At 62.8% G+C, this 55,761-nt stretch carries 54 protein-coding genes, 1 tRNA gene and 1 pseudogene (2 of these 56 only partly in view); 16 read left to right on the top strand and 40 right to left on the bottom strand.

Annotation, left to right across the window (positions count from 1 at the left end; all coding sequences use genetic code 11):
• The 9 genes and pseudogenes from cydC to ABN482_RS16455 form a co-directional block, all read right to left on the bottom strand.
• Positions 1-193, bottom strand: the 5' end (the start) of a protein-coding gene (gene cydC / locus ABN482_RS04305) for a thiol reductant ABC exporter subunit CydC (RefSeq protein ID WP_349502821.1). 1,499 nt of this gene lie to the left of the window's left edge; the window shows 193 of its 1,692 coding nt (coding positions 1-193); its start codon is at positions 191-193; its stop codon lies beyond the left edge, outside the window.
• On the bottom strand, positions 177-1,979 hold the full coding sequence (gene cydD, locus ABN482_RS04300; RefSeq protein ID WP_349502820.1) for a thiol reductant ABC exporter subunit CydD: 1,803 nt from the start codon (positions 1,977-1,979) through the stop codon (positions 177-179). Before cydD ends, cydC begins: the two co-directional genes overlap by 17 nt.
• Positions 1,976-2,575: a Crp/Fnr family transcriptional regulator gene (locus ABN482_RS04295; protein ID WP_349502819.1), complete on the bottom strand. Its 600-nt coding sequence runs from the start codon at positions 2,573-2,575 to the stop codon at positions 1,976-1,978. Before ABN482_RS04295 ends, cydD begins: the two co-directional genes overlap by 4 nt.
• On the bottom strand, positions 2,565-2,669 hold the full coding sequence (gene cydX / locus ABN482_RS04290; protein ID WP_109062448.1) for a cytochrome bd-I oxidase subunit CydX: 105 nt from the start codon (positions 2,667-2,669) through the stop codon (positions 2,565-2,567). Before cydX ends, ABN482_RS04295 begins: the two co-directional genes overlap by 11 nt.
• 18 nt (positions 2,670-2,687) lie before the next feature.
• Positions 2,688-3,824 (bottom strand): cytochrome d ubiquinol oxidase subunit II, encoded by a 1,137-nt coding sequence (cydB, locus tag ABN482_RS04285; RefSeq protein ID WP_349502818.1) that lies wholly within the window; start codon positions 3,822-3,824, stop codon positions 2,688-2,690.
• 1 nt (position 3,825) lies between these two features.
• Positions 3,826-5,415, bottom strand: a complete 1,590-nt coding sequence (locus tag ABN482_RS04280) for a cytochrome ubiquinol oxidase subunit I (protein ID WP_349502817.1) — start codon at positions 5,413-5,415, stop codon at positions 3,826-3,828.
• Between the two features lie 78 nt (positions 5,416-5,493).
• Positions 5,494-5,877, bottom strand: a complete 384-nt coding sequence (locus tag ABN482_RS04275) for a DUF2946 domain-containing protein (RefSeq protein ID WP_349502816.1) — start codon at positions 5,875-5,877, stop codon at positions 5,494-5,496.
• 136 nt (positions 5,878-6,013) lie between these two features.
• Positions 6,014-6,385 carry a CZB domain-containing protein gene (locus tag ABN482_RS16460; RefSeq protein ID WP_502877233.1) on the bottom strand — a complete coding sequence of 124 codons (372 nt, stop codon included), beginning with the start codon at positions 6,383-6,385 and terminating at the stop codon, positions 6,014-6,016.
• A gap of 45 nt (positions 6,386-6,430) precedes the next feature.
• Positions 6,431-6,679, bottom strand: a pseudogene (locus ABN482_RS16455) (methyl-accepting chemotaxis protein); the annotation flags it as partial.
• Between the two features lie 627 nt (positions 6,680-7,306).
• Between ABN482_RS16455 and ehuB the strand changes: the two are divergent.
• The 4 genes from ehuB to ehuA are packed head-to-tail and all read left to right on the top strand — an operon-like array spanning position 7,307 to position 10,377.
• Positions 7,307-8,164 carry an ectoine/hydroxyectoine ABC transporter substrate-binding protein EhuB gene (gene ehuB / locus ABN482_RS04265; protein WP_349502814.1) on the top strand — a complete coding sequence of 286 codons (858 nt, stop codon included), beginning with the start codon at positions 7,307-7,309 and terminating at the stop codon, positions 8,162-8,164.
• A complete protein-coding gene (gene ehuC / locus ABN482_RS04260) occupies positions 8,164-8,835 on the top strand; it encodes an ectoine/hydroxyectoine ABC transporter permease subunit EhuC (protein ID WP_349502829.1) in 672 nt (223 codons plus the stop codon). The genes ehuB and ehuC overlap by 1 nt, the downstream gene beginning before the upstream one ends.
• A 1-nt stretch (position 8,836) precedes the next feature.
• Positions 8,837-9,529, top strand: a complete 693-nt coding sequence (gene ehuD / locus ABN482_RS04255) for an ectoine/hydroxyectoine ABC transporter permease subunit EhuD (protein WP_349502813.1) — start codon at positions 8,837-8,839, stop codon at positions 9,527-9,529.
• Complete coding sequence (gene ehuA, locus ABN482_RS04250; protein ID WP_349502812.1) at positions 9,526-10,377, top strand: ectoine/hydroxyectoine ABC transporter ATP-binding protein EhuA; 852 nt, start codon at positions 9,526-9,528, stop codon at positions 10,375-10,377. Before ehuD ends, ehuA begins: the two co-directional genes overlap by 4 nt.
• Before the next feature lie 35 nt (positions 10,378-10,412).
• On the opposite strand, the gene ABN482_RS04245 is transcribed toward ehuA, so the two are convergent.
• A complete protein-coding gene (locus ABN482_RS04245) occupies positions 10,413-11,612 on the bottom strand; it encodes a ParB/Srx family N-terminal domain-containing protein (protein WP_349502811.1) in 1,200 nt (399 codons plus the stop codon).
• Between the two features lie 245 nt (positions 11,613-11,857).
• Here ABN482_RS04245 and ABN482_RS04240 point away from each other — a divergent pair, with 245 nt between their 5' ends.
• The 4 genes from ABN482_RS04240 to mqo all read left to right on the top strand — a co-directional run bounded on the left by ABN482_RS04240 (position 11,858) and on the right by mqo (position 16,670).
• Positions 11,858-12,817, top strand: coding sequence for a Bug family tripartite tricarboxylate transporter substrate binding protein (locus ABN482_RS04240; RefSeq protein WP_349502810.1), 960 nt, complete (start codon positions 11,858-11,860; stop codon positions 12,815-12,817).
• A complete protein-coding gene (locus ABN482_RS04235; protein WP_349502809.1) occupies positions 12,818-13,327 on the top strand; it encodes a tripartite tricarboxylate transporter TctB family protein in 510 nt (169 codons plus the stop codon).
• Complete coding sequence (locus tag ABN482_RS04230) at positions 13,327-14,814, top strand: tripartite tricarboxylate transporter permease (protein ID WP_349502808.1); 1,488 nt, start codon at positions 13,327-13,329, stop codon at positions 14,812-14,814. Before ABN482_RS04235 ends, ABN482_RS04230 begins: the two co-directional genes overlap by 1 nt.
• Before the next feature lie 140 nt (positions 14,815-14,954).
• On the top strand, positions 14,955-16,670 hold the full coding sequence (gene mqo, locus ABN482_RS04225) for a malate dehydrogenase (quinone) (RefSeq protein ID WP_349502807.1): 1,716 nt from the start codon (positions 14,955-14,957) through the stop codon (positions 16,668-16,670).
• Between the two features lie 61 nt (positions 16,671-16,731).
• Here the strand turns inward: mqo and ABN482_RS04220 are convergent.
• Positions 16,732-16,807: transfer RNA gene (locus ABN482_RS04220), tRNA-Phe, on the bottom strand.
• 294 nt (positions 16,808-17,101) lie between these two features.
• On the opposite strand from ABN482_RS04220, the gene hemA reads away from it, so the two are divergent.
• The 5 genes from hemA to ABN482_RS04195 all read left to right on the top strand — a co-directional run bounded on the left by hemA (position 17,102) and on the right by ABN482_RS04195 (position 21,528).
• Positions 17,102-18,376 (top strand): glutamyl-tRNA reductase, encoded by a 1,275-nt coding sequence (hemA, locus tag ABN482_RS04215; RefSeq protein ID WP_349502806.1) that lies wholly within the window; start codon positions 17,102-17,104, stop codon positions 18,374-18,376.
• A gap of 150 nt (positions 18,377-18,526) precedes the next feature.
• On the top strand, positions 18,527-19,606 hold the full coding sequence (gene prfA, locus ABN482_RS04210) for a peptide chain release factor 1 (RefSeq protein WP_349502805.1): 1,080 nt from the start codon (positions 18,527-18,529) through the stop codon (positions 19,604-19,606).
• A gap of 50 nt (positions 19,607-19,656) precedes the next feature.
• Complete coding sequence (gene prmC, locus ABN482_RS04205) at positions 19,657-20,508, top strand: peptide chain release factor N(5)-glutamine methyltransferase (RefSeq protein WP_502877232.1); 852 nt, start codon at positions 19,657-19,659, stop codon at positions 20,506-20,508.
• Between the two features lie 124 nt (positions 20,509-20,632).
• The gene (gene grxD, locus ABN482_RS04200; protein WP_349502804.1) at positions 20,633-20,959 is read left to right on the top strand and encodes a Grx4 family monothiol glutaredoxin; all 327 of its coding nucleotides are present in this window, start codon (positions 20,633-20,635) and stop codon (positions 20,957-20,959) included.
• Positions 20,959-21,528: a UbiX family flavin prenyltransferase gene (locus tag ABN482_RS04195; RefSeq protein ID WP_349502803.1), complete on the top strand. Its 570-nt coding sequence runs from the start codon at positions 20,959-20,961 to the stop codon at positions 21,526-21,528. The genes grxD and ABN482_RS04195 overlap by 1 nt, the downstream gene beginning before the upstream one ends.
• Positions 21,529-21,546: 18 nt before the next feature.
• Here ABN482_RS04195 and ABN482_RS04190 read toward each other — a convergent pair whose 3' ends face one another.
• The 3 genes from ABN482_RS04190 to ABN482_RS04180 all read right to left on the bottom strand — a co-directional run bounded on the left by ABN482_RS04190 (position 21,547) and on the right by ABN482_RS04180 (position 25,954).
• Positions 21,547-22,767 carry a class I SAM-dependent methyltransferase gene (locus ABN482_RS04190; protein WP_349502802.1) on the bottom strand — a complete coding sequence of 407 codons (1,221 nt, stop codon included), beginning with the start codon at positions 22,765-22,767 and terminating at the stop codon, positions 21,547-21,549.
• A 170-nt stretch (positions 22,768-22,937) separates the two neighbouring features.
• A complete protein-coding gene (locus ABN482_RS04185; RefSeq protein WP_349502801.1) occupies positions 22,938-24,467 on the bottom strand; it encodes a DEAD/DEAH box helicase in 1,530 nt (509 codons plus the stop codon).
• A gap of 359 nt (positions 24,468-24,826) precedes the next feature.
• The gene (locus ABN482_RS04180) at positions 24,827-25,954 is read right to left on the bottom strand and encodes a 5-methyltetrahydropteroyltriglutamate--homocysteine S-methyltransferase (RefSeq protein WP_349502800.1); all 1,128 of its coding nucleotides are present in this window, start codon (positions 25,952-25,954) and stop codon (positions 24,827-24,829) included.
• 318 nt (positions 25,955-26,272) lie between these two features.
• Here ABN482_RS04180 and ABN482_RS04175 point away from each other — a divergent pair, with 318 nt between their 5' ends.
• On the top strand, positions 26,273-27,529 hold the full coding sequence (locus ABN482_RS04175; RefSeq protein WP_349502799.1) for an MFS transporter: 1,257 nt from the start codon (positions 26,273-26,275) through the stop codon (positions 27,527-27,529).
• Here ABN482_RS04175 and ABN482_RS04170 read toward each other — a convergent pair whose 3' ends face one another.
• The 20 genes from ABN482_RS04170 to rpoN all read right to left on the bottom strand — a co-directional run bounded on the left by ABN482_RS04170 (position 27,530) and on the right by rpoN (position 49,617).
• On the bottom strand, positions 27,530-27,805 hold the full coding sequence (locus ABN482_RS04170; protein ID WP_349502798.1) for a YkgJ family cysteine cluster protein: 276 nt from the start codon (positions 27,803-27,805) through the stop codon (positions 27,530-27,532).
• A gap of 101 nt (positions 27,806-27,906) precedes the next feature.
• Positions 27,907-29,622, bottom strand: a complete 1,716-nt coding sequence (gene leuA, locus ABN482_RS04165; protein WP_349502797.1) for a 2-isopropylmalate synthase — start codon at positions 29,620-29,622, stop codon at positions 27,907-27,909.
• 474 nt (positions 29,623-30,096) lie between these two features.
• The gene (locus tag ABN482_RS04160) at positions 30,097-30,852 is read right to left on the bottom strand and encodes a DUF2968 domain-containing protein (protein WP_349502796.1); all 756 of its coding nucleotides are present in this window, start codon (positions 30,850-30,852) and stop codon (positions 30,097-30,099) included.
• A 57-nt stretch (positions 30,853-30,909) separates the two neighbouring features.
• Entirely contained in the window at positions 30,910-32,328 is a 1,419-nt protein-coding gene (locus ABN482_RS04155) for a sigma 54-interacting transcriptional regulator (RefSeq protein WP_349502795.1), read from the bottom strand.
• A 21-nt stretch (positions 32,329-32,349) separates the two neighbouring features.
• On the bottom strand, positions 32,350-34,581 hold the full coding sequence (locus ABN482_RS04150) for a pilus assembly protein TadG-related protein (RefSeq protein ID WP_349502794.1): 2,232 nt from the start codon (positions 34,579-34,581) through the stop codon (positions 32,350-32,352).
• Positions 34,559-34,981, bottom strand: a complete 423-nt coding sequence (locus ABN482_RS04145; protein WP_349502793.1) for a DUF3613 domain-containing protein — start codon at positions 34,979-34,981, stop codon at positions 34,559-34,561. The genes ABN482_RS04150 and ABN482_RS04145 overlap by 23 nt, the downstream gene beginning before the upstream one ends.
• Positions 34,982-35,005: 24 nt before the next feature.
• A complete protein-coding gene (locus ABN482_RS04140) occupies positions 35,006-35,902 on the bottom strand; it encodes a tetratricopeptide repeat protein (RefSeq protein ID WP_349502792.1) in 897 nt (298 codons plus the stop codon).
• Positions 35,903-36,895 (bottom strand): type II secretion system F family protein, encoded by a 993-nt coding sequence (locus ABN482_RS04135; RefSeq protein WP_349502791.1) that lies wholly within the window; start codon positions 36,893-36,895, stop codon positions 35,903-35,905.
• A gap of 2 nt (positions 36,896-36,897) precedes the next feature.
• Positions 36,898-37,839, bottom strand: a complete 942-nt coding sequence (locus tag ABN482_RS04130) for a type II secretion system F family protein (protein ID WP_349502790.1) — start codon at positions 37,837-37,839, stop codon at positions 36,898-36,900.
• Positions 37,839-39,194 (bottom strand): TadA family conjugal transfer-associated ATPase, encoded by a 1,356-nt coding sequence (locus ABN482_RS04125; RefSeq protein WP_349502789.1) that lies wholly within the window; start codon positions 39,192-39,194, stop codon positions 37,839-37,841. The genes ABN482_RS04130 and ABN482_RS04125 overlap by 1 nt, the downstream gene beginning before the upstream one ends.
• Before the next feature lie 22 nt (positions 39,195-39,216).
• A complete protein-coding gene (locus ABN482_RS04120; protein ID WP_349502788.1) occupies positions 39,217-40,491 on the bottom strand; it encodes a CpaE/TadZ family protein in 1,275 nt (424 codons plus the stop codon).
• 31 nt (positions 40,492-40,522) lie between these two features.
• Entirely contained in the window at positions 40,523-41,869 is a 1,347-nt protein-coding gene (locus tag ABN482_RS04115) for a type II and III secretion system protein family protein (protein WP_349502787.1), read from the bottom strand.
• A gap of 15 nt (positions 41,870-41,884) precedes the next feature.
• A complete protein-coding gene (gene cpaB, locus ABN482_RS04110; protein ID WP_349502786.1) occupies positions 41,885-42,844 on the bottom strand; it encodes a Flp pilus assembly protein CpaB in 960 nt (319 codons plus the stop codon).
• Positions 42,841-43,368, bottom strand: a complete 528-nt coding sequence (locus ABN482_RS04105) for a TadE/TadG family type IV pilus assembly protein (protein ID WP_349502785.1) — start codon at positions 43,366-43,368, stop codon at positions 42,841-42,843. Before ABN482_RS04105 ends, cpaB begins: the two co-directional genes overlap by 4 nt.
• Entirely contained in the window at positions 43,365-43,937 is a 573-nt protein-coding gene (locus ABN482_RS04100) for a TadE family protein (RefSeq protein ID WP_349502784.1), read from the bottom strand. Before ABN482_RS04100 ends, ABN482_RS04105 begins: the two co-directional genes overlap by 4 nt.
• Positions 43,934-44,434 carry a prepilin peptidase gene (locus tag ABN482_RS04095; RefSeq protein WP_349502783.1) on the bottom strand — a complete coding sequence of 167 codons (501 nt, stop codon included), beginning with the start codon at positions 44,432-44,434 and terminating at the stop codon, positions 43,934-43,936. Before ABN482_RS04095 ends, ABN482_RS04100 begins: the two co-directional genes overlap by 4 nt.
• 83 nt (positions 44,435-44,517) lie before the next feature.
• Positions 44,518-44,700, bottom strand: a complete 183-nt coding sequence (locus ABN482_RS04090) for a Flp family type IVb pilin (RefSeq protein ID WP_420810465.1) — start codon at positions 44,698-44,700, stop codon at positions 44,518-44,520.
• A gap of 216 nt (positions 44,701-44,916) precedes the next feature.
• Positions 44,917-46,218 (bottom strand): collagen-like triple helix repeat-containing protein, encoded by a 1,302-nt coding sequence (locus ABN482_RS04085; protein WP_349502782.1) that lies wholly within the window; start codon positions 46,216-46,218, stop codon positions 44,917-44,919.
• 325 nt (positions 46,219-46,543) lie between these two features.
• Entirely contained in the window at positions 46,544-48,277 is a 1,734-nt protein-coding gene (locus tag ABN482_RS04080) for a ShlB/FhaC/HecB family hemolysin secretion/activation protein (protein ID WP_349502781.1), read from the bottom strand.
• Positions 48,278-48,288: 11 nt separating this feature from the next.
• Positions 48,289-49,617, bottom strand: a complete 1,329-nt coding sequence (gene rpoN, locus ABN482_RS04075; protein WP_349502780.1) for an RNA polymerase factor sigma-54 — start codon at positions 49,615-49,617, stop codon at positions 48,289-48,291.
• A gap of 135 nt (positions 49,618-49,752) precedes the next feature.
• On the opposite strand from rpoN, the gene ABN482_RS04070 reads away from it, so the two are divergent.
• Both ABN482_RS04070 and bfr read left to right on the top strand, forming a co-directional pair.
• Positions 49,753-50,055: a (2Fe-2S)-binding protein gene (locus ABN482_RS04070; protein WP_349502779.1), complete on the top strand. Its 303-nt coding sequence runs from the start codon at positions 49,753-49,755 to the stop codon at positions 50,053-50,055.
• Positions 50,056-50,271: 216 nt separating this feature from the next.
• Positions 50,272-50,745, top strand: a complete 474-nt coding sequence (gene bfr, locus ABN482_RS04065) for a bacterioferritin (protein WP_143857327.1) — start codon at positions 50,272-50,274, stop codon at positions 50,743-50,745.
• 115 nt (positions 50,746-50,860) lie between these two features.
• On the opposite strand, the gene ABN482_RS04060 is transcribed toward bfr, so the two are convergent.
• The 6 genes in view from ABN482_RS04060 to ABN482_RS04035 are tightly spaced (at most 41 nt apart) and all read right to left on the bottom strand, a layout consistent with a single transcriptional unit that may run on beyond the window.
• Positions 50,861-51,988, bottom strand: a complete 1,128-nt coding sequence (locus tag ABN482_RS04060) for an ABC transporter substrate-binding protein (protein ID WP_349502778.1) — start codon at positions 51,986-51,988, stop codon at positions 50,861-50,863.
• A gap of 41 nt (positions 51,989-52,029) precedes the next feature.
• The gene (locus ABN482_RS04055; RefSeq protein ID WP_349502777.1) at positions 52,030-52,758 is read right to left on the bottom strand and encodes an ABC transporter ATP-binding protein; all 729 of its coding nucleotides are present in this window, start codon (positions 52,756-52,758) and stop codon (positions 52,030-52,032) included.
• A 2-nt stretch (positions 52,759-52,760) separates the two neighbouring features.
• A complete protein-coding gene (locus tag ABN482_RS04050; RefSeq protein ID WP_349502776.1) occupies positions 52,761-53,516 on the bottom strand; it encodes an ABC transporter ATP-binding protein in 756 nt (251 codons plus the stop codon).
• Positions 53,513-54,382: a branched-chain amino acid ABC transporter permease gene (locus tag ABN482_RS04045; protein WP_349502775.1), complete on the bottom strand. Its 870-nt coding sequence runs from the start codon at positions 54,380-54,382 to the stop codon at positions 53,513-53,515. The genes ABN482_RS04050 and ABN482_RS04045 overlap by 4 nt, the downstream gene beginning before the upstream one ends.
• On the bottom strand, positions 54,379-55,272 hold the full coding sequence (locus tag ABN482_RS04040) for a branched-chain amino acid ABC transporter permease (RefSeq protein WP_349502774.1): 894 nt from the start codon (positions 55,270-55,272) through the stop codon (positions 54,379-54,381). Before ABN482_RS04040 ends, ABN482_RS04045 begins: the two co-directional genes overlap by 4 nt.
• Positions 55,273-55,311: 39 nt before the next feature.
• On the bottom strand, positions 55,312-55,761 hold the end of the coding sequence (locus ABN482_RS04035) for an NAD(P)/FAD-dependent oxidoreductase (RefSeq protein WP_349502773.1). The gene runs 870 nt beyond the window's last position; 450 of the gene's 1,320 nt are visible here — the last part of the coding sequence; the start codon falls outside the window, past its right edge — the gene reads right to left on this strand; the stop codon is at positions 55,312-55,314.

Raw genomic sequence — 55,761 nt, 5'->3', positions numbered from 1 at the left:
ACGCCATGGCCGTGACCGGTGAGAGGCCGGCAATGGCCGTTGCCGTCAGGAAGCCGCCGGACAGGCTGAGCAGCCCCATGCTGCCGGCCAGCGTCGCCAGCATCAGGATCAGTGAACCCAGCAGCCAGAACAGCCGGCCGGACATTCGGCGGATATAGGGCAGAAGGATGGCGGCATCAGAGCGCTGGCGCATGCGTTTCCTCCTTGATCAGCCGATGCTGGTTGAGTCGGTACACGCTATCGACGCAGGCCAGCGGGGCTCGGCGATGCGTCAGCAGCACCAGGGTGCGGCCCTGGCGCAACAGCTGCAGCCGCTCGACAATCAGTTGCTCGGTATCTTCGTCCAGACTGGCAGTCGGTTCGTCCAGCAGCAGCAGCTCAGCCGGGCGCAGTGCCAGGCGGGCCAGTGCCAGGCGGCGGACCTGCCCTCCCGACAGTCGGCGTCCGCCCTCTCCCAGTTGCGTGTCCAGTCCGGCAGGAAGGGAGGCATGCCAGTCGGCCAGACCTGCAAAGGCCAGTGCTTCGGTCAGTGCGCTCTCTGAGGCATCGTGCCGGGCGACGCGCAGGTTCTCGGCCAGGGACGTAGCCAGTACGGCGGGGTGCTGCCCCATCCAGCCGATACGCTCACGCCAGGCCGGCAAGTCGATGGCCGACAATGCCACGCCATTGATCTCGATCCTGCCGGCGTCGGGTGCCAGTTGCCCGGACAGCAGGCGCAACAGGGTGCTCTTGCCGCCGCCGGAGGGGCCGACGATGGCAATCGCTGCACCCGGCTCGACTTGCAGATCCAGGTGTGCGAGCACAGGCTCGCCAGGCCGATAGGCAAAGCTCAGGTTGTCGAGTTGCAGGCTGGGCGCACCGGATGGCGGCACCATGCCTCCAACTTGCCGGGCTGGACGTGTTGCATGGGGCGCAGCAAGATCCGCCGGCGCGGTGAGGGAAGTGTTTCCTGCCTCAGGGACGGTCGGTTCGCCGGGCAATACCTCCTGCAGCGCCTCGGCGGCAGCCAGTGCCTCGGCGCGGGCATGGTAGTGCGTGCCGAGGTCGCGCAGTGGCTGATAGTATTCGGGGGCCAGCAGCAGGATGAAAAATGCCAGTTGCAGGTCGGGGGCATGGCCGTAGTAACCGAAGTCCAGATGCCCCAGCAGGCTGAAGCCCAGATAGACGGCCGTCAGCGCAATGGCGACGGACGAGAAGAATTCGAGCACAGTGCCGGACAGGAAAGCCAGTCGCAGCACGCTCATGGTGCGGATGCGGAAGTCTTCGGCCGTGCGGGCGATGCGTTCGGCCTGGCGGCCATGCGCGTCGAGCAAACGGAGTGTCGGCAGGCCGCGCAGAACGTCCAGAAAATAGCCGCTCATGCGCTTGAGCGCCATGAATTGCCGGGTCTGGCGTGCCTGGGCACCCCAGCCCACGAGAATCATGAAGACCGGGATCAGCGGTGCCGTCAGCAGCAGGATGGCGGCGGCTGCCCAACTGCGCGGCAGCACCGCCAGCAGGATCAGGACCGGTGCGACGACAGCCAGCCACTGTTGTGGCCGGTAGCGCGCAAAGTAGCCATCGAGGGCATCGGTCTGCTCGAGCAGCAGGTTGCTCAGGGCACCACTTTGTTGCTGTTCGCGCCAGGCAGGACCCAGCTGGTGCAGGCGGGCCAGCAGTTGCGTACGGACATGCTGGCGTATCCGGGCCGAGACGCGCTGGCCGGCATATTCGCGAACGACACCGGCCAATGCCCGCACGGCAATGCTGGCAGGCCATGCATACCAGGCGGCTGCCAATTCTGCCCAGGGCAGACGCAGGATGATCAGGCCATGCAGCAGCCAGGCCAGTATGCCGGCCTGGGCAATGGCAGCCAGGGTCTGGATGGCCCCGGCCAGGATGGCAATCCCATTCCAGGCACCGGCATTGCCGGCCTGGACACAGCTACGCAACCAGCGTTGCGCCTGTTTGGTGCGGTCTCTGGCCGGGCCGCCGCTCATGCGTACATGATGGCGTCGTGGCTGCTGCAACGTCGCACGCGGGTCTGCCTGGGGCGGACATCCTGCCGGAGCAGGCCCTGTGCGTGCAGCTCGGTCATGGTGCGTGAAACCGTTTCCTTCACCAGACCGGTGATTTCGGCGATATCGCGCAGTCGGGGCAGTTCCACGGGCATGTGACCCAGCATGGCGAACAGGCGGCATATCCGCTCATGGGCCCGTCCGATCCGCAATGCCAGCATGTCGACGGTGCGAGCCTGGCTGGCAATCAGCCATTGCAGCGAGGCCTGCGCCGGTTCTTCGACCGTATCCGGATACCATGGCTCCAATTGGCAGGATACCAGTGCCGACGCCTGGTAGCGGTAGCGATTGTCGAGCAGTGTTTCCAGTCCGATGATGTCGCCGGCCACGGCCAGTCCAGCCAGGGCGTGCTCATCGTCGACGACATGGTCGAGTCGGATGCTGCCCTGCAGGACCCGCCATGGGCGGCCTGCCGCACCAGGGCGGCAGATTTCGCCGCCGCGCCGGACATAGCGCGTGGCGGATACCGGGTGTGTGATCTGTCCCGGACGTGTGATGCGATGCGGTTTAGTTGCCACGGCGTTTTTCCTCCTGCGCCTCCAGCCACATAGCGTTGACGACCGCGAACAGGATGGCGGCGGCAGTGCCCAGAATCCAGGTAAAGTACCACATGATGCACGCTCCTTTCGATCAATAAACGCTGTGTTCGTTGGCACGGATGTGCTCAACGGTGACTTTGCCACGCATGACACGATACGCCCAGCTTGTGTAGCTGATAATGATCGGCGTCATGATTATGGCCACCCAGAACATAATGTTGAGGGTGCGGTGGCTCGAGACGCCATCCCACAGGGTCAGACTGCTGGCAAGATGGCTGCTCGAGGGCAGGACGAACGGGAACAGGGCCACGCCGGCCGTGAAGATGATCCCCAGCTCGGCCACGCCGGTGGCGATGAAGGCGCAGACATTGCGGCGCAGGCTGGCGAACAGCAGGCTGGCCAGCCCGCCGAGAAAGCCCAGGGCCGGGATCAGCCACAGAACGGGATGCGCCCGGAAGTTGTTGAGCAGCGCGCCGGTCTGCAGGGCGACTTCCTTGTCAAGCGGGCTCAGCAGCGCTGCCGGGTCAAGTGACGAGGTAATCACGTAGCCGGGCAGCGAGCCGACCCACAGGCCGCCCACTGCGAATCCTGCCAGCATGACGATGACGGCGATCTGTGACGCGCGACGAGCCCGCGCCTGGATGACGCCTTCGGTACGCATCAGCAGGTAGTTGGCTCCGTGGGCGATGATCATGCTCAGGCTGACGACCCCGGCCAGCAGGGCGAACGGATTGAGCAGTGCCCAGAAGCTGCCGGTATAGCGCATCATCATTGTGTCGTCATAGGAAAAAGGCACACCCTGCAGCACATTGCCCAGCGCGACGCCGAACAGCAGCGACGGGATGGCGCTGCCGGCGAAGATGCCCCAGTCCCAGGTCGCACGCCAGCGCGGGTCCTCGATCTTGCTGCGGTAGTCGAAACCGACCGGCCGGAAGAACATGGCCCAGAGCACGGCCATCATGGCGAAGTAAAAGCCCGAGAAGGCCGTGGCGTAGACCAGCGGCCAGGCAGCGAACAGCGCGCCGCCCGCCGTGATGAACCAGACCTGGTTGCCATCCCAGTGGGGGCCGACGCTGTTGAGCAGCACCCGGCGCTCTTCGTCCTTGCGGGCCACGAAGGGCAGCAGTGTGCCGACGCCCATGTCGTGGCCGTCCATGAAGGCGAAGCCCAGCATCAGGATGCCGACCAGCAGCCACCAGATAATCTTGAGGATCTCGTAGTCAATCATGTCAAACCTCCTGTGCCGCAGGGCGGGTCAGTTGGGGGGCCGGTTCCGGACGTTCGCCGTGGTACTTGCCGGTGCCCAGGCTGGAAGGCCCGAGGCGCGCAAACTTGAACATCAGGTACAACTCGACGATCAGCAGGATGGTGTAGAACAGCACGAAGCCTGAAATCGAGAGAATGAGTTCGGTGGCAGTCCGGTCGGATGCCGACAGGAAGGTGGGCAATACGCCTTCGATCGACCAGGGCTGGCGGCCATATTCGGCCAGGAACCAGCCCATTTCACACGCCAGGAAGGGCAGGGGGATGCTGTAGAGCAGCGTCTTGAGCAGGCGTGGCTGCTGTTCGAACGTGCCGCGCGCTGCATGCCAGAACGACAGGCCTATCAGCAGCAGGAAGAAAAAGCCCAGCCCCACCATAATGCGAAAGCTCCAGAAGAGCGGGGCGACGCGGGGGACAGCATCCTTGACGGCTGCCTGCATCATCTTGGGCGTAGCCTGGCTGACATCGTTGGTATAGCGCTTGAGCAACAGGCCATAGCCCAGGTCGTCGCGGAACAGTTCGAAGCGCTTGAGCAGTTCCGGATTCTCACGGTCGGCACGCAGGGCTTCCAGTGTGGATACGGCCATTGCGCCGCGGGCGATGCGGGCAGCGATGCGTTGCTCGAGCTGATCCAGGCCGGGAATCTCGGTGTCGAGGCTGCGCGTGCCGATCAGGCCCAAGACCCAGGGGATATGGATGGCGGCCCGCGTGGTCTGGTTTTCCTGGTCGGGGATACCGAACAGAGTCAGGCCGGCCGGTGCCGGCTCGGTCTTCCACATGCCCTCCATTGCGGCCATCTTGACCTGTTGCGTTTCGGCAGCGGTATAGCCGGACTCGTCACCCAGCACAATCACGGACAGGGTGGCCGCCAGGCCGAACGAGGCGGCGATGCGGAAGGAGCGGCGTGCAAAGTCGAGATCGCGCCCCTTGAGGATGTACCAGGCGCTGATGCCCAGCACGAATATCGAGGCGGTGACATAGCCGGCACTGACGGTGTGCACGAATTTCACCTGTGCCACCGGATTGAACAGGATGTCCCAGAAACTGGTCATTTCCATGCGCATCGTGAACGGATTGAACTCTGCACCCACCGGGTTCTGCATCCAGCCGTTGGCAATCAGGATGAACAGCGCGGACAGGTTGGAGCCAATGGCGACCAGGTAGGTGACGGTCAGGTGGCCAACCTTGGACAGGCGATCCCAGCCGAAGAAAAACAGGCCGACGAACGTCGATTCAAGAAAGAAGGCCACCAGTGCCTCGATGGCCAGCGGTGCACCGAAGATGTCGCCGACGTAGTGGGAGTAGTAGGACCAGTTGGTGCCGAACTGGAATTCCATGGTCAGTCCGGTGGTGACCCCCAGGGCGAAGTTGATGCCGAAAAGCTTGCCCCAGAATTTGGTCATGTCGCGGTAGATTTCCTTGCCGGTCATGACATAGGTGGTTTCCATGATCGCCAGCAGGAATGACAGGCCCAGCGTCAGGGGAACAAACAGGAAGTGGTAGAGCGCCACGGTCGCGAATTGCAGCCGTGACAGGTCAACAATGGTTTCACTCATTGCGAATCCTTGATAGGGATGGCGGGCGGCCATGCCCGGCCGCTCGGGGCGGGGCATGCCTTGTTGCGAAAGGCTGGATCAGGCCTGTGCAGGGGGGCCGCGCGGCGCGAACGTGGTGTGGATGAAGCGTGGCCGCAGCGGCCGTTCGGCCTGCGGCAGAGGCAGTTGCAGGCTGGGCAGGACGGCCGGCAGGGCGGCCACGACATACGCCGGCAGAACGGCGATATCGGCATGTAGCGAACACCAGACACAGGTACCGTGTTGCTGGATGATCGATTGGGGCTGGTCGGCGCTATCGACGCGGATCAGCTTGTTGCCGCTGTTGGTACAGATTTCCACCCACTCGGCATCAGGTGCCACGACCGACAGGACCTGCATGGCTGCCGGGGCAAAGGCACCCAGCATGAGTGCGATGCAGACAAACCAGGCGGTCAGGCGGCGAGAGGCGTGGAACGCGCGCATGAGAATAGGAGCAACCTGTCGGAGCGGTGAAGGGTTCTATCTATATATTAGGATAATAGCATTTAATCGTCTGAAATCTGCTTTCAAGTTTGTGATGGCGCAATGTGCGACCTACTTTGGGGCTTGACGTCTGTGGCTAAAGTACTTCCTGTTGGAGTCGATCAATAGCCTGTGCGACACGATCGCTGGCCCGTTCCATGGCGACCAGATGAGACAGCATGCCTTCGCCGTCACCCTGGCCTGCGGCTTCAAGGGCTGCCCGGCCATGCTGGTGGACCTCGGCGTGTGGCTTCTCGATGGCCACGAAACCGGCCCGCCGGCTGTAGTGCTGGGCACCATAGCCTTCGTAGTACCACTTGCCGAGACGGCAGGCCGTGTGCGTGCTGAGCGCGGCATTGAAATCGCCATCGACAATGTGCTGGTAGACGCGGTTCTTCCAGATGGCGTGGTCAAGCTTGACCGAGCTCAGGAACGAGACGGTCGTCGTATGGTGGATGACCTGCTGCATCCGCTCGGAGCGGTGGATTACCGCACCGACCTCGCTGTCGATCTGTTGCGATGATGCCGCGATATCGTGTGCGCAGCGGGTGGTGGCCTCGACGACGTTGCGAATGGCTGCTGTTTCGGTACTGACTTTCGAGACCAGAGCCTGGATGCCCGAGCTGGCTTGTGCCACCTTGCCGGCTAGGTGACGCACTTCTCCGGCTACCACCGCAAAACCCCGACCGGCTGGACCGGCGCGTGCGGCCTCGATGGCGGCATTAAGCGCCAGCAGGTTGGTCTGGTCGGCGATTTCCTGGATGTTCGACACCAGCTTCTGGATGTCCTGGGCAGTGCTGTCCAGCGTCATGGCAGTCTGGGTGCTGGTGGTCGTGTGTTCCATGACCAGGGCCGAGCGCCGGTTCAGGCGCTGGATGGCCTCCTTGGCCTGGTCGAAAATCTCGGTCAGATTGGCCAGCTTCTGCCGCTCTGCCAGCAGCATGTCGGCGCTCGATACCATGCCTGCGCCGATGCTCTGCAGCATGCTGCTGCCCATGAGCTGGCTGCGGCAGAGCCCAGCCACGCCCACCGCACTGCTGCCATGGTCATGACCGGACTGGGCGATCGGCAGCGTGGGTAGCTCGGCCTTGAGTGCCGCCAGTTCGGTCCTGAGTTCCAGGCATTCCTTTTTCCATTTGGCGCTGACCCACATGTTGGCTGCTCTCCGTTCTGTCTTTGTACGCAAGGGGCTAAATTGAAATCATCCTATTTTTTCAATTTAGTAACATTATTTCATCATTTTAAACATAAAGCCCTGAGCAGGGATGCTGACAGGGATTGCAGCAGATTCAGCCCAATTTCTTCAGGCATTTAATTTGAGTTGAAATGATTTGTCTGTGTATTATTTGTTCAGAAATTCATTGTGATGAACAAATAGGAGGGCCTCGACATGAACTCAGCAAAAATCAAACGTATCCTGGGAAGCCTGGCCGTGGGTGCCACTCTGGTCGCAGGCACAGCGCATGCGGCTGACCTGGACCAGATCCGTGAGCGCGGCGTTATCCGCATCGCTGTCGCCAACGAAATTCCCTACGGCTACATTGACCTCGATGGTACGGCCAAGGGGGCTGGCCCCGATGTCGCGGCGCAACTCGCTGAACGCCTCGGCATTGGCCGGATTGAATGGGTGGCGACCGGCTTCAGTTCGCTGATCCCGGGCCTGCAGGCGGATCGTTTCGACATGGTGGCAGCGGAAATGGCGATCCTGCCGCCGCGCTGCCGCCAGGTGCTGTTCTCCGAGCCCAACAGTTCCTACGGCGAAGGCCTGCTGGTGGCAGCCGGCAATCCCGACGATATCCATGCCTACGAGGATTTCGCAAAAAACGGCAAGAAGGTGGCTATCATGGCCGGTGCCGACCAGCTTGAAATGCTGCAGGCACTGGGCGTGCCCGAAGCCAGCATGGTGACGATCGCCAACAATGCCGATGCCATTTCCACGGTATCGACCGGGCGTGCCAGCGCCTATGCGGCCACCAGCCTGACCGTGAGCGGCCTGGCCGACAAGAGCGACCGGGTCGAGGGGGCTGGCAGCTTCCGTGATCCAGTGGTCGATGGCCAACCGGTGCGCAGTTGGGGCGGGTTTACCTTTGCACAACGTTCCGAAAAGCTGCGCGATGCGGTCAATACCGAGCTGCAGGCATTCAAGCAAACACCCGAGTGGCGTGCCATCCTGACCGAGTATGGTTTCAGCGAGGCAGATGCTGAAGGCTCGCTCCAGCGCACGACGGCCGAGTTGTGCGCTGAGTGATGGACTGGCTGAACTATCTCGATCCGCTGCTGCAGGGAGCCTGGGTCACGGTACAGCTGACACTGTATTCGACCCTCCTGGGTGGGGTGCTGTCGTTCCTGCTGGGCGTGGGCCGGCTGGCTACCCATCCCGGGTTGCGGTGGCTGTCGATCTGCGTGATCGAGGTATTTCGCGGGACGTCGCTGCTGGTGCAACTGTTCTGGCTGTATTTTGCCCTGCCATTGGCGGGACAGGCCCTGGGCCTGGACTGGCGACTGCCGCCTGTCGTGGTGGGGGTGCTGGCGCTCAGCCTGAACATCGGAGCCTATGGCGCGGAAGTGGTGCGGGGAGCGTTGCAGGCGGTGCCGCCGGCTCAGCTCGAAGCGGCCAAGGCGCTTGATTTCACGCCGCGCCAGACGCTGTGGCGCATCAGCCTGCCGCAGGCGATCCCCGAGATGATGCCAAGCTTCGGCAACCTGGCCGTGCAGAATCTCAAGGATACGGCGCTGGTATCGCTGATCAGCCTGGGTGATCTGGCGTTCCGGGCGGAGCAGATCCGCAATTTCACGCAGGACAGTACGACCGTGTATACCCTGCTGCTGCTCATGTATTTCGGCATGGCGCTGGTGCTGACCGGGCTGATGCGCCTGCTCGAGCACTCGGTGGGGCGCTGGCGCGCCACGGGAGGCTGACATGCTGTTTGGAATCGAATGGGACACCAGTAGCGCATGGGCCTTTGCCTGGTCCATCCTGCCCATCCTGCTGCGCGGCATGGTCGTGACCTTGCAGGCGACGGTGGTCGGCTTTGTGCTGGCGGCCATTCTGGGATTGCTGCTGGCCATGCTCAAGGCCTCGCGCTGCCGCGCCATTGCCTGGCCGGCCCGTGCCATCACTGAGTTCCTGCGCGATACGCCGTTGCTGGCGCAGCTGTTTTTTCTGTATTACGTCCTGCCCGAGTACGGCATCGTGCTGCCGGCGTTTCTGACCGGGGCGCTGGCGCTGGGACTGCAGTACAGCGCCTATACGTCCGAGGTGTACCGGGCCGGCATCGAGTCCGTGTCGCGCGGCCAGTATGAGGCTGCCCGCGCCCTGGACCTGTCGGCTGGCCGGATTTTCTCGGCCATCGTGCTGCCCCAGGCCATTCCGCGCATTATTCCGGCCCTGGGCAATTACCTGGTGTCGATCATGAAGGATGTGCCGGTGTTGTCGGTCGTGTCCGTGCTGGAGATGCTCAACGTGGCGCGCATCATCGGTGACCGGACCTTTGATTACCTGATTCCGCTGTCCATGGTGGGCGGCCTCTATCTCATCATGACGCTGGTGGCGTCTGCGGGCGTGCGCTGGCTCGATGCGCGCCTGCCCAAGCAGGGGGTGCCTCTGAAATGACCGATATTTCCACAATCAATGACCGGGTTGCCGCCGGGGGGCAGTCGTCACTTGCCGAGGGGGATACCACTGGGCGTGAGCCAGTGATCCGTTTCGATGCCGTCACCAAGAAATTCGGTGATGTGACGGTGCTTGATGCGCTCGATTTCGAGGTGCGCAAGGGCGAGAAGGTCACCATCATCGGCCCGTCCGGCTCAGGCAAGTCCACGGTGCTGCGTATCCTGATGACACTGGAGCAGATTGATGCCGGTGTGATCCATGTGGCCGGCAAGCCGCTCTGGCACGAGGAGCGCCATGGCGCGCTGGTGCCGGCCGGCGAGGAACACCTGCGCATGATGCGCAAGGAAATGGGCATGGTGTTCCAGCAGTTCAACCTGTTTCCCCACATGACCGTACGGCGCAACATTACCGAGGCACCCATGCATGTGCTGGGACTGTCGCGCGCCGAGGCCGTGGCGCGTGCGGATGAATATCTGGAACTGGTCGGGCTGTCCGACCAGGCTGACAAGTTTCCGAGTCAGTTGTCGGGCGGACAGCAGCAGCGCGTGGCAATTGCCCGGGCGCTGGCGATGCGGCCGGGCATCATGCTGTTCGACGAGCCGACTTCGGCGCTCGATCCCGAACTGGTGGGCGAGGTGCTGAACGTCATCCAGCGACTGGCAGGAGAACATGACCTGACCATGTTGCTGGTTACGCACGAAATGGCGTTTGCCCGGCAGATTTCCGACCGGGTCTGCTTTTTCGACAAGGGACGTATCGTCGAGCAGGGACCACCTGAACAGATCATGAGCGCACCCAGCGAGGCCCGTACGCAGGCATTTCTCAGCGGGTGCCTGCAGCCGGGCTGAGGCCAGGCCTGCTGATCGAACCAGCCCGATACATACTAAGGTTTTTGCGGTGCCGGCTGACTGGCAGGCTGGTACATGACGGCGTACCACAGCCGTCCTGCTGTGCGAGGCGTATCGTCCAGGCGCGTGTTGTTGCGGGTCAGTTCGATCAGGTTGCGGCGTGCCCGGCTGGTGGGTGAATCAGTTGGCGCATCCGGTTGCAGATGGATGCGGCCCAGTTCGGTGGCTGTATAACCTGCCGCCACAGGGGCATCGTCGGGTTGTGCACTCATCAGCAGTGCGGCATCGCGTACGGCTGCGGCATAGCTGTCGTGGCTGCCCTCGGGGGCCAGGTGCCGCCTGCCAAGTCCTGCCGGTGCCAGTATGGTGTCGGGTGCGGCTGGTGGCGAGGTTCGGTAGCGGCTGAGATCCAGGCGGGGGCGCAGCCAGTCGGCCCACATGAATTCTGCAAATTCCGGCAAGTCCTGGTTGTCGTAGCCGATGCGACGTGCAAAATAGACCAGCGAGCGGTATGGATCATCCTGCAGGCCATCGGGCTGCTCGGGGGTAGCCAGCCCAAGGCGGGTCGGCAACCGGTTTGGCGCAATCGGGACATTGTGTCCGTCGCGCAGCCAGGCTTTGCGCTCCGCGATCATCCGGGACCAGAAGGTGGCGTGGTCGAGATGGCTGTAGTCTGCATCAACCCTGACATGCACGGCTACGTCCGGCCCGCCATCGCTGGTTTCATAGAACGAAGTGAATGTGTGATGCCCATCGGTCAGGTAGAGGACATTGCCTGGCCCGATGATGACGGTCTTGAGTGCGTCGGCATGGGTGCCGGGCGCGTCGGTGCAGGCAAAGCTGGCCGGTGTGTCGATGCGGGCGGCGTACAGCGTGTCGAGATCCTCCAGTGCGCCTGTCGCCAGGCCGCCCTGGCCATTGGTGGCGCAGTAATCGTCGAACTTTTTGCGCAGCGTCTGTCGCAGGTAGCGCATGAGTTGCTTCGACTCGTGCTGCCAGGCCGCCGGCATGGGACCGCCCTGCCAGCGTCCGAGGAGGGCATGAATCTGGTCGTGGCCCACTGCACCCTGCGTCGGCCGCAGTGCGGACAGACTGACCTGCTGGATGTTGCCGGCGAGCCGGGATGACGCGGCGTTACGTGCCTGCTGCGCCGGCTCCGTGCTGCCGGTGCCTGGTAAAGCCAGTACGAGTAAAGCGGCCAGAGAAGAGGCAAGCATGCGTAGGGGAGCAGTCATAGAGCGGGTTCCATGAGCCAAGGTGCGGACGACCGTGCAGGTGATTGTACGTGTGTGCCGCAGCAGGTGTGGGCGCATATCCATGGTGGCACGGCCTGTTGAGCAGAAGGCAGGGATCGGCCCGATTGACACTGTTCAGGGCCGCGCATAATCTGGGTGGCATGTTCTGCGGAACATTCAACAATATATAAAAACATGCTGGCCGACGGCCTGACCTGTTGGCCTTGAGTGAGGAGACACAAGCGATGCGGATCAGCCATATTCTCAAGGTGCTGGCGGCCACGGCCGTGCTGTGCGTCGGTACGGCCCAGGCGCAGGTCAGCGTCATGCTGCCGGCCAATCCTGGCGGGGGCTGGGATGCCACCGGACGGCAGGCGTTTCAGGCCATGAACCAGGCCGGCATCTATACTGGTACGGTCAATTTCTCCAATCGTGGCGGGGCCGGCGGCACCATCGGGCTGGCAGAGTTCCAGCGCGTACAGAAGGGCAAGGCAGATGCCCTGGCCGTGTTCGGCGCGATCACGGTGGGTGCGATCACGCTCAATCATTCTCCTGTCGAATTGGACAAGTTTGCACCGATTGCGCGGTTGACTGCCGAGTATCTGGTGCTGGCTGTCAAGGCCGACTCTCCGTATGGCACCCTGGCCGATTTTGCGGAGGCACTCAAGCGCGATCCGGGCGGGACGCCCGTGGGCGGTGGTTCGGCTGGCGGAGTGGATCACATTGCGCTGGCGCTGCTGGCGCAGAGCGCCGGAGCGTCGGTGCCGGCGCTGAATTACATTCCGCAGGCCGGCGGTGCAGATACCGTGACGGGTATTGTCAACGGCACCCTGAAGGCCGGTATTTCGGGGATTTCGGAGTTCCGGCAGTTTGCCGACAGCGGACGTATCCGGATTCTTGGCATTACCACGGCCGAACGCATGAAGGGCCTGGAGGATGTGCCGACCTTCAGGGAGGCCGGTTACGACGTCGAGATTGCAAACTGGCGCGGCATTCTCGGTGCCGTCGATATGCCAGAGGCCAACCGCCAGGAGTGGATCGAGCGATTCACTCGCCTCAACGGCAGCGAGGCATGGCGCGCAGTGTTGGCCCGGCAGGGATGGGATGACTATTTCCTGGCCGGTGATGCGTTCGGTGCCTTTATCCAGGCCGAGAGCGAGCGGATCAACCAGGTCCTCAAGGACGCCGGCCTGGCGGAGCAATAGGTGCCGGCGGCAGAGCGCGGTGGCGGCACGCCCGTATTGCGCAGGCGGCCCTGGTGGCTGGGGCTGGCCGTGATCCTGATGGGCGGCATCTGCGCCTATGCTGCGTCGGACTTGCCGCTGACGGCTCGCTACGCAGGCATAGGGCCGGGCATGTTCGGCGTGGTGATCGGCCTGGGGCTGATGGCGCTGGGGATCATGCTGCTGGTGCAGATTGCGCAGGGTGAGGTGTTCGAACCCCAGGATGCCGAAAATGCCGAAGCCGGTCGCCCCATGGACTGGCGTGCCTTCTGCACGGCCTTGCTGGCAGCGGTGCTGCCGGCGCTGACCATGGAGCCATTTGGGTTGCCGGTGACGGCGATGCTGTCGTTCATGCTGGTGGCGCGTGCCTTCGGTTCGAGGCATGTCTTGCTTGACCTGGCAACTGGCTTTGGCCTGGGGACGATCAGCTGGTTTCTGTTCGGCTGGCTGGGCTTGCAACTGGGCGGCTTCCTGCCGCTGGCGGGGCTGTGATGGATACGCTGGGCTTGTTGCTGCAGGGTTTCGAGGTGGCGCTGACACCGGCCAACCTGATGTGGGCATTCCTGGGATCGGTACTGGGCACGGCGATCGGGATACTGCCGGGCATCGGCCCGGCGCTGACCATTGCGTTGCTGTTGCCGGTCACCATCTCGGTGGGCCCGGTCTCGGCGTTCATCATGTTTGCCGGGGTGCTCTACGGGGCCATGTATGGCGGTTCGACCACTTCGATCCTGATCAATACGCCGGGCGAGGCCGGTTCGATGATGACCGCGCTGGAAGGCAACAAGATGGCGCGTGCCGGTCGAGGCGCGGCCGCACTGGCGACGGCTGCCATCGGTTCCTTTGTGGCGGGTACGATTGCGACCCTGTTGTTGACGTTCGCCGCTCCCGTAGTGGCAGAACTGGCATTCGTGCTCAAGCCTGCCGATTATTTTGCCCTGACGGTGCTGGCGTTCACTTCGGTGGCCGTCGTGATGGGCGCTTCGCGTGTACGTGGCTTCGTTTCCCTGTTCATCGGCCTGGCGCTGGGGGTGATCGGCATCGACGCCATGACGGGGCAGCCGCGCATGACGTTCGGTATGGCCGACTTGCTTGATGGCGTGGAACTGACGGTGGTGCTGGTATCGGTCTTTGCCGTGGGCGAAATCCTGTACGTGGCCAGCCGCTATTCGCACGGGCAGGAGAAAATCATCCCGATCAAGGGCAAGGCCTGGATGACACGGGAAGAATGGCGTCGATCCTGGAAGCCCTGGTTGCGTGGCACGGCGATTGGCTTTCCCATGGGAGCCATCCCGGGCAGCGGTTCGGAAATACCGACCATGTTGTCCTATTCCCTGGAAAAGAAGCTGTCGCGTCACAAGGACGAGTTCGGCAAAGGGGCCATCGAAGGCGTAGCGGGACCCGAGGCGGCCAACAATGCCGCCGCCGCCGGCATCCTGGTGCCGTTGCTGACGCTGGGATTGCCGACCTCGGCGACGGCCGCCATTCTGCTGGCAGCATTCCAGAACTACGGCCTGCAGCCAGGCCCGTTCCTGTTTACCGGCAACCCTGAATTGGTATGGGGGCTGATTGCATCCCTTTACATCGGCAACTTCATGCTGCTGGTGTTGAACCTGCCGCTGGTCGGCCTGTGGGTGCGGCTGTTGTATATCCCCAAGCCGCAACTGTATGCCGGTATCCTGGTATTTGCGATGATGGGTATCTGGGGTGTTTCCGGGTCGGTATTCGACCTGGGTCTGATGGCGGTGCTGGGCTTGCTCAGCTATGCGATGCGGGTCTATGGTTTTCCGATCCCGCCGCTGCTGATTGGACTGATCCTGGTGCCGCTGGCCGAGAACCAGCTTCGCACGGCCCTGGCTGCCGGGCAGGGACGGCTCTCCGTGCTGGTCGAGACGCCTGTCTCGATGATCTTCCTGTCGCTGGCGTTGCTGTCCCTCTTCGTGCCCATTATTTTGCGCCGCCTGCGAACATCAGCCTGATTTCTGCCGTCTTGTGCGCGGGGGTGTTTGGCGGGCCGTAACCTTGCTTGCCCAGTGGGTATGCGGGCAAGATGCATCTGTCAAAGATACTATCGTGGCTATATGTTGGATTGAAAAATCTTATCCTTGGCGAGGTGCATATGCGCAGAAAACTGATCAAATATCTGGCAGGTACCGTTTCCGTGGCTGTGCTGGCTTTCGGCCTGTTTCTCTACTGGCCGCTTTACGAACGGTCTGTGCCGCCGGCCAGCAACGAGGAGCCTGTCGATGCCGTGCTGATTGGTGGTGGCATCATGAGCGTGACGCTGGCAACCTATCTCCAGGAGTTGGAACCGGACTGGCAGGTATACATGTTCGAGCGGCTCGATGAGGTTGCACTCGAGAGTTCCAATGGCTGGAACAATGCCGGTACGGGGCATTCCGGATTTGCCGAACTGAACTACACACCCGAGGCTCCGGATGGTTCCATCGAAACCGGTCGGGCCGTCGACATTGCCGAGCAATTCGAGGTGTCGCGACAGTTCTGGGCGCATCAGGCCGAGCAGGGACGCTTGCCGTCGCCACCCGATTTCATCAACCCGACGCCGCACATGAGCTTCGTCTGGGGTGACGAGAACATCGCGTACCTGCGCAAGCGTCACACGGCGCTGGTGCGTCATCCGCTGTTCTATGGCATGCAGTACTCCGAGGATCCCGAGCAGATTCGCCAATGGGCACCCCTGCTGATCGAGGGGCGCGACCCGGCGCAGAAAGTGGCCGCGACTTATATGCCGCTGGGCACGGACGTGAACTTCGGGGTGATCGCTACGCAATTGACCCAGGCACTGCAACGCAACCCGAACTTTCACCTGGGCCTTGCACACGAAGTGACGGCCCTGCGCCAGAACGACGACAAGACCTGGAACGTGACCGTGCGGGATCTGGAAACGGGGCAGGAGAGTACGATCAAGTCGCGCTTCGTATTCATTGGTGCGGGTGGTGCTTCACTGAAGCTGCTGCAGATGTCGGGCATCCCCGAGGCACGCAATTACGCCGGCTTTCCTGTGGGCGGGCAGTTCCTGGCATTCGATGCGCCGGATATCGCCGGACGCCACGATGTGAAAGCCTACGGTCGCGCCGAAACGGGCTCGCCGCCGATGTCGGTACCACATCTCGATGCCCGCAAGCTCGATGGCAAGCCCGTGGTTCTGTTCGGACCATTCGCGCTGTACAGCACCAAGTTCCTCAAGGAAGGGTCATGGTTTGATCTGTTTTCGTCGGTCAATCACGATAACCTGGGTGGCATGTTGCGCGTGGGTCTCGATAACCTGGATCTGGTCAGTTACCTGATGGGGCAGGCCATGCTGTCGGACACCGATCGACAGGCCGAGTTGCTCAAGTATTATCCTCAGGCGCGTCCCGAAGACTGGCGATTGGTGACGGCAGGCCAGCGGGTACAGGTGATCAAGCGGGATCCGGAGCAGGGAACCGTGTTGCAGTTCGGCACCGAGGTCGTGGCCGATCGCGACCATACCATCGCTGCGCTGCTGGGCGCATCCCCTGGTGCCTCGACCTCGCCACCCATCATGCTGAGGGTGTTGTCCCAGGCATTCCCGGAGCAGTTCGAGGCGCGCTGGAAAACACGCCTGACCGAGATCATTCCCTCCTACGGGCGCAAGATCAACGACAGTGCTGCCTTGACCAACGAAATCCGCAGGGCAACGAGCCAGGCACTGCAGTTGCCGTATCTTGACGTGCCAACAGGAGGAGCAAGCGATGGCACCGCTGCCGGCCCGGATAGCAGTACGGCTGGAGATGCGTCGTCAGCGGCTGGCGGGCGTCCCGGTCATCAGGCAACCGAGCTGCAGGCCTTGTAGGCATGACAGGATGGGGCGGAAATGAAAACGCCCAGCTGGCAGCAGCTGGGCGTTTAATCTGTGGTGGCCTTGGGCGGAATCGAACCACCGACACAAGGATTTTCAATCCTCTGCTCTACCGACTGAGCTACAAGGCCACGCGAAGAAGCGGAATAATAAACTGCATTCTTCGATTCTGTCAAATGGATTTTGAAGAAAAGCCGGATCCGATGTCGCAAGGTAGTGTGGGCAGGGATTCGGAATGCACTGCCAAGACGCCAAGGGTTGTGACAGATCAACAGATAAAGCACGCGAGGCACGTATCATCACGGTGACGGTGGATGCGTGCATTTGAGAACGGTTTTCCTTCAAATGCATGAATTTCCATAAACTGTCAAGCGGTCTATAATCTATAGAAAATATTGCTTTCAAACTCGCAATCGCTGCAAGCTATGTCCGTCCAGGTTCTCAGTCTTGGTCTCAACCATGTATCGGCACCCGTCTCGGTGCGCGAGAAGGTGTCCGTGCCCCTTGATGTCATCAAGCCGGCATTGGCAGGCCTGCGTGCGGCCTTTGGCGGTGCAGTGCGCGAGGCAGCCATCCTGTCGACCTGCAACCGCACCGAGATCTACTGTGCGGCCGAGTCCCATGCCGTAGAAAAAGTGCCGCTCTGGCTGGCCGAGTTCAACAGTCTCGATGCCGGCAGCCTGCAGCCTCACCTGTACCGCCACAGCGGCGACGAAACCGTGCGCCATGCTTTTCGCGTCGCCAGCGGGCTGGACTCGATGGTGCTGGGCGAGCCGCAGATTCTGGGACAGATGAAAGATGCCGTGCGTGTCGCAGGCGAGGCTGGCACGTTGGGTACGCTGCTGCATCAGTTGTTCCAGCGTACGTTTTCCGTTGCCAAGGAAGTCCGCTCACAGACCGCCATTGGTGCGCATTCGGTATCCATGGCTGCGGCTGCCGTGCGGCTGGCCGAGCGTGTGTTCGGCGACCTGAGCGAAACACGCACCCTGTTCATCGGTGCGGGCGAGATGATCGAACTCTGTGCCACGCACTTCGCGGCCCAGCGCCCGCAGGCCATGATGGTGGCCAACCGCACGCTTGAGCGTGCCGAGCAACTGGCCAACCGGTTCAATGCCGATACCATGCGTCTGTCGGATCTGCCCGAGCGGCTGGCCGAGTACGACGTGGTGGTGTCCTGTACGGCCAGTTCGCTGCCCATCCTGGGGCTGGGCATGGTCGAGCGCGCCACCAGCATGCGGCGGCGCAAGCCGATTGTCATGGTCGATCTGGCCGTGCCGCGGGATATCGAGCCCGAAGTGGCGCGGCTCGACGATGTTTACCTCTATTCGGTCGATGATCTGGGCCGCCTGGTCCAGAGTGGTGCCGATGCCCGCAAGGCGGCCGTGGTGCAGGCCGAAGCCATTATCGAGACGCGGGTGCTCAACTTCATGCACTGGCTGCAGGCCCGTGCTGCTGTGCCAGCGATTGTGGATCTGCATCGCTCTGTCGACGATCTGCGCCAGTTCGAACTGGATCGTGCCCGCCGCGCCTTGGCGCGTGGCGACGATGCAGAGGCTGTGCTGGAGCAACTGGCCTATGGCCTGACCCAGAAATACATGCACGGCCCGCTGGCTGCGCTGCATCACGGCAGCGATACCGAGCGCCAGCAACTGCTGGCCATGCTGCCGCGCCTGTTTCCCCCGCTCGACCAACGCCGTTAGCGCCGCTGTCCGACCCGCAGTACAGTATGCGCTGCGCGCATGACTGTGCGCCGGCCGTGGACGGGACGCGACGGCGCTTGCACAGTTCTCCGCCTTTACCATTTTGCCTGGTCGCCGGCTCCCGTCGCCGCCGCGACGGAGACCCGAAACATGAAAGCATCCATGCGCAACCGGCTGGAGCAACTGTCGAACCGCCTGCTGGAAATCGATGTGTTGCTGGCCGAGCCTGATGCGGCCGACGATATGAACCGCTTTCGCAAGATATCGCGCGAACGGGCCGAACTGGAGCCGGTGGTGATGGGCTACCAGGCATTCACTTGCGCCGAGGCGGATATCGTGGCTGCCCAGGAGATGCTGGAAGATCCTGAATTGAAGGACATGGCGCAGGAAGAGCTGCTGGCTGGACGCGAACGTCTGGAGCAGCTCGACAGTGAGCTGCAGATCCTGTTGCTGCCGCGCGATCCTGATGATGGACGCGGCGTGTTCCTGGAAATCCGGGCCGGCACGGGCGGCGATGAGAGTGCCCTGTTCTCTGGTGACCTGCTGCGCATGTACACACGCTACGCAGAGCAGCAGGGCTGGCGTGTCGAACTGATGTCGGAAAGTCCTTCCGAGCTGGGTGGCTATCGGGAAGTGATCGTGCGCCTCGATGGCGAGGGCGTCTATGGTCAGCTCAAGTTCGAGTCGGGCGCGCACCGGGTGCAGCGCGTGCCGGCGACCGAGTCGCAGGGGCGTATCCATACTTCGGCCTGCACGGTGGCCGTGATGCCCGAGGCCGATGAGGCCAGCGACATCGTGATCAATACCAATGACCTGCGGATCGATACCTTCCGGGCCAGCGGCGCGGGAGGGCAGCACGTCAACAAGACGGATTCGGCCGTGCGCATCACCCACTTGCCGACGGGGCTGGTGGTGGAATGCCAGGATGATCGCTCGCAGCATCGCAACCGCGACAAGGCCATGCAGGTGCTGGCTGCGCGGCTCAAGGACAAGGAGCAGCGCGAACGCCAGAGCAAGGAGGCCGCGCAGCGCAAGAGTCTGGTGGGGTCGGGGGATCGCTCCGAGCGCATCCGGACCTACAATTTTCCGCAGGGGCGACTGACCGATCATCGGATCAACCTGACGCTCTACAAATTGCAGCAGATCATGGATGGCGACATGAGTGAGCTGATCCGCACCCTGATCGCCGAGCACCAGGCCGAGCAATTGGCTGCGTTGAGTCTGGAGTGAGTGAAATGGTTGCCGATACGCCTCGGGGTGGGGATGCCGGTGCGGCAGCCATGTCGGGCCGTGGTGCCGCGGATGACGAGGTGGCGATGTCGACCGTGCGATCGCTGACCGCATCCTGTCGCCTGCCTCGTCTGGAAACGCGCATGCTGCTGGAGCAGGCTTTGCGCCGGCCGCGCGCCTGGCTGCTGGCTCATGATGACGAGCCTTTGCCCGAGGCTGCCGTGCAACTGTTCCTGGGTTGGGTGCGGCGACGCGAGGCGGGTGAACCCATGGCCTACCTGCTGGGCGAGCGTGAATTCATGGGATGGGTGTTCGAGGTTACCCCGGATGTGCTGATTCCTCGTCCTGATACCGAGACGCTGGTAGAAACGGCGCTGGACATCATCCGCGATCGCTCCGGCGTCCGGGTGCTTGATATGGGAACGGGCAGTGGCGCGATTGCCATATCGTTGGCGCTGGCGTGCCCGGGGGCGGTCGTCCATGCCAGCGATGCCAGCAATGCTGCATTGGCGGTGGCCCGACGCAATGGCGAACGGCTGGGTGCAGCGGTGCAGTGGCGACAGGGTGACTGGTATGCGGCGCTGGCCGATGTGGAGCCGGGCTTCGATCTGATCGTCTCCAATCCGCCGTATATTGCTTGCGAAGATCCGCATCTGGTGCTGGGCGATCTGCGTTTCGAGCCTGCCACGGCGCTGACGGATGGTGCCGATGGCCTGCGGGACTTGTGTGCAATTGTGCAGGGGGCAGGCGCATGGCTCAGGCCGGGCGGCTGGCTTTGGCTCGAACATGGCTGGGACCAGGCACCGGCGGTCAGGGCATTGCTGCAGGCGCATGGATTTGCCGAGGTGAGTAGCCGGTGCGACCTGGCCGGCACAGAACGGATTTCAGGCGGACGTTTGTGATGCCGTATCGTGACTGCCGGAGCAATACGCAGGCGGCGTAGGGGATTGCCGCCACAGCGGTTCAGACGGGTTTACACTAATCCGTTGGTTTTTCAACAGACATTGGATACATGAGGTACAAGCAATGAGCGAAATTCAGGATTTCATCCGCAAGACCGTGACCGACCACCCTGTCGTGCTGTTCATGAAGGGGACGGCGCAGTTTCCCCAGTGTGGCTTTTCTGGCCGGGCCATTCAGATTCTCAAGTCCTGTGGCGTCAAGCAGCTGATTACGGTCAATGTGCTCGAGGATGAAGAAGTCCGCAACGGCATCAAGACGTTCTCGAACTGGCCCACGATTCCGCAGCTCTACGTCAAGGGCGAGTTCATTGGCGGTGCCGATATCATGGGCGAAATGAGCGAAAACGGCGAGCTCAAGACCTTGCTCGACGAGGCCGGAGCCACGGCCTGATGTCTGCGCGCAGGCTGGTCGTCGGGATCAGCGGTGCCACGGGTGCGATCCATGCCGTGCGCATGCTGCAAGTGTTGCGCGCCCAGACCGATGTCGAAACCCATCTGGTGGTGTCGGCATCGGGCGTGCTCAATATCCGGCATGAGCTGGACATGTCGCGCCAGGAGATTCATGCGCTGGCCGATCATGTCTATAGCGTGCGCGACGTGGGGGCTGCGCTGGCCAGCGGAGGATTTCATACCGATGGCATGATTGTGGTGCCGTGCTCGATGCGAACCCTGGCAGCCATTGCCCATGGCCTGTCCGACAACCTGTTGACGCGGGCGGCCGATGTCACGCTCAAGGAGCGGCGCCGGTTGGTGCTGATGGTGCGCGAGACGCCGTTCAACCTGGCACATCTGCGCAACATGACCGCAGTCACGGAAATGGGGGGTATTGTGTTCCCACCCTTGCCGGCTTTCTATTACCGGCCTTCTTCCATTGAGGAGATGGTGGATCATACCGTCGCCAAGGCATTGGACCTCGTGGGTATCAAGGTGGCTGGCCCGGAGTGGACCGGCACCATTTGAAGACGTGCGCCCGCGTGGTCAGAGCGTGTGGCGCCGGTCACCTCGCATGAAGCCCTGCAGCGGCGCAGGCAATCCCCGGCTCAGTGCCAGCACCTTGAACAACTCCCCCATCTCGGCCTCGCCCAGCAGCTTCTGCACCGGGCCGATGGCTTGTGCATAGAGCGCAGTTTCGCGAGGATTGAGTTCGGACAGCAGTTCGGGCAGACCCGCATTCATCAGGAAACGTCCCTGCGAGGTATAGCCGGACACATCCAGTCCGGCATGGAGGGCGGCATCGGCCATGGCGGTGAAATCCACATGCGCCGTGATGTCCTGCAACCCTGGCAGCGGCAATGGATCGGGATGGGCGTGATGCCGATAATGGCACATGAGGGTGCCACTGGCGCGCTGTGGATGATAATACTCGTGCTGAGGGAAGCCGTAGTCGATCAATAGCGCTGCGCCACGCTGCAGCCAGCGTCCCATCTGGCCGATCCAGGCTTCGGCCTGCAGGTTGATCTCGGTGCGGTAGCCGGGATAGGGCAGCAGCCGTTGTTCGATGATTGCTGCCAGCGTTGCCTGCGCCGGTCTGGCTTGCCAGATGAAGGCTTCTGCTTCGTCAAGAGCAATCCCGTATTCGACGGGTTGTACCGGTGTGGACAGATCTTCGCCGTCGGCGGCCCAGCCGACGATCTTGACCGGCATGGCATCCAGGACTTCATTGGCCAGCACGCAGCCGTTGAAGGCGTCGGGCAGTGCGTCCAGCCATTGCACCTGATCCTGCCAGGGGGCCAGCCGTGCCTGTTGGCGCTGGCGCAGGTCGGCCGAGATTTCCAGTATCGAATAGCGTACCGACATGCCCAGGTGATGCAGTTCGGTCAGGACGTCTTCGGCCAGCCGGCCTGTGCCAGCACCGAACTCGAGTATATGCAGACTGTCGCAAGCTGCCAGGATGCGGGCGGCTTCGCGTGCCAGCGTCCGGCCAAAGAACGGGCTCAACTCAGGGGCGGTGATGAAGTCACCTGCCGTAATCTGCGGGCTGGAAGATCCCGGCGAAAGCTTGGCGCTGCCAGCTGCGTAGTAGCCCAGTCCGGGCGCATACAGAGCCTGTTCCATCCATTGATCAAAGGGTAGCCAGCCATCGTTGTGCCGAATCTGCGCGCGCAGGTGGGCAGACAGGCGTTCGCTGTGAGCCAGCGCATCGGGATCGGCAGCGGGCAGGGATGGATGTGGAGCGGAGTGCGGCGAAGAACGGTGCATGAAGTGCCTGGCGGTTGTCTGGCCGGGCGCCGTTGCGCCCCTGGATGTCGGGTGTCATTGTAGACCGAGACAAAAAAATGCCGGCCCCTGGTGTGGGACCGGCATGGTGTCAGGCGATGGCTGCATTGCCACCCGAAAGGGGGTGTTGCCCCCTGTTGCGGGCTGGATGCTTAGTGTGCCGGACGCGGGCTGCGGCTGCCTTCGCGGCGCACTGCCGGCTTGCTTGCGCGACGATCCGGTGCCTGGCCATCGGCGCGGCGGGGAGCACCGGGCTTGCCTGGACGTGAAAACCCACCGGGACGATCTCCCTGGCGAGCGGCAGGCTTGTCGCCGTAGCGATTGTCACGGTCATGGCCGGGCTTGCTGTGTCGGGGTGCGCTGTCGCCCAGTTCTGCTGCATCAGGAAGGCGCGGACCGCCGCGGGGGGAGTCGCCGAAAGGCCGGCTCGACGGCGCGCGGTCACTGAAGCTGCGCTCGCCATAGGGCTTGCCGGGGCGACCCTGGCCAGGACGGCCGCCGGGGCGCGGCTTGCCGCTGCGCGGGCCGGATGGGCGTGCGGCTGCACGCGGCTCCAGGCCTTCAATGGTCTGCGGAGGAATCGGCCGGCCGATGTACTGTTCGATGCGGCGTACCTTGTGACGCTCTGCATGAATGGCCAGCGTGAAGGCCAGGCCATCACGACCGGCCCGGCCGGTACGGCCGATGCGGTGTACGTAGTCCTCGGCCTGCATGGGCAGGTCATAGTTGATGGCGTGGCTGATGCCTTGCACGTCGATGCCGCGGGCCGCCACATCGGTGGCGACCAGGATACGGAGCTGGCCACGTTGCAACTGGGTCAGCGTGCGGGTGCGCTGGCGCTGGTTCATGTCGCCGTGCAGGGCTGCTGCTGCAAAGCCCTGTTCGGCCAGCTTGTCGGCCAGATCGTCGGCACCGCGCTTGGTGGCGGTAAAGACAATGGCCTGGCTCATGTCGACGTCGCGCAGCAGGTGATCCAGCAGGCGCATCTTGTGGCTGTGGTCATCGGCGAACAGCACGCTCTGGGTGATGTTGGTGTGTTGCTGGCGCTGGTTGGAGATATCGATGCGTTGCGGATCGCGCATCATCTTCTGGGCCAGGCGCGCCACGGTGCCGTCCAGCGTGGCCGAGAACAGCAGTGTCTGGCGTGCGGCGGGCGTACGCTCGACGATGCTTTCGATGTCTTCGATGAAGCCCATGTCGAGCATGCGGTCGGCTTCGTCCAGCACCAGGGTGTGTACCGACGACAGGTCGACGCGGCGCGATTGCAGGTGGTCGATCAGGCGGCCGGGCGTGGCAACCAGCACGTCCACGCGCTTGGACAGGGCACGCAGTTGCGCGCCATAGGGCATGCCGCCGACGGCGGTCGTGCAGCGCAGGCCGGGCAGATTCTTGCCGTAGTTCTGGGTAGCAGCGTGAACCTGCAGTGCCAGTTCGCGGGTGGGGGTCAGCACCAGCACTTGCACGCCCTTGCCGCCATTGGCGGGCTTCTGGGAGATGCGCTGCAGTGCGGGCAGCATGAAGGCGGCGGTCTTGCCGCTGCCGGTTTGGGACGAGACCATCAGGTCATGACCTTCGAGCGCGGGCGGAATCGATGCCTGCTGCACGGAGGTAGGGGTAGTGAAACCAGCTTCACGCAATGCGGAAAGCAATACAGGGGCCAGCCCCAGGTCTTCAAAAGACATGGTGTTCCTTTTATCACACGGGTTATCGATCATCGTGCCGACCGGATCAACCGTGTGCGCCCGCACAGTGCAGCAGGCGTCAGGAAAAAGGTCAGGGAGCGATGGGGGCAGCAGGGTGCTGCGCATTTACCGAAAGAGTGATGCTGCGAATTTGCCGGCTTGGCAACCAGTGCAGTATCTTGCTCTATCCTGTTGAACAATGTGATGTTTGTTCAGGCAATCCGGGATTCTACCATGTCGCTATCAAAATTGTCGATTCATGGTGGTTTTCTACTGATGCGGCCCTGATTGTCGTGTCCACGCATCACTGCCCTTCCTTGCTGGGGGCAGTGATGCGGGATATTTGGCTGGCCGAGTGGTCAGGCGTCGCCCCAGACCTCGCGGGCCACCTTGACGACCAGTTCGAGCTTCCTGCGCTGGTCTGCGACGGCGATATCGTTGCCGTGCACGGTGCTGCTGAAGCCGCATTGCGGCGACAGGGCCAGTTGCTCCAGCGGTGCATATTGCGCCGCTTCGTCGATGCGGCGCTTGATGGCGTCGGCCGATTCCAGTGTGCCGAATTTGGATGTGATCAGGCCCAGGACCGCGACCTTGCCCTTGGGCAGGAAACGCAGCGGACGGAAATCACCCGAGCGGTCATCGTCGTATTCGAGGAAATAGGCATCCAGGTCCATTTCGGCCAGCAGGGCTTCGGCAACGGGCTCGTAGTTGCCGGACGCTGCGTGCGTGCTGCGGAAGTTGCCGCGGCACAGATGCATGCCCAGGGTCATGCCGGCCGGCTTGAGTGCCACGACCTTGTTGATAAAGTGGGCGTAGCGGTGTGGCAGCTCATTGGGATCGTCGCCGCGCTGGCGGGCCGCCTCGCGCATTTTTTCGTCGCACAGGTAGGCCAGGTTGGTGTCGTCGAGCTGCACGTAGGTGCAACCGGCAGCCGCCAGGCTGGCCAGTTCTGCTGCATAGGCCTGGGCGACGTCGTCGTAGAAGGCCGGATCGAGTTCGGGATAGTGCGTGGCACTGATGCCGGCGCGTCCGCCTCGGAAATGCAGCATGGTGGGCGACGGGATGGTGACCTTGGCGACGCTGCCCTGGCCGGGCTTGATGACACTCTGCAGGAAATCGAAGTCGGCGCGCTGGATGTCGCGCACATGGCGCACCTTGTCGACCACGCGCATCACCGGCGGAGCCAGTTCCTGGCTACCATCGGGACGGATGATGGTGACAGGCTCGGCGCTCTCGACACCACCCAGCTGGCGCAGGAAATCGACGTGGAAGTAGGTGCGGCGGAATTCTCCGTCGGTGATGCTCTTGAGCCCCAGGTCTTCCTGGAAGGCGACGATTTCGGCGATGGCCCGGTCTTCGACACTGCGCAGCGCGGCGGCATCGATCTCATGGCGTGCAAAGCGCTCGCGGGCTTCGAGCAGGTAGGCAGGACGCAGGAAACTGCCGACATGTTCGGCGCGGAAGGGGGGATTGTGTGGGGTGGTCAAGCGGGACTCCGGGTGCTGCCGAGGTCTATTCCGGACGGAAAAGACGGGCTGGCAGAAAAGTTGCGAACGGCTCATTATAATGCCGCCTCAATCAGCATGAATATAGGCAGTTTTGACGTATGTCTATGATTGAAAATGATATTTCATTGAGTTTATTTCATATTAAATATGAATTTTCCTCATGGTTAATGAGTTTTTCTTCGCTTCACCCCTCCAGGGTGTTCTTTTTTGATTGGTCGGCGCGGCTTCTTGTTCAGCGTCGTACATGGCAGATCTTTCCGGGTTATGGATATCAGACAGACAGTGCAGCAAGGTGCCATGAGCCCGTTCCAGATCATGGCGGTCTCGATTTGCGTCATGATCAGCATGATCGATGGTTTCGACGTGCTGTCGGTCGCCTTTGTCGGCCCGACGATTTCGCATGAGTGGGGGCTGGCACCGGCCCAGTTGGGTGTGCTTTTCAGTTCCGGCCTGGCCGGGATGGTGGTTGGCTCCCTGGTTATTTCACCGCTTGCCGATGTGTTCGGACGGCGCGTCATCATTCTGGTGTGTCTGGCGATCCTGGCCAGCGGCATGCTGGCCTCGGCCTGGGCACGCGGGCTGGAGGAACTGGCCTGGCTGCGGGTCTACACCGGGCTGGGCATGGGCGGCGTCCTGGCGGCGATCAATACGGTGGTGGCCGAGTTCTCGTCGCTGCGGCGGCGCAGCCTGGCGATCAGTTGCATGGCAGTCGGCTATCCGATCGGTGCGGTCCTGGGCGGGCTGATGTCGGTCTATCTGATCGAGCATATCGGCTGGCGCAGCGTGTTCGTGTCAGGGGGGGCGGCATCGTTGCTGATGCTGCCGCTGGTCTGGCGTTACATGCCGGAGTCGCTGGATTTCCTGCTGACCCGCCGGCCGCGCAATGCGCTGGTGCGGCTCAATGACGTGCTGGGACGGATGGGTCTGCCGGCGCAGGATGTGCTGCCGCCCGCGCCTGCGCGACAACGCCCTGCACGGCTGTGGGATGTGTTCGGCCCGAGCCTGTGGCGTCCGACATTGCTGATCTGTGGCAGCTATTTTGCCCTGATGGTGTCGTTCTATTTTCTGCTCAACTGGACGCCCAAGATCCTGGTCAGCCTGGGGCTGCCGGTGGGCGCAGGCATCTCGGGTGCCGTCATCATGAATCTGGGTGGGGTGGCGGGTGGCCTGTGGCTGGGCTGGCAGGCCAATCGGCGGGGGCTGGGCAGGCTGACGGCCGTCAGCCTGTTGGCGGGCTTTGTCTGCGTGGCAGGATTCGGCTGGATTGCCGGACCGCTGCCGCTCTTGCTGGCGCTGGCCGCCCTGATCGGTTTCTTTACCAATGGCAGCATTGTCGGCCTGTATGCGCTGGCTCCAGCCGTGTTTCCGCCCGAAGTGCGCACGACGGGCACCGGGCTGGCGCTGGGGATCGGCCGCCTGGGGGCCACGGCCGGGCCGTATCTGGCCGGCCTGATGATTGCCGCCGAGTGGACTCGGCCGGCTTACTATATGGCGCTGGGCGCGCCGCTGCTGCTGGCTGCGGCAGGGGCGTGGATGCTGCGCGGGCAGCGCTGATCAGGCTGGCGCGGTGGCCCGCTCCAGATCACCGAGCCATCGGATGGCGTATTCGCGATGCGGCCCACACATGTCGGTCGCAGGCTGGAGGCCGCCACAGAAGGCGGGCCGTTCTGGCTGACCGAAGATCAGGCAGCGATGGCTGGCGTCGAGCTGGATGCAGCGCACGCCAGCGGGCTTGCCGTCAGGCATGCCGGGGATCGGGCTGGTAATCGACGGGGCGATGCAGCACGCGCCGCAGTCATCGCGGCAGGACAGGGGCGCGGTCGCGTTCATGGGCTGACGGCCCGATGCGCTTTGCGCTTGTGGCGCAAGGCATCGGCGGGTGTCGGGGCGCGGGTTGCGCCAGGAACACCGGGAACAGTCATCTGGGGCGCTCAGGCCGCCGAGGCATCTGCCGTGGCGGCGATGTCTGCGTCGGTGGTTTCCTGGCCCAGGTGGCGGTTGACGGCGCTCAGTACGGCGTGGAACGATGCCGTCACGATATCGCGGTTCACGCCCACGCCGAAGCCGGTGGCCGATTCGCCCAGGCGCAGCTCGACATAGCTGGCGGCGCGTGTGTCGGCACCGGTGCCGATGGCATGTTCATGGTAGTCCATGATGCGGATGGGCAGGTTCAGGGCTGCGACGAAGGCCGAGATGGCACCGTCGCCTTCGCCGGTGACGGTGACCGGCTGGCCGTCGTGCTCGAGATCGACTTCAATGCGGAACTGGCGGCCTTCGCCCGCTTCCGGCGTGCCGGCGATGCGGTGGCGGATCAGCTTCCAGGGGGCATGCTGGCCCAGGTATTCGCTCTGGAATACATCGTAGACATTCTCGGCCGTGACTTCGCGGCCGGTTTCGTCGGACACCTTCTGGATGGCGCGGCTGAATTCGATCTGCAGGCGACGCGGCAGGACCAGGCCGTGCTCCTGTTCGAGCAGGTAGGACACGCCGCCCTTGCCCGACTGGCTGTTGACGCGGATCACGGCATCGTAGCTGCGGCCCAGGTCGGCAGGATCGATGGGCAGGTAGGGAACTTCCCAGACGCCGTCGGGATCCTGTTTGGCAAAGCCTTTCTTGATGGCGTCCTGGTGCGAACCGGAGAACGCGGTGAAGACCAGATCACCGGCATAGGGATGGCGCGGGTGTACCGGCAACTGGTTGCAGTACTCGGCGCAGCGGCGGACTTCGTCGATGTCGGAGAAGTCGAGGCCGGGATGGATGCCCTGGGTGTACAGGTTGAGCGCCAGTGTGACGAGGTCGACGTTGCCGGTGCGTTCACCGCTGCCGAACAGGCAGCCCTCGACACGGTCGGCTCCGGCCATCATGGCGAACTCGGCGGCTGCCACGGCGGTGCCCCGGTCGTTGTGGGGATGCACGCTGAGGATGACGCTGTCGCGGTTGTCGAGGTTGCGGTGCATCCACTCGATCTGGTCCGCATAGAGATTGGGCGTCGTGGCCTCGATGGTGGCCGGCAGGTTGTAGACAATCTTGTTGTCGGGCGTGGCTCCCCAGGTCTTGCCGACGGCGTTGCAGACCTCGAGTGCGAACTCGGGCTCGGCGGTGCTGAAGACTTCGGGCGAGTACTCATAGCGCCATTGGGTTTCGGGGTGGCGGCTGGTGTACTGCTTGACCCACTGCGTGCCCTGGACAGCAATCTGCCTGACTTCGTCCTTGCTCATGTTGAAGACGATGCGGCGGAAGGCGGGGGCCACGGCGTTGTACATGTGAACCATGGCCTGCCGGGCACCGGCGACGGACTCGACAGTGCGGGCGATCAGGTCTTCGCGGGCCTGGGTCAGGACAATGATGGTGACATCGTCGGGAATGCGCTTTTCATCGACCAGCCGACGCACGAAATCGAAGTCGGTCTGCGAGGCGGAGGGAAAGCCGACCTCGATTTCCTTGAAGCCGATCCGGATCAACTGGTCGAAGAAGCGCAGCTTGCGCTCGACGCTCATCGGTTCGATCAGCGCCTGGTTACCGTCGCGCAGGTCGGTGCTCATCCAGATGGGCGGATGGCTGATGCGGCGGCTGGGCCAGGTGCGTTCGGCGTAGTCCTGTGCGAACGGCTGGAAGGGGATGTACTTTTTCTCCGGATGGGCGAGCATGGGAACCTCAGTCAGATGGTAAGACCGGCAATGGCAGGGCGCGCATCACGTCTGGATGGGACGGCGCACGACCACCATGGCGGAGCCTGTGTGTGCAGGCGATAAAACGAAATCGGGGAATGAAAAGACGCGTGGCAAGACGGGGTGGCCGGACTGCCACAGGGCACTAGGCCCGGCCCCCGATCGCTAGGGATAGGGATAGCAGTTGTGCGGCGGTGGCACGCAAGCCAGCCCGTGCGGCTGCATGCGCACGGGTGTCGATGGAGAGGATCGCTGGCTTGTTCATAAGGCGATAGTCAACCACAAAGCAGGCTGTCAGGCAAGTTTTTTGTTGCCGGGTCGCCCCCCGGACAAAAAGCACCCCTTGGGGGCAGCGCCGGAGCGTAGCGACAAGCGTGGGGTATTTTTTGTCGTCGGTTGCCCCACTGCTTCCTGGGCGGCAAGTGTGGGGCTGTGCTGCTGTGGCTGGCTACATCATTTCCGGTTCGCGCGGTTGCCGCTGGCCGCGGTATCGGCATTCTGCTGGGCTTCCAGCGCTTCGATCTGGCGTTGCAGTGCCCGCAGTTGCTGGCGGGCTTCCTGTTGCTGGCTATTCAGACGATCTGCCTCCTGGCGAGCCTGGGCCTGCTGGGCGGCGATGCTGCGCTCCTGCAGGCGCTGCGTGGCCAGGTCATTCTGCAGATTGCTGAGTTCGGTGCTGCTGGCTGCCAGTTGCCGCTCGGTGTGGGCGTATTCGGCCTCGAAGCGGATGCGCTCGATGTCGGGCTGGGCCAGTTCGACGGTTTGCCGGCTGAAATTGCGGTAGGTGTTTTCGGCCTGTGCAAAATCATCGGTGCGGATCACGCGCCAGAAATTCTTCTGTTGGAACAGCGCAACGTAATAGCGCAGGTCGGCGGGCTGGAACAGCAGGCTGGCACCGAATTGGCCGTTGTAGGCCGTGCGCAATTCGTGCACCTGGCCGGCCTGGATGAGGCGTTGCAGTTCGTTGGCCAGGGTATGCTCGGCGGCCGGGGTGCGGATCTCAGGCTGGGCGAGGACCGGTGCTGCCGTATCCTGCTGCGCAACGACTTCGGTCGTGCTGCCGCCGGTATCAGGCGTAGCCGCGCTGTCGACCTGGCGTACTACAGGCGCATCAGCCGGGCGGCTGTCCTGTGCCTGGGCGCAGCCGCCCAGGGGAATGCTGATGATGGCCAGGGCGAGCAGCGCCGGGCGGATGCCGTGGTTTTTCATGCCGGAAATCCCGAGATATCGTGGTTGGAAACACCTGAAAGCAAGATGATACATAAATCACTCTGATTCAGCAGGGCTATCGACAGTCTCCCTGTCTTCGGTCTCTTTGTCTTCGATCATGAGCCGGCGCATTCTTTCCCACAGTGATTTGCGGCTGATGCCCAGTGTGTCGGCCGTGGCCTGGCGTCGCCAGCCGTGCTGCACCAGGGCTTGCAGGATGCGTTCACGTTCGATGACATCGGCTTCGCTCAGACCGGGCATGCTGGTCGAGGCAATCTGCGACAGGCGCAACGGCGTACGCGATGGCGCGGTTGCCTGCATGGCCTGTCGCAGTGCACGCTCCAGCCTGTCATCATCCCAGAGGCCGCACAGGCGACGCACCAGGGAAATGCGCTCGGCCAGATTGGCGAGTTGGCGCACGTTGCCAGGGAATGCCATGTTGGCGATACGCTCGGTCAGCCAGGCAGGCGGTTCGTCGGCGTTCTCCAGGATGTGGCGCACGAGGGTACGGAACAACAGTACCTTCTCGGCCGGCCCACGGGCATCAAGATCGGGGATGTCCAGTTCGATGACGGCCAGCCGGTAGTACAGGTCTTCCCGGAAGCGTCCGGTGGCGACCTGTGCAGGCAGGTCTACGTGGGTGGCCGATACCAGCCGGAAATCGACGATGATTTCCTGCGTGGCCCCCAGCCGCGTGACGGTATTCTGTTCCAGTACCCGCAACAGCTTGACCTGCTGGTGCAGGGGCAGGTCGCCGATCTCGTCGAGAAACAGGGTGCCGCCATGCGCCTGCTCGAAGTAGCCCTTGTGCGAGCCGGCTGCGCCGGTGAAGGCTCCCTTGGCATGACCGAAGAAATGGGCTTCGAAAAGCCCATCGGGGATGGCTCCGCAGTTGACGGCGATGAACGGCCCTGCTGCGCGATGCGAGGCGTCGTGCAGCAGCCGGGCGATGCGTTCCTTGCCGACGCCGGTGGCTCCGTGTACCAGCACGTTGTTGTCGCAGGCAGCGTACATCCTGGCTTCGTCGATCACGGATTGCATGATCGGAGAGCCGGTGACCAGTGGCAAGGGCCGTGCAGGTGCCGGCCGCAGGGTGGCCTGTGCGATACCGGCCAGACGAAACAGCAGGGCGCGCAGGTCTGTTGCATTGAACTGCAGGGGCAGTGTGTTGGAATAGGCCGGCGGAAAAAAACGGGGGTCCTGCGCCCGGTCGTGGGCCGCGACCCAGATCACGGGAATGGCCTGGGCGCGCAGCCAGTCCTGCCCCCGGAAACGGGGGTCTGTCATGACGGATGCAGAGACAATCGCGATGGCGGTGCGCCCGGTATCACGCGCAGGCAGCAGCTCGGGTTCGGCATCGGCGCGGATGAGGTTGATGTCGAAATCAGCCAGGCAGCGCATGACTCGGGCTGCCAGGTCGGAGCTTCCCTCCCATATGTAGAGATCGAAGTCCTGGTTGAGTGGCGTATCGTTCATGCCGGGCTTGTCCATTTTTTGTCAGTGCACGAGTTGCGCGCGCGGGCGACCGCATTCGAGCGAGATCAGTTCTGTCCGGACCTGACCGAGGTTGATGCCGAGGGTGTTCAGCAGGTTGGCCAGGGTCTGCCCCAGGGCATCCAGGGGCGCGCGCAGGATGTCGAGCACGATCTGCAGCAACAAGGGCACGCCGGTCTGGTTGTTTGTTTTCTGCAGTACGCTGTTGAGCTTGTCGACACAGCCGGATGCCGTGCCGGAATAAATCGGAAGGATGCCGCTGAGCGTGGTGCCAGCACATTTGTCTGTTGGAAGAAGGGCTCCTAGCAGGTCCCCCAACAGGTCGCCGACGAGGTTCAGTAGATCAAGCCTGAGCAGGTTATCGACGATATTGCCGATCAGCCCGTTCAGGCCGGTTTCGATCTTTTCCAGCGCCTTGGTTTCGACGATTTTCCGGCATTCGTATTCCTGGCGATTAAATGGGCGCGTAACTTTGTCATCGCCTGGGTTGCAGCCTTCTTCGGCCAAGGTTTCGTTCCATATCTGCTGTGCTCCAGGCCGGGTGCCGGAACCATTGGCCGGGGTTTTTCCTGCCAGGCTGGCCAGCAGTTCGTCCGTCAGGTTGGCCAGGGTCGTGCCGATGGCCAGTGCATTGCCGTTTGTCGGCACATCGGCGGTCTCGCCTGCTGCCAGGGTGACGGTCGAGACATCTTCCAGCGCGATGCCCGATATGGATGTGTTGAGTGACAGCAGGTTGTGGCCCAGCAGGCGCAGGCGCAGCAACTCCTTGCTATCCAGCGGAGTGCGACAACTGAAGCTGGTCGAGAAAACGTCGCTGGCGCTGATGTTGCCGATGCAGGCATTGGCCAGGCTGGCCTGGACGGTGATCCGGGCGAGCGCCTGGCCTTGCTCATCGTATTCTTCGCACAGGCTGTCGAGCGTACCGTGACCGGTGACGAGTTCCAGTCCGATCGGGATGTGTACGCCCAGGTCGAGCAGTCCTGCCGGGACCATGCCGCCGCCGGTTGTCGAGCAATTGCCGAGGCTGGCGCAGAGTTCGACGAAGGCGCGGATCTGGGCTCCATAGGCCGTCGTACCGGCTCCGCCTATACCGATGGAGGGAGGCTCGATGATACCGATCTTGACGGAACCACGCAGTACGCCCAGCAGGTTGAGTTCGGCAGGCACATCGATCGCCCTTTCTCGTGTCGCAAAGGCCAGCACGCTGTCGACGATGCTGCCCAGCGATATCCTGGTATTCAGGGCGGCATTCGGATCGTCTGCGTTGATGTGGGCGAACAGGCCGCGCGGGCCATTGGCGAGGCTGCCAAGCTGAATGACGGGGTCGGCGACGACCAGCGCATCGATCAGGTTTTCCAGCAGGGAGAGCTGGACTGTTGTCAGCTCGCTGCCGGGAGCTGGGTTCGAGCCTCCGTTGCGGGCGAGTTCCAGTGCGGCGCGCAGCAGTTCGGCACCGCCGACCCGCGCCACACTATCGAGTGCCAGCAGTTCGTTCAGGCTGGCGACGGTCAGGTCTGCGGGCAGGGCTATGCCCAGAGCCTGAAGCAGGCCTGCCGGTGTCAGCATGACGTTGGCCAGGCCGTTGCGATCGGCGACAGTGGTGCCTCGCAGGTCTGCGCCGATACTGGCCAGCAGGTTGGTGAGCAGGCCGTCGTCCAGGGCCAGCAACTGCGGGCTGACACTGAAGGCCGCCAGCGGTTCGCCAGGTTCGAGGCGGGCGATGGCTTTTGCCTGGAGGGCAGCAGTCTGCATCAGCGGTACGAAAGCAGGTATGTTGCTGCGCAGCGATACATAGACGGCCTGACCGGGGGCGTTGTCCGCCGGGCTGAAGTGCAGCGCTTGCTGGGCCGGTTCAACGGCCGTGCTGGGCGTGGTCGGATCCCATACGCCGCAGGCAATATCGGTTTCGACGTCACCGGCGTTCTGCAGGGCCGGTTGTGCCGCCAGGGTTGCCTGGGCGGTTTCGATCGCGGCAGCGCAATTGCCAGGCTGGGCCGGACGCAACATTTGTACGCCGCTCAGTGCGGCCATATCGGCTGCGTTCTGGAGTTCCCGCTTCATGTAGAACAGGTAGGCAAGGTGTGCCGTGCCGAGCAGGACCAGGCCCACCAGGATCGAGGCTGCAGCCGGCAGCAGGACTGAGCCGCGCTGGTATCCATGGTGTGCATTGCCCGTGCGGGCAGGCCGTGGCGAGATCCTCATGGCGCAGGGCTCAGTCTTTTTCGAGCCGCTCATCGAACCATTCCGGCAGTGGCTGGCGGAAACTGTCCAGATAGCGTTGCCAGCTCAGTTGTGCCGTGGCACCCAGAATGGGCAGGTGAGACCCTGGCCGGTCGGGGTTGGCCTGCGCCGCCAGCAGGCGTCGTGTCGTTTCTCCGATGGCAGGTGAACGCCCCGGTGTTGCCACCGTTGCGCTGGCCGAACCGGGTTGCGTAGTGTCTGCCGCCTGCCCTGGCGCGACGATTCTACGCACCACGGGACGCTCGGGCGCACTGGTGCCGGTAGTGGCCGAAGGCCCTGTGCTTTCTGGATTTTGATTGGAGGGCTGGGCGTATACCTGCTGTACGCCGGAAAGGCCGAGCCAGAGCGCTGCCAGCAGGGCGGCAGCCGGTAGTCTGTAAGGGGCGCAAGTCATGTCTGTTCTCCTGGGGCAAGGCGGTCAGGGGGAGGGGCGGGAGAAGCGTTCCAGCAGTGAACCCAGTGCCAGGCCCGTGTTTTGAGGCGGTGTGGACGGCTGGGCAGGCTCTCCAGATACAGTGTCTGGCAGGCTGGTATTGAGGGGGGCAGGCGCAGTTGCCGGTGTTACGGTGGCAATGGTGGCGGGACGATTCACCATGCGCTCCAGACGCGTTGCCGTGTCCTGGATATGCTGCCGCGTGTCTTCTGCCAGCCCGGCCTGGTCCATCAGTCTGCTGGCGGCTGCAGGATCGTTCTGCATGAGCAGCAATATGGCCATGTTGCTGAGGAATACGGGATTGTCCGGAGCCAGTTCGGCGGCTTGTCCCAAAGGCAGACGGGCACCGGCAGGATCTCCGGCAGCCAGTCTGGCATAGCCCAGGTCATTGAGCATTTCCGGATTGGCAGGCTCCATGCCGGTCGCCCGCTCCAGATGCTCGATGGCCTGGATCAGGTCACCATTGCCTGCCGCCAGCAAGCCCAGGCCATGCCAGCCCTGGGCGGCCAGCGGTGTGCGCAGCAAAGCCTGGTAGGCCTGCGTGCTGGGCGCGATCTGCCCGGTGCGGCGCAGCGATTCGGCTTCCAGTGCCGTCAGTTCCGGTGTGCGGCCGAACCGGGCCTGGTGCACATTGATATAGGCCAGTGCCGCAAAATAGCGCCCTTGCTGCTGGTTCTCCCGGATCAGGCGCACCAGCATGGCGGGCGTATCCTGGGCCTGCCGACGGGCTTCGTCGAATTCGTGCCGGCGCATCTGAGCCTGTTGTTCCTGCTGCTCCTGCATGAACTGCCAGGCACTCTCGGCCTGCGACATGCCGCAACCGGACAGGAATATGCCGATCAGGCATGAAAGCAGCAATGTGTGCGGCAAGCGGACTGTCATTCACTGACCTCCTGTGACACGGGCCAGCCCGCGGATGATGGCAATGAAGCCGGCACCACCCGTGACAATGATGAGTGCAGGCATGAGCGTCAGCACCATGACGGCCGTCATCTTGACGGTCTGGTGGCCTATTTTTTCCTTCAGGTCGAGCTTGCGCTGTTCACGCAGGCGGGCGCTGAATCGTGTCAGGGGCTCCTGGACGGCGCCGCCGTGCTGATCGACCTGTGCAATCAGGCGGCACAGGGCGGCCAGGTCGTCGTTGCCGAAGGCGCTGCCGAGTCGTTGCAGCGATTGCTCACGGGTACGGCCATGGCCGTACTGGTTCAGCGCCAGTTGCAGTTCTCGACTCAGTACCGGCATGGCGGGCGCAAAATCCTCGACGATGACATGCAGGCTCTGATCCATCGACAGACCGACGCCCTGCAGCAGCCGCAATCCGTCTATCAGCAGGGGGAGTTCCTGGGAGACGGCGGCACGCCGTTCCCGTACATGACGCAGCAGTAGCCATTTGGGCAGCATCCAGCCGAGGGCAAAGCAGGCGAACAGCAGGGCGGCCTGGCCCAGTATCGCACTGCCGATCAGGCTGACACGGCCCACCGCCAGCCAGGAAAACAGCGGCAGACCCAGTGTCAGCAGAGTCCGGCCGAACACGAACAGGGCCTTGGTGCGGGCAGGATGGTCGAAGCCTCCCTGTTCCAGCAATCGTCTGTCTTCGTGCGGCAGCAACAGGTCGCCAAAGCGGCTGCGTGCCCAGCGACCGCCCAGTGTCGTGACGGTTTCCATGAAATGGGCGAGGCGAGACTGTGGTGCGGTGCTGGCCGCTGCTGCCGGCCGTGCGTGCCGATGACTGTCCAGCGTGCGATCCATGACCCGCTCAAGCCGCCATTGCCGCCACTGTCTTTGCAGCAGCCCCAGTCCGGCCAGCAGCAGGGCAATGGCCAGGCAGGCGACAGCCAGCGCGGCGAGCATGGCGGGATGGTTCAGGAAGTCCATGTCTATCTCTCGTCCTGGATGGCCCTGGCCAGGCGGTATAGCCACCAGGTGCCGGCGATCTGAAGGAAGGCGGCCAGCAGCAGCAATTTGCCGCCCAGCGGGTCATGCCACATGTTCATGAACAGCGTGCCGTTGACGATGACGGTGTAGGCGGCAATCGCCAGGGGCAGAATCGCCAGTATCCAGGCCGACAGGCGCGTTTCTGCCGAGAGTGCCCGCATCTCGTGGCGCGCCTGGTGCAGGTCTCGCATGAAGAGGGCCATCCTTTCCAGGACCTGGTCGCTGCGGCCGCCGTATTGCAGCGCAATGCCGATGATGGCGGCGACCAGATACAGTTCGTGCATCCGGTACTGCCCGGCCACCTGCTTGCTGGCGCTGTCCAGATCCTTGCCGGAGCGCACCAGACTGTCGATGCGATCCAGTGCGTCGCGCAATGGTGGTTCGACATTGCGCAGTGCTGACTGGAACGCTGCTCCCAGGCTGTTGCCGATCGTCAGCAGTCGTACCATGGATTCAAGGAAGTCCGGGAGCTGGGCTGCCATGCGCTGGCGGCGGATGGCGGCACGGCGCCACAACAGCAGTAACTGGATGCCGAACAGCAGCAGGCCCAGCAAGAGTCCGGACAGCGGATGCACGAGCAGGCCGACCACAAGGGCCAGCAGCAATGGTACGCCGTCCAGCATGATGTAGAACCGCAGGCTGGGGCGTTGACCGGCCTGCAGCAACAGGCTTTGCCAGAAGGTAGGGCCGGCCGGCAGGCGCATGGTTGCAGCGTTTCCTGAAGGCACTGCATGCGCATGTGGCCGCCGCTGCTGCAGTTGCTGGTCAATGAAGCGTGCGCTGGCATCGCTGGTCTGCTGGGCTGCACCCACGCGCCACAGCCAGAGCGCGCCAGCAATCAACAGCAGAATGAGACTGGCGATCAGCAGCAGGGCGGGGGTCATCAGGATCTCCTGAACCAGAATCCTCCCGATTCCGGCGGTGGTGCGCCGGTATCGGGATCGCGCAATGCATGCCGTACGGGGGCCAGCTTGGGCGTGTGGGGCTGGATGCCAAGGCTGTGCCAGCGTTCGAGCTCTGCACCATCGGTATCCAGGACGATTTCGTGGCGATACAGCTCCTGAGTGGCAATGATCCCGTCACCCACGCCGGTGATTTCCGTGAGCGAAAGGATGCGTCGCTTGCCGTTGGACATGCGACCGATCTGGATAATGAAATCGACGGCGCTGGCAATTTGCCGTCGCAGACTGTCCTCGCTGCCCTGGAAACCGGCAAAACCTGCGAGCATCTCGATCCGGTACAGGCATTCGCGCGGCGAGTTGGCGTGGATCGTGGCCATCGAGCCGTCGTGGCCGGTATTCATCGCTTGCAGCATATCCATGACTTCGGCTCCACGCACTTCACCCACGATCACCCTGTCGGGTCGCATGCGCAGGCTGTTGCGGATCAGATCACGGATGGAGACAATGCCGGTGCCATCGAAGCCACCCTGGCGCGACTCCAGACGTACGACGTGCGGATGGTTGAGTGCCAGTTCGGCGGTATCCTCGACCGTGATGATCCGCTCGCGTTGGGGAATGCAGAAGGCCAGGGCATTGAGCAGGGATGTTTTTCCCGAACTGGTGCCGCCGGAGATGATGATGTTGCATCGTTGCTCCACGGCGAGGCGCAGAAAGCGCAGGATCTGCTCGTCGAATGTTCCCAGCGCCAGAAGATCTTCCGGCTTGAGCGGATCGCGCCGGAACTTCCGGATCGAGACCATGGGGCCATCGACGGCCAGGGGCTCGATGATGGCGTTGAGCCGCCCGCCGTCGGGCAGGCGAGCGTCCACCATGGGGCAGGATTCGTCCAGCCTGCGTCCCAATGGGGCGAGGATGCGTCGCACGATGCGCAGTACATGGGCATTGTCGTTGAAGGCCAGCGGCTCCTCTTCCAGTATGCCCTGGCGCGATACGAACACGCGGTCATAGCCATTGATCAGGATGTCCTCCACGCCGGGATCCGACAGCAGGTCTTCGAGTGGCCCGAACCCCGACAGCTCCTTGGTCAGGACGTCCGTGATGCGACGCTGTTCCATTTCATTGATCGGCAGGCGCTTGAGCCGGGTGAAGGCCGCGACTTCGATGGCAACGAATTCCCCGATGGCCTCGCGTGACCAGCGTCCAAACTCGGCCCCGAGCTCTTCGATTCGCTCGAGCAGGTGTTCATGTGCTGCCGCCTTGACGCGCAGGTAGGGCTGGGCATCGTCGGAACGACGACTTTCATCAGGACTGAAGGGCGTATTGGCAGCATGGATCATGGCAGTTCCTGGGGGCGGGGCATCAGGGGCGTGAAGAGGTACGGCGCGTGCCTGGCAACAGTGTGCTGAGCCAGCTGCTGCGTGGCGCATCGCTGCGTGGCAGGTCTATGGTCTGGTCAATCAGGCTGTCCATGCTGCGAAGGTAGGGATCGCGTTCTGCGGTCTCGAACAGCAGCTTTCCCTGGCTGGCTCCGGACATGAGCGCCAGCGTCCGGTCAGGCATCGTGGCGTAGACAGGCAGCCCGAACTTTTCGGCAATCTGCGTGGCCTCCATGCCGTAGCGTTCGTCGTATCGGTTGACCAGCAGGCGGAGCGTATGGCGGGGAACGTGCAGGTGCTCCAGCTCATCCAGCCGATCTGCCAGGGAGACCAGGGCCCCGATGCTCTGATCCGTGACCAGCCAGGTGGTGGCGGCCGAGCGCGCCAGTGCGCTGGCAAAGTCGGGGTTGACCAGCCCGCCGGCATCGATCAGCACACATCCGTAGTGCTGCTGCAGGCAGGCGTACAGCAATAACGATTCTTCTTGCGAGATGCGGCGCATCCGCTCCAGATCCCGTGGCAATGACAATACGCTGAGACCGCTGGTGGTGCGGGGCAGGGCGGCGTCCAGCAATGTATCGTCCAGCCTGCGCAGGTTGCGGACCGCTTCGGTGAAGTCGAACGTATCCGGCAGTCCGAGATGCAACAGGCAATCACCGACAGGGGTGCCCAGATCCAGCAGGCAGACGCGGTGCTCCATGTCTGTTTCATGCTGTGGCGGGTCGCTGCCCTGTCCTTTGCGTGCCAGGCGGGCCTGCAGGGCCGTTGCCATATGGACGGCCAGGGTGCTGGTGCCGACACCGGGTCGCACGCCGAGCAACAGGATGCTGTTGGCACCGCTCTTGGCGGCCTGCCGCGCCGTCAGATGCGGGCACAGCAACTGTTCGAGGATATGGCGCAGTTCGTCGGCGCAACTGGGATCGGCAAACTCACTGACGCCTGCGCGCAGGGCCGTGATGACACTGTCGGGATGGGCCTGCGAGCCCAGGGCGATCCGTGGCAGGTCAGGCTGGGCCAGGGCCAGCTTGCGGGCCTGTTCTGCGCTGTTCCTCAGCTTGTCGGGCTGTTTGGGATCCGGCATGAAGTCCAGCAGCAGTGCGTCCATGTTGCCGGGTTTCTCGGCCAGTCGGGCACCCACATCTCGCGTGCTCAGGATCACGCCCAGATCGCCGATCACGGTATTCAGGTGAGCCTGCAGTGCGTCGTTGTCGGCATACAGCAGGAACCGGTAGGGGGCAGACTGCAGATTGTCGGGCACGGTGAATCTTCCTCTCGATAAACGGTATCTGTCAGCGCGAGAATCCGGGCATGACCTGGGAACTGCCTGCGCCCAGCAGGTACTGTCCCCAGGCATTGCCGATAGTGTCCGGCGGATCGCGATCCTGGCCCGGCAGCGGAATGGGTACATTGCGTGCGATAGGACGCACCAGGCGTGGCGTCACCACGATGACCAGCTCCATCTCCGTCTGGCTGTAGCGCATGCTGCGGAAAAAGGCACCGATCACGGGCAGATCGCCCAGGAATGGCAGCTTGTTGACATTTGCAATGGTCTGGCGCGAGACCAGCCCGCTGATGATGAAGCTTTCTCCATGGCCGAGTTCGATTGTGGTGTCGGCCCTGCGCGTGCGCAATGCCGGCAGCAGCATGCGGTCATCACCATTGGAGAGCTGGATGGCGTTGGTGTAGTCGAGTTCGCTGGCTTCGGGCGCGACCTTGAGGAAAATACGGTCGCCGGACAGGACAGTCGGGCTGACGGTCAGGCCGATACCGAACGGTTTGTATTCGACCGTCTGGGTACCTAGGCCGGCCGAGGTCGGGATCGGGATTTCCCCGCCGGACAGGAAGCTGGCACTCTGGCCCGACAGGGCGACCAGCGTGGGTTCGGCCAGGACCCGAGCCAGGCTGTTGGCCTGCAGCAGATCGAGTTCTGCCCGGAAGTGCTTTGAGCCACCGAAGATGACCTTGAACCCGTCCATCAGTGTCCGGCTGGCGCTGTTGGACTGGCCGACACGACCGGCGAATGACCAGCTTCCTCCCGCCCGGCCGCCCGACCAGTCGATGCCGACCTCTTTCATTACGGAGCTGTTGAGTTCGACCACCTTGACTTCAACCTGGACCATGCCGCCGACATCGATGACGGACGCATCGACGGTCTGGCTGGCACCCTGGGTCGCGGCCAATGCCTGCTGGTGATCCGGCAGCGATGCCGAGGTGCCGCTCAGGACGGCACCCTGGCCGGCGATGGCGACCTGTGCCCGGGTCTCCGGCGCTGCCGGCAGCGCCTGCTCGATTTCGTTGGCGACATGGATACGCCACTGTTCCGGCTGGACCTGGCCGCGCAGCCAGACCTGGACCTGCGTCGTGCCCGGCCGTCCTGCAATCAGCATGACGGCACCATTGCGGTCGCCAGCGGGCGGCAGAATGCGTACATCGGCGATTTCCGGGCTGTCGACGGCGATGCGAACCGGCGTACCTGACAAGGGCAGGGCTTGCTGACCGCGTGCGGGCAGGCGGATTTCCTGCATGGGCCTGGCGGTCGTGGTGCCCGTAGACTCGGATTGTGCGGCGGCTATCCATGGCAATGACGCGAGGCAGGTCAGCAGGATGGCGATCAGGCGGGCCGAAGTGGGCGGCATGGGAAGGTTCCTGTCTCAGTAATGTACGGTTTCGCGCTGTCCCGCTCGGATGACTTCCAGGGAGCGGGGCGCAGTCGATGTGGGAGCGGGCCGGGTTCGTTCCTGCTGGCGCGAAGCAGGCTGCTGGTTGCCGGCCAGTTGTGGCAGGCTTTCTCCCGCATAGGCCTGGTTGTTGGGGCTGTCCAGTGCCGTACGCTCCTGCGTGGTCAGGTCGCTGCGCCCGGTCAGTACCGGGTTGCGTGGGGCGAATAATTCCGTGTCCGGCAAGGCGGTGTCGTCGGGGGCTCTCAGAACCAGTTGCAGTTTGCCGTTGCGGGTGGCCAGCAGGAGTTCATTGACCTGCCCCACAGGAACGGCCAGGATGGCCGAACGGATGGCTGCCGGTTGGGCGGTGCCTCGTGTCATGGTGCTGGATGCCGGTGCGGGTTCGGGAGTTTCCAGGGTTTGCTGACCATAGGCCAATACCCGCAGGCGGGGCATCAGCAGGCGGGACTGTGTATGCGAGACCTCGTTGCTGCGATTGAGCGTAATGAAGACATCGACATGATCGCCAGGCAGGATATGCCGGCCGGCACCGACAATGTCGTCGATGGGGATGGTCAAGGCGCGTTCATCCGGTGCCAGGTGGTGGGCCAGGCCGCGCTTCAGGGATGAGGCCAGCAAGGGCTCTCCGGTCGCATGCGGATGGCGCATGCTGGCACCGATCAATGTGGAAGGGTCATCGAAAGCCTGTACAGGACGGGCCGGCCAGTATTCGACGCGCAGATCAGCCGTAGTCAGGACCTGTCCGGCATCAATGGCGCGGGCCGCCAGCACGACGGGATACAGGACGGGGGCAGGGGCATCCTGTGCGCTCTCCAGCGCGGGCTGTGGCGCAGGGGTTGCCGGGGTGCGTGCCAGGTGTAGTGCCCACAGCCCCAGCAGCAGCGCCAGCAGGACCAGGATCACGGCAAGGATTCGGTGTAATCGACTCATGATGGCAGGCAGGCTCCATGCGGGGTCAGGACGACGGTGCTGCGGGCACGCAGGGTGGCCGGTGCCAGATCATCGATACCGATCATGCCGGCAGCCTGTGCTGCAGTGTGTATGGGTGGCCAGCGACGGCTGTCGAAGGCCATATCCAGGCGCAGTCGCTGTGGTTCTTGCGTGGTGCCGCCTGCTGCGTAGCCGCCCGGACACTCGACGGCAGTCAGTTGTGTGGAGCAGATGGCAGATCTGGAGAACCAGCCTGCCGCGTTGATGGCGGTTTCACATCCGCGCGCGAGGATGGCAGGTGAGGGACAGGGGTCGGCCTGCCCTTCGTTCACAGCGTATTCGCAGCGCAGCAGGATGCTGCGTACACCTTCTCCTGCTGCAAACGACAGGGTCTGCTGTACCCACAGGATCGAACCGAATGCAATGACACCAAACAGCAGTGCCAGTATCAGGACAAGCACCAGGGCAAATTCCATGGCGGCAACGCCGCGCTGGGCAGACAGGCCAGGGGGAGCGCACTTCATGTTGAAGCTCCCGTTTCTGCCAGGATGCGGACGCGACTTTCGAGTGTGTCCGGCAACAGCGAGATGCCGAACAGACGACCCAGGCCCAGTTCCGGCACGATGGGGTGACGGCTGTAGGGGTAACGGATCAGGACTTCGACTTCGTTCTCTTCCAGCGGGACGGCACCACAGCTTGGCGAGGCCGGGCCGGCCAGGGGGCCACTACGGTTGCAGACATGAATCTGCAGTCCATCGGGGCCCGTGCTGCGCAGCAGCCAGGCAAGGTGGCTGAGGCTGCAGTTTCTGGCACGCGCCGCACGCAATTCGAGGGGAGCCGTCGCCTGCGTGGTGGCAAGCCCGCGCCATGCCGTGCAGCTTGCCTCACGATCCGGTTCGTTGGCGGGCCACCAGCGCAGCAGGGTGCGGGCTCCTTCCTGCGCCGCCATGTTGAGGCTTTGCTGGGCGGCGTAGATCATGCCGAACGACAGCATGGTGTAGATGGCAAGAAACAGCAGGGGAAAGACCAGTGCATATTCCAGGGCATAGTTGCCTGCCTGGTACTGTGCCGGGTTGGTGGCGTGCCGTGTCATGCGAGGCGTCCCCAATGCCACCAGGCGCTCCACAGCAAGGCGGCTGCGGCCAGATAGCCGGCGTATGGGATGCCGCGCCGGGTGATGGCATAACGCACCGGCAACACGGCCTCGCGGCGTAGCAGCATGACTTGGGTCAGCGCATGCAGTGCTCCCGGTATGCTGCCCAGCAGCAGAATGATCAGCCAGTTTTCAAGGCCGGTGAGCCATCCCAGCGTAGCGAGGAATTTGATGTCGCCCGCACCCATCAGATGGGCACGCCAGAGCGGCCAGAAAACCAGCAGCGACAATGCCATGGCCAAGCCACCTGACAGCGCTGAGGCTCCGTCGCCGGCAGGTGCCAGCCAGCCTGCCAGGCTGCCCAGCAGCCAGAGGCTCTGGAACGCGAGCGCGATCAGCAGCAGCCGGTTGGATACCCGGCGGTGCCGCAGGTCTTCCACGATGACGAGCAGGGCAAACAGCACGAATGCCCCCCACCAGGCCAGGCTGCTGGTCATGGGTACTCCGATGCAGGTTGATCAGGCGCAGGGACTCAGGTCAATGCGCCTGCTGGGCTGAGAGAATGACGGATGCAAAAACGTCATCCCTCGCCGTCGCCCTCTCCGGTGATGGCTGCGCTGATGTCTTCGAATACGCCCCGGATATCGGTGCCCAGGGCTGTCAGGGCCGCAATGATCACGACAGCGATCAGGCCGGCAATAAGGCCATACTCGATGGCGGTGGCACCTTGTTCATCGTGCCAGAACTGTTTGAGTGTATTCATGATGCTGCTCTCCTTCCGGGGGTAAAAGGGTGCTGCAGGCGCTACGTGAACAACGGGAAACAGTCGGTGGTGAAACAGTGCATCTTTTTTGTTCGGATTTCCGGCCAGATTACTAAAACATTGCAGGCCTTGCAATATGTTTTTACATCCCGGCAAAAGGCCAGCCTGGTTCAGTCCCAGGCTGGCCTTTTTCGAACGCGTCAGGAGAGAAGGGGGTCAACGATTCAGGATGCCCAGGCCGCCGCCGAGCAAGCCTCCCAGTCCGCCGGTCGTGCCTTCCTGGGCCGGGTTGCCTGTCAGGCTGCCGGTCAGCCCTTGGCCCAGACCCTGGGCCAGTCCTGAGGTCAAGCCGGCTACACCGTGGGTGACATGTCCGAGCGTGGCCCCGAGCGGGTTGCCTGCCTGAGCATGATTCGGGTTCAGGACACCGCCAGTGCTGGCAATGCCTGCACCGACCTGCTGAACCAGATGGCCGATGCCGCCGACCGGCAGGGCCTGGTCGAGTTGGCCTCCTGCGGTGCTGAGGGCATTGCCCAGGCTCCCGAGTACCTGGTCTGCCGGCAGAGCCAGTCCTGTGGCTGCACCGACCTGCTGCGTCAGCCCGACCACGGCCATGCCGGCCGGTACGGCAGCCTGATCAAGTACGGCTCCGGTATTGCCCAGTATGCTGCCAAGATTGAGCGGAACCAGATTGTCCAGGGCCGCACCGGTATTGCCCAGCGCAGGTTCCAGTATGGCGACTGTCTGGCCAGGAGGCATCAGGGTGGTGGTCAGGTTCTGCAGCGGGGCCGCCAGGGGCTGCAGCAGACCGCCATCGGCGACCAGTGCGCTGGCCAGCGCATCCAATGCGCCGGTCGCATGGCCAAGCGTTGTGGCCAGCGGCATGGTTTCGCCTGGTGTGGCATGCAACAGGCCACCCAGGCTTGCGACCGTATCACCCAGTCCGGTCAGCAAGCCTTCTGCGCCGCTATCGAGGTTCAGGGGCAGGCCACTGGAACCGAGTGCCTGTCCTGTCTGGCCCAGCAGATTGCCTGTCTGGCCAAGTGCGTCATTGATCGGTGCACCCAGGCCTGTGTCGGCACCGATGCGCTGTGTGAGCTGGGTCAGCGGGGACAGTACGGGTTCGACCAGCGGGTCGATCGAATTGCCGAGGTCCGTGAGTGGTCCGCCCAGGCTGGTGCCGGCCAGATTGTCCGTGATGGTTCCGGTATTGCCCAGCAGGGTTTCCACGGCACCAGCCTGTGGCGTATTGCCACCGCCACCGCCGTTGTCGGTGCCACCGCCAGGATTGCCGCCATTGCCAGGAGGCGTGCCGCCGCCGTTGTTCCCTCCATTGTCATTGTCACCCGGCAATGTCGGGGCAGGCGTGCCCGTACCGGGGTTGGTGGGGGTGGGGCTGCTGCTGTCCCGTGATCCCGAACTGGCGCAGCCGGCCAGTGCGAAGGCGGCAAGCAGCAGGCTGCCCGCCAGGGTCTTGCGGAAAAGAGGAGCAAGGCAGGGGGATGCGATGCGCGACATGATGGTCTCCTTGGAAAGAGGTGCAGCAGTCAATGAGGGGGGGTACAGGGATCGAAGCAAATTCGATGCCAGTTCTACCTTGGTCTGCTGTATTTCTTTTCAAGGGTGATAAGATTCTATTTAGAGCTTTGTTTTTTATGGATTTTATTTTTCATAAAACGTATTTTTGAGCATCATCCGCAGGACCGGAAGACCTGGGCAAGATCGTGTCTGCGTTACGGTTTGTTGTGGAACTGGGGAGTCGGGGCGTAACCGTTACCTGTATTGGTAACGGTTGGCCGTATCGAATTCCCTGGCCGGCCGCTCAGCGGCCTGGCGGTCGATGCTATTGATAGAACAGCGAGTAGTTCGCGTTGAAGCGGGGGCGACGGTCATCCCGGCCCAGGGGGCGATCCCCCACGGGTTGGGCGATATTGATATCGAGCAGGTAGCGGCGGTCATCGGTCAGCTTCATGCCCAGGGCAACCGAGGCCAGGCGGCGTGGCTCCAGTACACGCCAGGCGGGGGCGTTGTACCAGGCGCGTGCGTGATCGAGGCGCAGATAGGGTTCGACGACCTTCAGGTAGTCCAGGTCGGCCACAAAGCGCCTGCGCAGGGTGGCTGCGATGCCATAGCCCTTGTCTCCGGCCAGTTCGCCCTGCGGGTATCCCAGGCCGTAGTTCCAACTGCCGAAGGAGATCTGTTCGATGGAAGGGAGAATATCGCTGCTGTACTGGGCCGTGCCTGCCAGTGTCAGTCCGAACTGTGCTGGCAGGACCCAGTTCTGCTCGGCCGACATGTGATAACGCTTGAAGTCGAGATCATGCGCGGGCGGCTCCAGCGCGCCGGGTGCGCTGGAAGTCAGCGATTTGCTTGCGCCAAAGGCATCAAAACCCTGGTTCATGCCCAGTCGCAGATGATGGGACTGGGTGGCGGACTGCCCCTGGTAGCGCAGTTCGACCCTTGCGACGCGCAGGCGGTTCTTTTCCTCAAGCCAGAGACGGCCGGATTCATGGGTATAGTCGTCCAGCGTCTGTACCCCGTAGAAACCGGCACGCAGGTCGAGGCGACGGGTATTGTCGAGCAGCAACGGATAGGTCAGGCCGACATCCAGCCGCTCGTTATAGATTTTTCGCGTGTATCCCAGGCTTTCGAGCTGCGCATCTTCGGGCTCGGCCTTGTAGTGATAGCCGCTGACCTCGAGGGCCAGCCCGTCGGCTCCGATCGGTACCGTGATTTCACCCTGGTAGTAGCGTACGCTGCGGCTTGCCGTGGGGATGGCGGCTGTCAGGCGAGTCTGCTCCCCAAGTGGCGTCAGGCTGTTGAGGTTGACCGATGCAATCCCCTGCATGTTGCCACCCAGATTGGTGACGCCGCCGGAGAGCGCGTATGCCTGATGGCTGACGTCAAGGACCAGGTCGGTGGCACCACTGGCCCGGCGCGGCATATCCAGCTTGGGGGTGATCCGGATGCCGGGGACGGCACGCATCAGGCCCAGCGTGCGCTCGAGTGTGCTGCGGGTGAGGGGCTTTTCGTCGATCAGGGCCTGGGCCAGCGTATCGAGGCGATCCACGGCCGGATTGTCTTCGCCCTGGATCAGGACCTCACCGATGTAGCCTTCCACGACCGTGACCTTGACCAGACCATCGGCAAAATCCTGCTGCTGCAGCATGGCGAAGGACAGCAGATAGCCCTGTTGCTGGTATAGCTCGGTAATGCGGTTGACTTCGCCGGCCAGTTCGGCCACCGTCACGGTACGGCCTGCCAGTGGTTCCAGGATTGCGGAAATCTCTGCAAAGGGCAGGGTGTGGGCACCGCTGACATCGAAGTTCCGGATGGTCAGGCGTTGTTCCAGCAGGTTCTGTACGCCCGCCTGGCTGGGCGGCGGTGCCTGTGTGGCAGCAGGCGGGGGCTGGGATGCAAGCGCGTTTGGTGATGGAATATCGACACCGTCGAGCGGGTTGCCGCGCAGTGGCGCGGCCGCCTGGGCCTGATGAATCGGCATGGCCAGCAAGAACCAGCCAGATGCCAACATGATGTATCGAAAGGGATGCAACGTACGGCGGTCTGACTGGGTCATGCGCAGATTCCTCAGGTGGTGGCCCTCTTGCGAGCCGAGGCGGGCGGGATACGCAGTGCTTCGCGGTATTTGGCAACGGTGCGGCGGGCAATCGCAACGCCGCGGGCCGACAGCAGGTCGGCTAGTTGATTGTCGGAGACGGGCTTATCGGGCGATTCTGCTGCGATGATCTCACGCAACAGTGCCTGCACGGCCGTGGCAGAGGTTGAGTCCTGGGTACCGTCAGCGCCCGCCAGTCGGGTGCTGAAGAATTGCTTGAAATCGACCAGTCCGTGCGGTGTATGCATGTATTTCTGGGCAATGGCACGCGATACGGTGGACTCGTGCATGTCGATGTCCTGTGCAATGTCCTTCAGCGTCATGGCCTGCATGGCGGTGAGGCCGGTATCCAGGAATCCGGCCTGGCGCCGGACCACGGCCTGCCCGATTTTCAACAGGGTGTCATAGCGCTGGCCCAGGCTGCGCAGCAGCCAGCGGGCCTGCTGCAATTGCTCATGCATGGCACTGTGTTCGCGGGCATCCTGGGCCTGTAGCAGGCTGGCGTATTGCTGGTTCAGACTGATGCGAGGCAGTGCTGCGGGATTGAGTTCCGCCTGCCAGCGGCCTCGGGCATCACGTACGGCCAGGATGTCGGGGATGACATAGTCGGCAGCAGGTCGGGTCCAGTCGTGTCCCGGGTGTGGTGACAGATGTGCGATCAGTTCGCAGGCATGCTGGATGGTGCCGGCATCGAAAGGCAGCAGTGCGCGCAATTGGCTCAGCTTGCGTGCCGCGACCAGGTCGAGATGCGACTGGCAGATACTCAGGGCGCAGGCCACGACGGCTGGGTCATCAGCGTAGGGAAATGCATGGGCATCCATGACCTGCAGTTGCAGGACCAGGCATTCTTCCAGCGAACGCGCACCGATACCGGGTGGGTCGAAGGACTGCAGCAGGTGCAGGGCAGCCTCGAGTTCCGTTGTCTCGATGTCCAGCGTATCGGGCAGCCAGGTACGGATGTCGTCGAGTGTGTCTGGCAACCAGCCACCGTCGTCCAGGGCATCGATCAGAACCTGCACGAGGGCCTTGCGACGCTCGTCGGCCGGCTGGAACGTCAGCTGTTCGAGCAGGTGGTCGCGCAGCGTGACCGGGGCCGCTTCCTCGAACACCATGTCATCGTCATAGGCCGGTGCTGCCGGGCCGGCATCGGCCAGTTCCAGCAAGGGATTTTCGTCGGCCAGTCGGACCACCTCTTCGTGCAGCGCAAGCGTCGACAGTTGCAGCAGTCGCAGGGACTGCCGCAACTGCGGTGTCAGCGACAGGCGCTGGCCGAGCTGGAGCGAAACGGAAAGCTGGCTCATGGGGTGATCACGGCGCGGAGGTAGGCGTCAGTTTGCATGCGGCATCTTAATAACACGGCTTGACGATTTGGGATAGCTGGGTAGGCATAATCATGCTATAAACGAGAACAAGTGAGATTTGCCTTTCTTCGATATATGTATATCTGTATCTGCAATGCCGTGACCGAACGGCAGGTTAATGCCAGTGTAGCGCGAGGGGCCCGGACCCTGTCCGACCTGCAGGCCGACCTGGGTGTTGCCACCTGCTGCGGCTGCTGTGCCGAGATGGCCGAAAGCTACCTGCCGTGCGCCTCTGCCTGTGCGTGCGCAGGTGGTTGTTGCGAGTGTGCAACGACGCTGCCGGCTGCACCTGTCGTCGAATCCGGCCCGACCCGTGGCGAGCGGTTGCAGGATCGGCTGGGTTTTGCCCATGTCCTGGAGGCTGTTCCCGCCCTTTGAACGGCGGCAGGCCGCATGGGCACACGCATGGCTTTGCAGTGTTTCGCAAAGCCAGAGTCATTCTCGTTTTCCCGTCGCTTACCGCTACGGCTTGCAAAGCCGTTTATCACCTGCATAGTCCGGCTGTACCCTGTCCCGTTTGGATGATAGCCTGCGTATATGGTCCGCGCCGCTACCAGGCGTCGTGGCGTTCAAACACGGCACAGGAGCGATATCATGCAAGGCGACAAAAAGGTCATTCAACTCTTGAACCAGCAGCTCAAGAACGAGCTGACGGCCATCAACCAGTATTTCCTGCATGCGCGGATGCTCAATCACTGGGGCTTCGACCGGCTCGGCAAGCACGAATACAAAGAGTCCATCGAGGAAATGAAGCACGCCGACAAGCTGATCGAGCGGATCTTCGTGCTCGATGGCCTGCCCAACCTGCAGGACCTGCACAAGCTGCGCATCGGCGAAGACGTGCCCGAGATCCTGTCCTGTGACCTGGCGCTGGAAACCATTTCCCAGGCCACGCTCAAGGAAGGCATCGCCCACTGCGAATCGGTCCAGGACTATGTGTCGCGAGACCTGCTGCAGAAATTGCTGGACGAGACGGAAGAACACATCGACTGGCTCGAGACCCAGATCGATCTGGTCGGTGCGGTTGGCCTGGCAAACTATCTGCAGAGCCAGATCGGCGACGACTGAACACGGCAAGTGCTGGCGTGATCCAGCACGGTGCCGTACTGGCGGCCTGTTATGGCTGAATGGGGCCCCGCATGGTCATATGGCCGGCGGGGCCTCGGTCTGGAAAGCTCGGGAATCAGAGTTCCGTGATCTTGCCATCACGGATGGTCAGGACGACACCGTCATAGATGGGGGTGCGCGATGGGGTTTGCGTCAGCACACCATTGCCCAGGACGGTGGGCAGGTCACGGATTTCCGAAAGAGCCTTGCGGATCGCTGCGGGGCTGTAGTCCGGCCCTGCGTTTTGCACGGCTGCCGCAGCGGTTTTCAGGTTGGAATAGCCGATGGCTGCGAATGTATCAGGCTCGATACCGTATTTTGCCTTGTAAGCCTGAATGAAAGCCTGGTTCTGGGGCGTCTGGCTACCGATGAAGTAATCGGATGGGAAGATGACACCTTCGACAGCCGTGCCGCCGACCTTCAGGAACTGGTGTGAGGCGGCAGAAGGTGTGCCGAGGATGCGCACCGAGTCGGGCAGGCCTGCCTGGCGAGCCTGGATGATGATATTGGCTGTGGTTTCGCCTGTGGTCGAGATCACCAGTGTGTCGATATCCTGCGCTGCAATCTTGGTCACGATGGCGCTGAAGTCGGTATCCGAGCCGACGATGGTTTCTTCCAGGACGGTTTCGACTCCCGCTTGTTCGAGAGGGCGCTTGATGCCGTCTTTCTGCTGCAGATAGGATTCGTTGTCGCGATTGAAAACATAGGCCGCGCGTTTGGGCTGGTAGTCCTTGATGTAGCGCAGCGCCAGGCCTTCGACGATCTTGGCGGGCGCGGCGTTGGCCTTGAATATCCAGTCGCCAATGATGGCCACGTCACCCGACGCCTGTGTCAGTGCCGGAATTTCCTTGCTTTGCGCGATGGGCAGGTAAGCCTGGGCTTCGACTGTGGAGGTCGGACCCAGGATCAGGACGGCCTTGTCGGTATTGATGAAACGATTGACGAGGTTGACTGCCTGGTTCTTGTCACTGGCAGTATCTTCGATCAGCAGTTTAAGGCGGGCGTTACCGAGTTCCCCGGAACGTGCGACTTCCTCGGCGGCAAGTTCGATGCCGTTGCGGGCAGGCAGGTTTGCGAAAGCAAAAATGCCGGACGATGAGACGGGCACGCCGACGATGACCTCATGGGGTGTGTCGGCATGAACCGGGCTGAAGGGAGACAGTGTGGCCAGTGTCAGCAAGGCCAGCCAGGGTTTCTTGAACATGATGGTTTCTCTTGTAAAAAGGAACGGAAAAGGAACTGGGGTCAGGCGGGGAAGATGGTTTCGGCAACTGCCGGCAAGTAGTGCTCACGGATACGGGGATCGTTGCGCAATGCGCCGCTGTGGCCGGTCAGGACGACGCGGCCCTGCTCCATGACATAGGCGCGATCACTGATGTCCAGGGCAAGGTCTGCGTTCTGTTCGACCAGCAGGATCGTCAGGCCGGTCTGGCGCAGCAGGCGCAAGGTATCGAAGACCTGCCGCACGATGATGGGGGCCAGCCCCAGGCTGGGTTCATCGAGTACCAGCAGTCTGGGCCCGCCCATCAGCGCCCGGCCAATCGCCAGCATTTGCTGCTGTCCGCCGCTGAGCGTGGCAGAGGATTGGTGCCGGCGCTCATGCAGGATGGGAAACAGCGCATAGATGTCTTCGAGAACATGGGTAGGCTTGCGTGTGCCCAGCGCCTGTCGGCCCAGCAACAGATTGTCTTCCACACTGAGCGGACCCAGGACACGCCGGCCTTCCGGAACCTGCAGCAGGCCTTCCCGTGCGATGCGGTCGGGACGCCAGTTGTCAATGGGCTTGTCCCCGAACAGAATCCGGCCGGCGACCGGGCGCAGCAGGCCACTCACCGTATTCAATAACGTGCTCTTGCCGGCACCATTGGGCCCGATCAGTGCGATCAGTTCGCCCGTATCGACTTGCAGACTCGCGTCGTGGACTGCCTGGATCCGGCCATAGTGGGTGGCAACGCCATTCAGTTCCAGCAGCATGTTCAGCCTCCCAGGTAGGCCGCAACAACGTGGGCCTGTGCGCGTACTTCATGAGGATCGCCGGAGGCGATCAGGCATCCGGCATCGAGCACATGCAGCACCTGACATAGCGACAGCACGAAGCGCAGGTTGTGTTCGATCAGCAGGACCGCCAGACCATCCTCGGCGAGGCTGGTGAAAATTTCTCCCAGTGCATCCGCTTCGCGATCATTCATTCCGGCGACAGGTTCGTCCAGCAGCAGCAGGCGTGGCTGCGAGGCCAGGGCACGCATCATCTCGACCCGGCGCTGGTGGCCGTAGGACAGGTTTCCTGCGGGTGTCAGGGCGTAGGCCAGCATGCCGAAACGCTCCAGCAGCGTGGCGGCCTGTTCGCGCAGTCGTGCCGTTTCCCTGCGCGCCGAGGGCAGGCCCAGCAAGGCTGCCGTGAGACTGGCGCGCTCGTGCCGATGGAAGCCTGCGACGACATTGTCGAGCACGCTGGCATCTTTGAGCAGACGTATCGTCTGGAAGGTCCGCGCGATGCCTTGCCTGGCGACAGTGTCCGGCTCCAGTCGCGAGATATCGCTGTTGCCCAGGTGAATGGTGCCTGTTGTTGGAAACAGCAGACCGCTGATCAGGTTGACCAGGGTGGTCTTGCCTGCGCCATTGGGTCCGATCAGGCCCGTGATATGACCCGGGCTGACAGTCAGGCTGACGTCACTGACCGCATGGAGCCCACCGAATGTGCGGCTGACATGTTCCAGTTTCAGCCCGCTCATGCCGATGCCTCCTGCTGGCGTCGGGCGGCACGCCACAGTTGCCAGCGCTGCGCCAGCGTATCGACGATGCCGTAGGGCCAGTAGATAATCACCAGTACCAGCAGTACGCCGTTGAACGCCAACCGGTAGTCGGCAAGCGGACGGGCGACTTCCGGCAGCAGGGTCAGGATGGCAGCTCCAACGAGCGGGCCGGCCAGTGTGTTGCGTCCGCCCAGCACGACAAAACTGAGTGCCGCGATAAGCAGTGGGAAACCGAAATCTTCCGGCACCAGGGAATAGTTTCTATACGCCATGAGCCCGCCTCCGAGTCCGCCCAGTGCGCCACTCAGCAAGAAAGCCAGTCGTTGGTGACGGACGACGGAAATACCCAGCGAAACGGCGACGGTTTCATCTTGCCGGATGGTATCGAAGGCTCGGCCGATCTGGTGAGAAGACAGGGTGCGCAGCAGGTACAGGATCAGTGCTGCCACAGCCAGCAACTGCCATATTTCGACCAGCCGTGGAATGCCGTTCAGGCCGAGCGCGCCGCCCGTCAGCGACTCCCAGTACAGACCGATCGACATGACGATCTGTACGAAAGCCAGGGTTGCGATGGCCTGGAAGACTCCGCGCAGGCGGGCCAATGGCCAGGCCAGTGCGATACCGGCCAGTGCGCCCAGCAGTGCTGCTGCGCACAGCCCGGCCCAGGCGGGTATCCCGTAGCGTACGCTCAGGAGCGCGGCGGTATAGGCACCCAAGGAGGCAAAGCCGGCCGTCGCCAGGGAGAAAACGCCTGATTTCAGGGCAATGTATTGGCTGTAGCCCAGGATGGCGTTGACCAGTATCAGTTCGAAAACGGACAGATGTCCCAGTATGAAGCTGTTCATGTGCGTACGACCCGGGTTTCGATATGCAGTTTTCCGAACAGGCCTGAGGGGCGCAGCAGCAGGATGCTGAACAACAGGCTGTAGATGATGGCGTCTGACAGCGACGAACTGAGATAGCTGACGGTAAACGTCTGGATCAGTCCGAGCATGAGGCCGCCCACCAGCGCACCGCCGATACTGCCCAGACCGCCCAGCACGATGACGACAAAGGCGCGCAGCAGATATGGTTCTCCCATCAGGAAGTGGACGGAATTGAACGCGAGCCCGATGATGACGCCAGCGGCCCCGGCCAGTGCACCGGAGATGAAGAACGTCTGGAAATAGACCCGGCCAGGACGGATGCCGAGCAGCGTGGAGGTTTTTTCAGAAATGGCCACAGCACGGATCTGTCGGCCGAAATCCGTGTAAAACAGGAACAGCAGCAAAGCCAGTGCCAGAGACAGCGACAGGACGATGATGACGATCTGCAGCAGGCTGATGCGCAGCCCCCAGAACTGAAGGATGAGAATCGGGAAGGTGCCGAACGGGAAGCGCATGATCTGGGTCTGGGAGACGGTTTGCCCTATGCTCATCAAGACCTGAGCGACACCCAGTGACGCGATGATGGCGGCAAACTCCGAGGAACCTCGGCGGCGCAATGGCCGCAGTGCAAACCAGTCCACCGCGACACTGACCAGTCCTGCTGCCAGCATGGCGACCGGCAACGCGACCCAGAGCGGCAATCCTGCTGCCGTGACGGCGTACAGGCCCACAAAGGCACCCACCATGAAAATGGCGCCATGGGCCAGGTTCAGTACGTGCAGGACACCGAATATCAGTGTGAATCCCAGTGCAAACAAGGCATAAGTGCTGCCTGTGACCAGGCCATTGATGAATTGCTGGAAAATCATGATGACGATGATGCAGGCTGTGGAGCGGGGAGCGAAGGATCAGGCCTCATTGCGATGACGCCACAATTCCCAGCCGAAGCGGGCGCGCACGCCGATGTCCAGGAATGGCCGGGGGGGCAGGGCGGCGACCTGTCCCAGTGACTCATAGATGGGCAGCAGGGGGTTGTCTTCGCCGCTGGCCTTGTCGGCGATGAGCGTGCCGGAGATCGTGCCCTTGGTCCAGCCCAGGCCGTTGTCGCAGGCCGCAGCATAGACATTGGGTGCGACCTGGCCGAAAGCCGCTCCCCCATTGCGTGAAAAGCAGATAAAACCATTCCAGGTGTGTTCTATCGTGACCTTCCGGAGCGCAGGAAACCAGCGATTGAACAGTGCCTGATGCTCGGTTGCGACCTGCTGGCGCGAAGCATCATCGCGTACCAGACGTGGCTCGTAACTCATGTTTTGCCGGATCAGGATGCGTTGATCTCGTGTGCGTCTGGCGGTGACGCC

The organism is Corticimicrobacter sp. (assembly GCF_040137905.1).
GTDB lineage: Bacteria > Pseudomonadota > Gammaproteobacteria > Burkholderiales > Burkholderiaceae_B > Corticimicrobacter.
The sequence above is the reverse complement of the archived record's forward strand: the minus strand, read 5'-3'. Positions and strand labels throughout refer to the sequence as shown.

Excerpts from the sequence above, each read along its gene's own strand:
- cydD (WP_349502820.1), bottom strand. The coding sequence starts at position 1,979 with ATGAGCGGCGGCCCGGCCAGAGACCGCACCAAACAGGCGCAACGCTGG.
- cydX (WP_109062448.1), bottom strand. The coding sequence starts at position 2,669 with ATGTGGTACTTTACCTGGATTCTGGGCACTGCCGCCGCCATCCTGTTC.
- cydB (WP_349502818.1), bottom strand. The coding sequence starts at position 3,824 with ATGATTGACTACGAGATCCTCAAGATTATCTGGTGGCTGCTGGTCGGC.
- ABN482_RS04280 (WP_349502817.1), bottom strand. The coding sequence starts at position 5,415 with ATGAGTGAAACCATTGTTGACCTGTCACGGCTGCAATTCGCGACCGTG.
- ABN482_RS04275 (WP_349502816.1), bottom strand. The coding sequence starts at position 5,877 with ATGCGCGCGTTCCACGCCTCTCGCCGCCTGACCGCCTGGTTTGTCTGC.
- ABN482_RS16460 (WP_502877233.1), bottom strand. The coding sequence starts at position 6,385 with ATGCAGCAGGTCATCCACCATACGACGACCGTCTCGTTCCTGAGCTCG.
- ehuB (WP_349502814.1), top strand. The coding sequence starts at position 7,307 with ATGAACTCAGCAAAAATCAAACGTATCCTGGGAAGCCTGGCCGTGGGT.
- ehuC (WP_349502829.1), top strand. The coding sequence starts at position 8,164 with ATGGACTGGCTGAACTATCTCGATCCGCTGCTGCAGGGAGCCTGGGTC.
- ehuD (WP_349502813.1), top strand. The coding sequence starts at position 8,837 with ATGCTGTTTGGAATCGAATGGGACACCAGTAGCGCATGGGCCTTTGCC.
- ehuA (WP_349502812.1), top strand. The coding sequence starts at position 9,526 with ATGACCGATATTTCCACAATCAATGACCGGGTTGCCGCCGGGGGGCAG.
- ABN482_RS04245 (WP_349502811.1), bottom strand. The coding sequence starts at position 11,612 with ATGACTGCTCCCCTACGCATGCTTGCCTCTTCTCTGGCCGCTTTACTC.
- ABN482_RS04240 (WP_349502810.1), top strand. The coding sequence starts at position 11,858 with ATGCGGATCAGCCATATTCTCAAGGTGCTGGCGGCCACGGCCGTGCTG.
- ABN482_RS04230 (WP_349502808.1), top strand. The coding sequence starts at position 13,327 with ATGGATACGCTGGGCTTGTTGCTGCAGGGTTTCGAGGTGGCGCTGACA.
- mqo (WP_349502807.1), top strand. The coding sequence starts at position 14,955 with ATGCGCAGAAAACTGATCAAATATCTGGCAGGTACCGTTTCCGTGGCT.
- hemA (WP_349502806.1), top strand. The coding sequence starts at position 17,102 with ATGTCCGTCCAGGTTCTCAGTCTTGGTCTCAACCATGTATCGGCACCC.
- prfA (WP_349502805.1), top strand. The coding sequence starts at position 18,527 with ATGAAAGCATCCATGCGCAACCGGCTGGAGCAACTGTCGAACCGCCTG.
- prmC (WP_502877232.1), top strand. The coding sequence starts at position 19,657 with ATGTCGGGCCGTGGTGCCGCGGATGACGAGGTGGCGATGTCGACCGTG.
- grxD (WP_349502804.1), top strand. The coding sequence starts at position 20,633 with ATGAGCGAAATTCAGGATTTCATCCGCAAGACCGTGACCGACCACCCT.
- ABN482_RS04195 (WP_349502803.1), top strand. The coding sequence starts at position 20,959 with ATGTCTGCGCGCAGGCTGGTCGTCGGGATCAGCGGTGCCACGGGTGCG.
- ABN482_RS04190 (WP_349502802.1), bottom strand. The coding sequence starts at position 22,767 with ATGCACCGTTCTTCGCCGCACTCCGCTCCACATCCATCCCTGCCCGCT.
- ABN482_RS04185 (WP_349502801.1), bottom strand. The coding sequence starts at position 24,467 with ATGTCTTTTGAAGACCTGGGGCTGGCCCCTGTATTGCTTTCCGCATTG.
- ABN482_RS04175 (WP_349502799.1), top strand. The coding sequence starts at position 26,273 with ATGAGCCCGTTCCAGATCATGGCGGTCTCGATTTGCGTCATGATCAGC.
- ABN482_RS04170 (WP_349502798.1), bottom strand. The coding sequence starts at position 27,805 with ATGAACGCGACCGCGCCCCTGTCCTGCCGCGATGACTGCGGCGCGTGC.
- leuA (WP_349502797.1), bottom strand. The coding sequence starts at position 29,622 with ATGCTCGCCCATCCGGAGAAAAAGTACATCCCCTTCCAGCCGTTCGCA.
- ABN482_RS04160 (WP_349502796.1), bottom strand. The coding sequence starts at position 30,852 with ATGAAAAACCACGGCATCCGCCCGGCGCTGCTCGCCCTGGCCATCATC.
- ABN482_RS04155 (WP_349502795.1), bottom strand. The coding sequence starts at position 32,328 with ATGAACGATACGCCACTCAACCAGGACTTCGATCTCTACATATGGGAG.
- ABN482_RS04150 (WP_349502794.1), bottom strand. The coding sequence starts at position 34,581 with ATGAGCGGCTCGAAAAAGACTGAGCCCTGCGCCATGAGGATCTCGCCA.
- ABN482_RS04145 (WP_349502793.1), bottom strand. The coding sequence starts at position 34,981 with ATGACTTGCGCCCCTTACAGACTACCGGCTGCCGCCCTGCTGGCAGCG.
- ABN482_RS04140 (WP_349502792.1), bottom strand. The coding sequence starts at position 35,902 with ATGACAGTCCGCTTGCCGCACACATTGCTGCTTTCATGCCTGATCGGC.
- ABN482_RS04135 (WP_349502791.1), bottom strand. The coding sequence starts at position 36,895 with ATGGACTTCCTGAACCATCCCGCCATGCTCGCCGCGCTGGCTGTCGCC.
- ABN482_RS04130 (WP_349502790.1), bottom strand. The coding sequence starts at position 37,839 with ATGACCCCCGCCCTGCTGCTGATCGCCAGTCTCATTCTGCTGTTGATT.
- ABN482_RS04125 (WP_349502789.1), bottom strand. The coding sequence starts at position 39,194 with ATGATCCATGCTGCCAATACGCCCTTCAGTCCTGATGAAAGTCGTCGT.
- ABN482_RS04115 (WP_349502787.1), bottom strand. The coding sequence starts at position 41,869 with ATGCCGCCCACTTCGGCCCGCCTGATCGCCATCCTGCTGACCTGCCTC.
- cpaB (WP_349502786.1), bottom strand. The coding sequence starts at position 42,844 with ATGAGTCGATTACACCGAATCCTTGCCGTGATCCTGGTCCTGCTGGCG.
- ABN482_RS04105 (WP_349502785.1), bottom strand. The coding sequence starts at position 43,368 with ATGAAGTGCGCTCCCCCTGGCCTGTCTGCCCAGCGCGGCGTTGCCGCC.
- ABN482_RS04100 (WP_349502784.1), bottom strand. The coding sequence starts at position 43,937 with ATGACACGGCACGCCACCAACCCGGCACAGTACCAGGCAGGCAACTAT.
- ABN482_RS04095 (WP_349502783.1), bottom strand. The coding sequence starts at position 44,434 with ATGACCAGCAGCCTGGCCTGGTGGGGGGCATTCGTGCTGTTTGCCCTG.
- ABN482_RS04090 (WP_420810465.1), bottom strand. The coding sequence starts at position 44,700 with ATGAATACACTCAAACAGTTCTGGCACGATGAACAAGGTGCCACCGCC.
- ABN482_RS04085 (WP_349502782.1), bottom strand. The coding sequence starts at position 46,218 with ATGTCGCGCATCGCATCCCCCTGCCTTGCTCCTCTTTTCCGCAAGACC.
- ABN482_RS04080 (WP_349502781.1), bottom strand. The coding sequence starts at position 48,277 with ATGACCCAGTCAGACCGCCGTACGTTGCATCCCTTTCGATACATCATG.
- rpoN (WP_349502780.1), bottom strand. The coding sequence starts at position 49,617 with ATGAGCCAGCTTTCCGTTTCGCTCCAGCTCGGCCAGCGCCTGTCGCTG.
- ABN482_RS04070 (WP_349502779.1), top strand. The coding sequence starts at position 49,753 with ATGTATATCTGTATCTGCAATGCCGTGACCGAACGGCAGGTTAATGCC.
- bfr (WP_143857327.1), top strand. The coding sequence starts at position 50,272 with ATGCAAGGCGACAAAAAGGTCATTCAACTCTTGAACCAGCAGCTCAAG.
- ABN482_RS04060 (WP_349502778.1), bottom strand. The coding sequence starts at position 51,988 with ATGTTCAAGAAACCCTGGCTGGCCTTGCTGACACTGGCCACACTGTCT.
- ABN482_RS04055 (WP_349502777.1), bottom strand. The coding sequence starts at position 52,758 with ATGCTGCTGGAACTGAATGGCGTTGCCACCCACTATGGCCGGATCCAG.
- ABN482_RS04050 (WP_349502776.1), bottom strand. The coding sequence starts at position 53,516 with ATGAGCGGGCTGAAACTGGAACATGTCAGCCGCACATTCGGTGGGCTC.
- ABN482_RS04045 (WP_349502775.1), bottom strand. The coding sequence starts at position 54,382 with ATGAACAGCTTCATACTGGGACATCTGTCCGTTTTCGAACTGATACTG.
- ABN482_RS04040 (WP_349502774.1), bottom strand. The coding sequence starts at position 55,272 with ATGATTTTCCAGCAATTCATCAATGGCCTGGTCACAGGCAGCACTTAT.